This is a genomic window from Shimia sp. R11_0 (genome assembly GCF_017744035.1).
Classification (GTDB): Bacteria; Pseudomonadota; Alphaproteobacteria; order Rhodobacterales; family Rhodobacteraceae; genus Shimia; species Shimia marina.
In genome coordinates this window covers 284,407-341,901 of the sequence record NZ_JAGHQY010000004.1, presented here as the reverse complement: position 1 = coordinate 341,901, position 57,495 = coordinate 284,407, and the positions used below count along the sequence as shown (strand labels likewise).

The 57,495-nt window shown below is 59.4% G+C and carries 55 protein-coding genes (2 of these 55 cut by a window edge); 36 read left to right on the top strand and 19 right to left on the bottom strand.

The window, feature by feature from the left end:
- Together J7382_RS10940 and J7382_RS10935 are read left to right on the top strand one after the other, a co-directional pair.
- Positions 1-293: the final stretch of a globin-coupled sensor protein gene (locus J7382_RS10940; RefSeq protein WP_209069061.1), read on the top strand. It extends 1,162 nt beyond the left edge of the window; only the last 293 of its 1,455 coding nucleotides appear in the window; its start codon lies off the left edge, out of view; it ends in the stop codon at positions 291-293.
- Positions 294-416: 123 nt separating this feature from the next.
- Entirely contained in the window at positions 417-1,595 is a 1,179-nt protein-coding gene (locus J7382_RS10935) for an NnrS family protein (RefSeq protein WP_209069060.1), read from the top strand.
- A 25-nt stretch (positions 1,596-1,620) separates the two neighbouring features.
- Here the strand turns inward: J7382_RS10935 and J7382_RS10930 are convergent, their stop codons facing one another.
- The 6 genes from J7382_RS10930 to J7382_RS10905 form a co-directional block, all read right to left on the bottom strand.
- Positions 1,621-2,457: an NAD(P)-dependent oxidoreductase gene (locus J7382_RS10930; RefSeq protein ID WP_209069159.1), complete on the bottom strand. Its 837-nt coding sequence runs from the start codon at positions 2,455-2,457 to the stop codon at positions 1,621-1,623.
- Positions 2,457-3,221, bottom strand: coding sequence for an aldolase/citrate lyase family protein (locus tag J7382_RS10925; protein ID WP_209069059.1), 765 nt, complete (start codon positions 3,219-3,221; stop codon positions 2,457-2,459). Before J7382_RS10925 ends, J7382_RS10930 begins: the two co-directional genes overlap by 1 nt.
- Positions 3,221-4,438: an FAD-binding oxidoreductase gene (locus J7382_RS10920; RefSeq protein ID WP_247744952.1), complete on the bottom strand. Its 1,218-nt coding sequence runs from the start codon at positions 4,436-4,438 to the stop codon at positions 3,221-3,223. Before J7382_RS10920 ends, J7382_RS10925 begins: the two co-directional genes overlap by 1 nt.
- Entirely contained in the window at positions 4,438-6,144 is a 1,707-nt protein-coding gene (locus J7382_RS10915) for a hydantoinase B/oxoprolinase family protein (protein WP_209069058.1), read from the bottom strand. Before J7382_RS10915 ends, J7382_RS10920 begins: the two co-directional genes overlap by 1 nt.
- Complete coding sequence (locus tag J7382_RS10910; RefSeq protein WP_209069057.1) at positions 6,141-8,228, bottom strand: hydantoinase/oxoprolinase family protein; 2,088 nt, start codon at positions 8,226-8,228, stop codon at positions 6,141-6,143. Before J7382_RS10910 ends, J7382_RS10915 begins: the two co-directional genes overlap by 4 nt.
- Positions 8,229-8,352: 124 nt before the next feature.
- On the bottom strand, positions 8,353-9,285 hold the full coding sequence (locus J7382_RS10905; protein ID WP_209069056.1) for a LysR family transcriptional regulator: 933 nt from the start codon (positions 9,283-9,285) through the stop codon (positions 8,353-8,355).
- Positions 9,286-9,513: 228 nt separating this feature from the next.
- On the opposite strand from J7382_RS10905, the gene J7382_RS10900 reads away from it, so the two are divergent.
- The 33 genes from J7382_RS10900 to folD all read left to right on the top strand — a co-directional run bounded on the left by J7382_RS10900 (position 9,514) and on the right by folD (position 43,367).
- The gene (locus J7382_RS10900) at positions 9,514-10,515 is read left to right on the top strand and encodes a Gfo/Idh/MocA family oxidoreductase (protein WP_209069055.1); all 1,002 of its coding nucleotides are present in this window, start codon (positions 9,514-9,516) and stop codon (positions 10,513-10,515) included.
- Complete coding sequence (locus J7382_RS10895) at positions 10,512-12,083, top strand: CoA-transferase (RefSeq protein ID WP_209069054.1); 1,572 nt, start codon at positions 10,512-10,514, stop codon at positions 12,081-12,083. The genes J7382_RS10900 and J7382_RS10895 overlap by 4 nt, the downstream gene beginning before the upstream one ends.
- Positions 12,080-12,847, top strand: a complete 768-nt coding sequence (locus J7382_RS10890) for an enoyl-CoA hydratase/isomerase family protein (RefSeq protein ID WP_209069053.1) — start codon at positions 12,080-12,082, stop codon at positions 12,845-12,847. The genes J7382_RS10895 and J7382_RS10890 overlap by 4 nt, the downstream gene beginning before the upstream one ends.
- 3 nt (positions 12,848-12,850) lie before the next feature.
- Positions 12,851-14,383 carry an aldehyde dehydrogenase family protein gene (locus tag J7382_RS10885; protein WP_209069052.1) on the top strand — a complete coding sequence of 511 codons (1,533 nt, stop codon included), beginning with the start codon at positions 12,851-12,853 and terminating at the stop codon, positions 14,381-14,383.
- A 35-nt stretch (positions 14,384-14,418) separates the two neighbouring features.
- A complete protein-coding gene (locus J7382_RS10880) occupies positions 14,419-15,669 on the top strand; it encodes an ABC transporter substrate-binding protein (RefSeq protein ID WP_209069051.1) in 1,251 nt (416 codons plus the stop codon).
- A 112-nt stretch (positions 15,670-15,781) separates the two neighbouring features.
- Positions 15,782-16,675 carry a sugar ABC transporter permease gene (locus J7382_RS10875; protein ID WP_209069050.1) on the top strand — a complete coding sequence of 298 codons (894 nt, stop codon included), beginning with the start codon at positions 15,782-15,784 and terminating at the stop codon, positions 16,673-16,675.
- Positions 16,675-17,556, top strand: coding sequence for a carbohydrate ABC transporter permease (locus J7382_RS10870; protein WP_209069049.1), 882 nt, complete (start codon positions 16,675-16,677; stop codon positions 17,554-17,556). The genes J7382_RS10875 and J7382_RS10870 overlap by 1 nt, the downstream gene beginning before the upstream one ends.
- Positions 17,557-17,562: 6 nt before the next feature.
- Positions 17,563-18,675: a sn-glycerol-3-phosphate ABC transporter ATP-binding protein UgpC gene (gene ugpC, locus J7382_RS10865; RefSeq protein ID WP_209069048.1), complete on the top strand. Its 1,113-nt coding sequence runs from the start codon at positions 17,563-17,565 to the stop codon at positions 18,673-18,675.
- Entirely contained in the window at positions 18,675-20,168 is a 1,494-nt protein-coding gene (locus J7382_RS10860; protein WP_209069047.1) for a GMC family oxidoreductase, read from the top strand. Before ugpC ends, J7382_RS10860 begins: the two co-directional genes overlap by 1 nt.
- Positions 20,165-20,923: a 3-ketoacyl-ACP reductase gene (locus tag J7382_RS10855; RefSeq protein WP_209069046.1), complete on the top strand. Its 759-nt coding sequence runs from the start codon at positions 20,165-20,167 to the stop codon at positions 20,921-20,923. The genes J7382_RS10860 and J7382_RS10855 overlap by 4 nt, the downstream gene beginning before the upstream one ends.
- Positions 20,924-20,932: 9 nt before the next feature.
- The gene (locus J7382_RS10850) at positions 20,933-22,525 is read left to right on the top strand and encodes a GMC family oxidoreductase N-terminal domain-containing protein (RefSeq protein WP_209069045.1); all 1,593 of its coding nucleotides are present in this window, start codon (positions 20,933-20,935) and stop codon (positions 22,523-22,525) included.
- The gene (locus J7382_RS10845; protein ID WP_209069044.1) at positions 22,522-22,830 is read left to right on the top strand and encodes a Dabb family protein; all 309 of its coding nucleotides are present in this window, start codon (positions 22,522-22,524) and stop codon (positions 22,828-22,830) included. The genes J7382_RS10850 and J7382_RS10845 overlap by 4 nt, the downstream gene beginning before the upstream one ends.
- Positions 22,831-22,856: 26 nt before the next feature.
- On the top strand, positions 22,857-24,017 hold the full coding sequence (locus J7382_RS10840; RefSeq protein ID WP_209069043.1) for a dihydrodipicolinate synthase family protein: 1,161 nt from the start codon (positions 22,857-22,859) through the stop codon (positions 24,015-24,017).
- Positions 24,018-24,029: 12 nt separating this feature from the next.
- Positions 24,030-25,037: a LacI family DNA-binding transcriptional regulator gene (locus tag J7382_RS10835; protein WP_209069042.1), complete on the top strand. Its 1,008-nt coding sequence runs from the start codon at positions 24,030-24,032 to the stop codon at positions 25,035-25,037.
- 14 nt (positions 25,038-25,051) lie between these two features.
- A complete protein-coding gene (locus tag J7382_RS10830; RefSeq protein ID WP_247744968.1) occupies positions 25,052-26,293 on the top strand; it encodes a glycerate kinase in 1,242 nt (413 codons plus the stop codon).
- An 81-nt stretch (positions 26,294-26,374) separates the two neighbouring features.
- Positions 26,375-27,094, top strand: coding sequence for an SDR family NAD(P)-dependent oxidoreductase (locus J7382_RS10825; protein WP_209069040.1), 720 nt, complete (start codon positions 26,375-26,377; stop codon positions 27,092-27,094).
- A gap of 148 nt (positions 27,095-27,242) precedes the next feature.
- Positions 27,243-27,929, top strand: a complete 687-nt coding sequence (locus J7382_RS10820) for a D-lyxose/D-mannose family sugar isomerase (protein WP_209069039.1) — start codon at positions 27,243-27,245, stop codon at positions 27,927-27,929.
- A gap of 6 nt (positions 27,930-27,935) precedes the next feature.
- Positions 27,936-28,865, top strand: a complete 930-nt coding sequence (locus J7382_RS10815) for a carbohydrate kinase (protein ID WP_209069038.1) — start codon at positions 27,936-27,938, stop codon at positions 28,863-28,865.
- A gap of 140 nt (positions 28,866-29,005) precedes the next feature.
- Entirely contained in the window at positions 29,006-29,674 is a 669-nt protein-coding gene (locus tag J7382_RS10810) for a hypothetical protein (protein ID WP_247744951.1), read from the top strand.
- A gap of 80 nt (positions 29,675-29,754) precedes the next feature.
- Positions 29,755-30,141: a tol-pal system-associated acyl-CoA thioesterase gene (gene ybgC, locus J7382_RS10805; protein ID WP_209069037.1), complete on the top strand. Its 387-nt coding sequence runs from the start codon at positions 29,755-29,757 to the stop codon at positions 30,139-30,141.
- A 110-nt stretch (positions 30,142-30,251) separates the two neighbouring features.
- Positions 30,252-30,929, top strand: a complete 678-nt coding sequence (tolQ, locus tag J7382_RS10800; protein WP_209069036.1) for a protein TolQ — start codon at positions 30,252-30,254, stop codon at positions 30,927-30,929.
- Between the two features lie 3 nt (positions 30,930-30,932).
- Positions 30,933-31,418 carry a protein TolR gene (gene tolR, locus J7382_RS10795; RefSeq protein WP_209069035.1) on the top strand — a complete coding sequence of 162 codons (486 nt, stop codon included), beginning with the start codon at positions 30,933-30,935 and terminating at the stop codon, positions 31,416-31,418.
- Between the two features lie 9 nt (positions 31,419-31,427).
- On the top strand, positions 31,428-32,525 hold the full coding sequence (locus J7382_RS10790) for an energy transducer TonB (RefSeq protein WP_209069034.1): 1,098 nt from the start codon (positions 31,428-31,430) through the stop codon (positions 32,523-32,525).
- Positions 32,526-32,548: 23 nt separating this feature from the next.
- Positions 32,549-33,847, top strand: coding sequence for a Tol-Pal system beta propeller repeat protein TolB (gene tolB / locus J7382_RS10785; protein WP_247744966.1), 1,299 nt, complete (start codon positions 32,549-32,551; stop codon positions 33,845-33,847).
- A gap of 118 nt (positions 33,848-33,965) precedes the next feature.
- On the top strand, positions 33,966-34,478 hold the full coding sequence (pal, locus tag J7382_RS10780) for a peptidoglycan-associated lipoprotein Pal (protein ID WP_209069032.1): 513 nt from the start codon (positions 33,966-33,968) through the stop codon (positions 34,476-34,478).
- Positions 34,479-34,484: 6 nt separating this feature from the next.
- On the top strand, positions 34,485-35,327 hold the full coding sequence (locus J7382_RS10775) for a tetratricopeptide repeat protein (RefSeq protein WP_209069031.1): 843 nt from the start codon (positions 34,485-34,487) through the stop codon (positions 35,325-35,327).
- Entirely contained in the window at positions 35,318-36,526 is a 1,209-nt protein-coding gene (gene tilS / locus J7382_RS10770) for a tRNA lysidine(34) synthetase TilS (protein ID WP_209069030.1), read from the top strand. The genes J7382_RS10775 and tilS overlap by 10 nt, the downstream gene beginning before the upstream one ends.
- Before the next feature lie 130 nt (positions 36,527-36,656).
- Complete coding sequence (gene ftsH / locus J7382_RS10765; protein WP_058239291.1) at positions 36,657-38,576, top strand: ATP-dependent zinc metalloprotease FtsH; 1,920 nt, start codon at positions 36,657-36,659, stop codon at positions 38,574-38,576.
- A gap of 158 nt (positions 38,577-38,734) precedes the next feature.
- Positions 38,735-39,334 (top strand): MOSC domain-containing protein, encoded by a 600-nt coding sequence (locus tag J7382_RS10760; RefSeq protein ID WP_209069029.1) that lies wholly within the window; start codon positions 38,735-38,737, stop codon positions 39,332-39,334.
- Between the two features lie 174 nt (positions 39,335-39,508).
- Entirely contained in the window at positions 39,509-41,185 is a 1,677-nt protein-coding gene (locus tag J7382_RS10755) for a formate--tetrahydrofolate ligase (RefSeq protein WP_209069028.1), read from the top strand.
- Positions 41,186-41,244: 59 nt separating this feature from the next.
- A complete protein-coding gene (locus J7382_RS10750) occupies positions 41,245-41,541 on the top strand; it encodes a chorismate mutase (RefSeq protein ID WP_209069027.1) in 297 nt (98 codons plus the stop codon).
- A gap of 16 nt (positions 41,542-41,557) precedes the next feature.
- Entirely contained in the window at positions 41,558-42,451 is an 894-nt protein-coding gene (locus tag J7382_RS10745) for a bifunctional 5,10-methylenetetrahydrofolate dehydrogenase/5,10-methenyltetrahydrofolate cyclohydrolase (RefSeq protein WP_209069026.1), read from the top strand.
- Positions 42,452-42,464: 13 nt separating this feature from the next.
- Positions 42,465-43,367, top strand: a complete 903-nt coding sequence (gene folD, locus J7382_RS10740; RefSeq protein ID WP_209069025.1) for a bifunctional methylenetetrahydrofolate dehydrogenase/methenyltetrahydrofolate cyclohydrolase FolD — start codon at positions 42,465-42,467, stop codon at positions 43,365-43,367.
- A 73-nt stretch (positions 43,368-43,440) separates the two neighbouring features.
- On the opposite strand, the gene pdeM is transcribed toward folD, so the two are convergent.
- The 6 genes from pdeM to J7382_RS10710 all read right to left on the bottom strand — a co-directional run bounded on the left by pdeM (position 43,441) and on the right by J7382_RS10710 (position 50,156).
- Positions 43,441-44,103, bottom strand: coding sequence for a ligase-associated DNA damage response endonuclease PdeM (gene pdeM, locus J7382_RS10735; protein WP_209069024.1), 663 nt, complete (start codon positions 44,101-44,103; stop codon positions 43,441-43,443).
- A 52-nt stretch (positions 44,104-44,155) separates the two neighbouring features.
- Entirely contained in the window at positions 44,156-46,585 is a 2,430-nt protein-coding gene (locus J7382_RS10730) for a ligase-associated DNA damage response DEXH box helicase (protein ID WP_209069023.1), read from the bottom strand.
- Positions 46,586-46,591: 6 nt separating this feature from the next.
- The gene (locus J7382_RS10725) at positions 46,592-46,882 is read right to left on the bottom strand and encodes a metalloregulator ArsR/SmtB family transcription factor (protein ID WP_058241258.1); all 291 of its coding nucleotides are present in this window, start codon (positions 46,880-46,882) and stop codon (positions 46,592-46,594) included.
- Between the two features lie 102 nt (positions 46,883-46,984).
- A complete protein-coding gene (locus J7382_RS10720; RefSeq protein ID WP_209069022.1) occupies positions 46,985-48,214 on the bottom strand; it encodes a mandelate racemase/muconate lactonizing enzyme family protein in 1,230 nt (409 codons plus the stop codon).
- A 215-nt stretch (positions 48,215-48,429) separates the two neighbouring features.
- Complete coding sequence (locus tag J7382_RS10715) at positions 48,430-49,020, bottom strand: HD domain-containing protein (RefSeq protein WP_209069021.1); 591 nt, start codon at positions 49,018-49,020, stop codon at positions 48,430-48,432.
- Positions 49,017-50,156, bottom strand: coding sequence for a TauD/TfdA family dioxygenase (locus J7382_RS10710; protein ID WP_209069020.1), 1,140 nt, complete (start codon positions 50,154-50,156; stop codon positions 49,017-49,019). The genes J7382_RS10715 and J7382_RS10710 overlap by 4 nt, the downstream gene beginning before the upstream one ends.
- Positions 50,157-50,274: 118 nt before the next feature.
- On the opposite strand from J7382_RS10710, the gene J7382_RS10705 reads away from it, so the two are divergent.
- On the top strand, positions 50,275-51,162 hold the full coding sequence (locus tag J7382_RS10705; RefSeq protein ID WP_209069019.1) for a LysR family transcriptional regulator: 888 nt from the start codon (positions 50,275-50,277) through the stop codon (positions 51,160-51,162).
- Between the two features lie 22 nt (positions 51,163-51,184).
- Here J7382_RS10705 and J7382_RS10700 read toward each other — a convergent pair whose 3' ends face one another.
- The 7 genes from J7382_RS10700 to J7382_RS10670 form a co-directional block, all read right to left on the bottom strand.
- Complete coding sequence (locus tag J7382_RS10700) at positions 51,185-51,556, bottom strand: hypothetical protein (RefSeq protein ID WP_209069018.1); 372 nt, start codon at positions 51,554-51,556, stop codon at positions 51,185-51,187.
- A gap of 23 nt (positions 51,557-51,579) precedes the next feature.
- The gene (locus tag J7382_RS10695; protein ID WP_209069017.1) at positions 51,580-52,668 is read right to left on the bottom strand and encodes a Zn-dependent alcohol dehydrogenase; all 1,089 of its coding nucleotides are present in this window, start codon (positions 52,666-52,668) and stop codon (positions 51,580-51,582) included.
- Between the two features lie 87 nt (positions 52,669-52,755).
- Positions 52,756-53,958, bottom strand: coding sequence for a TCR/Tet family MFS transporter (locus J7382_RS10690; protein WP_209069016.1), 1,203 nt, complete (start codon positions 53,956-53,958; stop codon positions 52,756-52,758).
- Positions 53,959-54,085: 127 nt separating this feature from the next.
- A complete protein-coding gene (locus J7382_RS10685) occupies positions 54,086-54,853 on the bottom strand; it encodes a hypothetical protein (protein ID WP_209069015.1) in 768 nt (255 codons plus the stop codon).
- Positions 54,853-55,590, bottom strand: coding sequence for an alpha/beta fold hydrolase (locus J7382_RS10680; RefSeq protein WP_209069014.1), 738 nt, complete (start codon positions 55,588-55,590; stop codon positions 54,853-54,855). The genes J7382_RS10685 and J7382_RS10680 overlap by 1 nt, the downstream gene beginning before the upstream one ends.
- Positions 55,583-56,371: a 3-oxoadipate enol-lactonase gene (pcaD, locus tag J7382_RS10675; protein WP_209069013.1), complete on the bottom strand. Its 789-nt coding sequence runs from the start codon at positions 56,369-56,371 to the stop codon at positions 55,583-55,585. The genes J7382_RS10680 and pcaD overlap by 8 nt, the downstream gene beginning before the upstream one ends.
- Before the next feature lie 5 nt (positions 56,372-56,376).
- Positions 56,377-57,495: the 3' portion of an endonuclease/exonuclease/phosphatase family protein gene (locus J7382_RS10670; RefSeq protein ID WP_209069012.1), read on the bottom strand. It continues 72 nt past the right edge of the window; only the last 1,119 of its 1,191 coding nucleotides appear in the window; its start codon lies beyond the right edge, outside the window — the gene reads right to left on this strand; its stop codon occupies positions 56,377-56,379.

Genomic DNA, 57,495 nt, shown 5'->3' with positions numbered 1-57,495 from the left:
GCGTTGTGCTGGAAGATATTTTGGTGGGCGTGGAAAAAGTGGCCAATCTAAGCGCGGATGTGGCTCAGTCTAGTGGCGTGCAATCAGAAGGGCTGACGGATATTGCACAGGGTATTTCGCAACTGGACGGGGTGACACAGCAGAATGCCGCGATGGTAGAACAGACAGCTGCCGCCGTGGGCAGCATGTTGCGAGACACGGCGCAGGTGTCAGAAATGGTGCGCGGATTTGCTTTGCGTTCGGCGGATGAAGATATGCCGGTAGAGATCTTTGCCAGCACCCGCGCGGCGTAGTTACCCGCTATGCCTCGCGCCAAATGCACTAGGCCCTAGTACCGCGACGATTTGCGGTGCATCAACGCCACGCTGTGTTTGGTAGTCTAGCCTGCGGATCTCTTCATCTGAAAGGGGCACGAGATGGACGATCGGTTGCGGGTTTTCTCCGAAGGTTTTCGGATTTTTTTCCTGTCTGCAGGAGTGTTTGGCTGTCTGGCGATGACGCTGTGGTGGTTGTGGCTGGCGGATGTGCATGCGTTCTGGGAGACTAGCGCGATGATGCCACAACACTGGCACGCCCATGAAATGATCTTTGGCTATGCGGCGGCGATTGGTGGGTTTTTCCTCACGGCGGTGCCCAATTGGACCAACTCCCGTGGCGCGGGCAGCGCATTCATTTTTACTGTTTTTGCGCTTTGGCTGTTGGGGCGCGGAGCGGTGTTGCTTGCCGCTGCTGTGCCGCCGATGTTGGTGATGGTGCTGGATTTGCTATTCCTGCCGGTTCTGTCTGGGCAGGTGCTGCTGCAGTTGCTCAAAAAGCCAAAGCCGCAGAACCTATTGTTTCTGATCATGCTTTCGGCGCTTTGGTGTAGTAATCTGCTTGTGCATTTGGAGTGGGTCGGGCTGACGGAAGATACGGCAGAAGTCGGGTTGCGGGGCGGTTTGATGACTTTGGCGGCGTTGATCGGCGTTCTGGGTGGGCGTGTGACGCCGACATTTACGCGCAATGCGATGAAGCGGCAGGGCATAGCCGAACAGGAGCTCCCGGCGACAGCCCCGCTGCTGGACAAAGCCTGTATTCTTTCAGCAGTGTTGTTGCCATGGGCGGTTTTGAGCGGGGTGACATGGCTGGGTGCTGGAGTGGCGTTTTTTGCCGCCTGTGTACAGGCGCTGCGGCTGGCGGGCTGGAAGGGACTTTGGACGTGCAGTCAGCCGATTTTGTGGTCGTTGCATCTGGGTATGGCATTTCTGGCGCTGGGCCTGCTGCTTTGGGGGCTGGCGGGCTTCGGGCTGGGCGATGAGCTTGCCGGGCTGCATGTGCTGGCGATTGGCAGCGTTGGCGGCATGACGCTGGCGGTGATGAGCCGGGCGGTGCTGGGCCATACGGGACGGGTTTTGCAGGTGCCTGTGGCGGTCGCCTGGGGCTTTGGCGCGATGGCGTTCTCGGCTGTTGTGCGCTGGGTTGGGCAGAGCGTCTGGCTGGATCTTTACAGCGTCACGCTGACGCTTTCGAGCCTGAGCTGGATTGTGGCAATGGGGCTGTTTCTGGCCGCGATGGGCCGCATGATGTTTGCGGCCCGTGTGGATACGGCTGGCTAGGGACCTGCCTTTGTGCGGAGGGGGATCAGGTTTTCTTGCTGTCGTCGATGATGGTGAGCTGTGCGACGCCACTTTCACCCAGATCAATAGTCGCGAAGGGGCCGCCGATGCACATCTGTGCCAGATCCGTGGGATCGGCTGGTGCCGCCTCGGCGAGGATCTTCTCGGCGAATTGCTCGGCGTTGTCCTGCGGTTTGTAGCCGATGTGGCCTGCGCCTAGGTTGTGCACCGGGGCGCGGTCGTTGTTGGAGATACCATAGACAATGGAGCACCCCACCGTCTGTGCAGAGATGGCGGCGCGGACCAGACGGATCAGATCGTCGTAGCTGAGCCATGTGGAGAGGGAGCGGGGGCTGACCACCTGTGCGCAGGAGAAGATGCGCATGTGTACGCTTTCGACCCCGCGTTTGTCCCAATACATTCGTCCCAGATCTTCGGCGAAACATTTGGAGAGACCATAGTAGCTGTCGGGGCGGTGGGGGGCATCCAGACCGATGTTGTCGGCGATGCGATGCATGCCAACAGCATGCACGGAGCTGGCATAGACCACACGGCGCACACCGTTGAGATGTGCCGCTTCCCAGACGTTATAGGCACCGATGATGTTGGATTGTAAAATATCATCAAAGGGCGCTTCATCCCCAATGGCGCCAAAATGCACAACCATATCGGCACCCTTGAGCACCTCTGTCATGGCGGCGAGATCGCTGAGATCGGCCTTTACGTAGGTTTCGCCCTCATAGAGCGTGCCGATATCATCAGTGATGTCTGTTGAGACCAGTTCCTCCGCCATCTGTGTGAGCGGCTCGCGCAGGTAGGAGCCAAGCCGACCAGCGGCGCCGGTGAGGACGAGTTTTTTTATCATTGGGGCGCTTTCATTTGTGCAAGAAGCGCGTCTGCGCCCTTGGCGAGAAGGCCTGCGTCTGAGCCGCAGGCGACAAAGGTAAAGCCAGCCTGCACCAGTTTGCGGGCGAAGGTCACATCGCCCACCATGGTGCCCGCGGGCATTTTTTTGCTCATCAACCGCATGGCGGCAGGCAGGATCTGTGCCCAGACATCATCGTGCATCGGCTGGCCGATCAGGCCCATGTCTGCGGCGATGTCATCGGGGCCAAAGAAAATGCCATCCACGCCTTCGGTGTTGGCGATGGCTTCGATGTTGTTCAGAGCCTGCAGGGATTCCACCTGCAAGAGCACGGCAGTCTGGTCTTCAACCGTGTGGGCATAGGCCGTGTTGCGTCCGAAATCAGAAGCCCGTGTGGTGCCGGCGAAGCCGCGTGTGCCCCTTGGGGCATAGCGGGTGGCGGCCACGGCGGCAGCGGCCTCTTCTGCGGTTTGCACCATCGGAAACAGGAGGCCCGGCGCGCCAAGATCCAGCAGGCGTGTCACTTTGACCGGATCTTTCCAGTCGGGCCGCACAATGGCGGTGCTGGCGTAGCCATGGCAGGCCTGCAACTGAGCGGTCACATCGGAAATTTCAGCGGCGCTGTGCTCCATATCCAGCAGCAGCCAGTCATATCCCGCCCCTGCAACCACTTCTGTGGTGAGCGCATCAGCCAAGGTGACCCAGAGGCCAATTTGGGGTTTGCCATCACGCAGGGCTTTCAGGAACGGGTTATGGGTCATCAGATCACGGCCTTCTCAACAATGGGATCATTGTTAAGTACACGCTCAAAGGTAAACGGAGACATATCCAGCGCACGATATTCGCCATATGTCAGCCATTCGGCGACGGCGCGGCCCATTGCGGGGCTTTGTTGCAGGCCGTGACCAGAGAAGCCGTTCTGAAAAATGAAGTTCTCCACATCAGGGTGGGGGCCGAGGATGGCGTTCTGATCGAGCGTGTTGAAGGCGTAGTGGCCGGTCCATTCCGTCACCACTTTGATCGCTTCAAACTGTGGGATGCGGGTGGCGATGATGGGCCAGACATGATCCTGCCAGCGGTTGTGATCCATATGGAAATCATCAAAGGCCACAGCCGGATCCGGATCCGGCGCTGCGCCTGCAAGATAGGTTGTTGGGCCATCCTGACGGAAATGTACGCCGGAGGGGTCAATTGTCAGCGGCAGGTCCATGGGCAGGGGCTCTTCGGCAGAGAAGATCCATGTGAAGCGTTTGCGTGGCTCAACGGGCATATGAATGCCGGCCATTTCAGAGGTACGCGCGGCGCGCGGGCCGGAGGCGTTCACCACCTGACCACAGGAGACCACATCCCCGGAGGCCAGTGTGACGGAGGTGATCCGTCCCCCTTCGCGTGCCATGGCGACCACTTCGCCCTGCACATATTCCACCCCGCGCTCGCGCGCGGAACGGCGGAACCAGTCAAACACCACGCCGCCATCCCAATAGCCTTCGTCCTTGGTGTTGATGGAGCCGAGCAGGATGTCGTCCAGATTGTAGAACGGATAGCGTGCGACGATCTCTTCTGCGGTCAGAAGTTCGGTTTCTGCACCGGCGGCGCGCTGGACTTTCTGGTTTTCGCGGAGTGTGTTGGCAAAGCCTTCGCTGTCGGCCAGGTAGAGGTAGCCGTAGTTCTGGATCTCAACATTTGGCACGCGCTCATCCGCGCCCATGTGCGCGCGCAGGTTTTTCACAAACTCCGCCGCAAACTGGGAAATCTGCACATTCAGCGTGTTGGAGAACTGTTGGCGGATACAGGAGTTGGTGTGGGCGGTGGAGCTGAACTCATAGGTGGGATCTTTTTCCACCACCAGCACGGAGCCTGTAAAATCTGGGTTGTCGGACAAGAACCATGCGGTGGAGGATCCCATGATCGCTCCACCGATGATGACGACATCATAGGTTGATTTGGTTGGCTTTGTGGCCATGGCGCCTGCTGCCATTAGAAGGTCTCCCCCAGTTTTGCCCGTGTGAGGACATCGGCGATCACCTCGCCGGATAGGTTGTAATGCTGTGCCGCATGTTCCGGGGTGATGTAGCCAAGGGCGAGATCGCGTTTGACCAATTCCGGGTCGCGGGCCTTTGGGTTACCGTAGCCCGCACCGCCGGGAAAGCCCATTTGCACAATTGTGCCATGTGGGATGAATTGCTTGCCCTTGCCCCGCACGGCTTCGCCATCTGAACGCGCCAAAGTGGTGGCACCGCCTGCCAGACCATTGCGGCGGCCAAGGGCCGGGTGATCCACGCGGTCGAGCATCAGGGAGATGTCAAATTCATGGCCTTCGCGGGCGCCAACATCCATGTATTGCCCCAGCCCGCCGCGATATTCCCCTGCGCCGCCACTGTCTTCGCGCAGCTCTTTGCGCCAGATCATCACCGGGCCGACCTGTTCGGTGGCTTCCACAGGCATTGTCATCACACCAGAGGGGAAAGCGGTGGCGTTCATGCCATCCAGCGTGGGGCGCGCGCCGGATCCGCCGGAGTTGAAGGTCAGCACTTCGGCGCGTGTGGCATCGGCTGGTGCCGGGCCATCGGTGCGCGGGCGCAGGGAGACCTGAAAGTTGCACAGGCAGCCGGCGCCTTCGGCAGGCACAAGGCCGGGCAGCAATTTGTCCAGTGCGTTATACACGGTATCAGGCACCATATGGCCAATCACATGGCGCAATGCCACCGGGGCCGGGAACTTGGCGTTGACGATGCTGTTGTCCGGCGCCGTGATTTCGAACGGCGCCAGCGAGGCGGCATTGTTGGGGATTTCCGGCGCGATGGCACATTTCAGCGCATAACAGGCGTAGGCCTTGGTATAGACCAGAGGCACGTTGATGCCTTTTTTATCGAGACCTGAGGTGCCGTCCCAATCGCTCAGAATGCGGTCTTTTTCGATGTGGACCGTCACGTGCAGATCAATCGGCGCATCATAGCCGTCAATGCGCAGATGGCCTGCGGCGCTGCCCGGGGTGAGCGCATTGATGCGCGCGAGCGTGGCGGCGCGGGAGTTGGTCAGGATGAAATCGGAAATGCCGGTGAGATCGGTGAGAGAGAATTCCTCCACCATATCAATCAGGCGGCGGTGGCCGATGTCGTTGCTGTTGGCCAGCGCATAGATGTCACCCACCAGCTGATCCGGTTCGCGCACATTGCCGCGGATGATGGACAGAAGGGTCTGATCCACGCGGCCACGATCGGCAAACTTCATGATCGGCAGATAGAGCCCTTCTTCGTGGACGTCATTGGCATCCGCACCAAAACCGCGCCCCCCGATGTCGGTGACATGGGCTGTGCAGGCAAAGAACCCAATCAGTTTGCCGCCATAAAAGGAGGGTGTGACCACGGTGATGTCATGTTTGTGCCCGGTGCCTTCCCAAGGGTCGTTGGTCAGGTAAACGTCGCCTTCAAACATGTTGTCTGCGCCAATGCGGCGAATGAAATGACCCACGGCATCGGCCATGGCATTGACATGGCCCGGCGTGCCGGTGACCGCCTGCGCCAGCATCTCGCCCGTGGCATTATACACCCCAGCGGACAGATCACCGGCCTCCCGCACGGAGGTAGAGAAGGCCGTGCGTACAAGGGCCTGAGCCTGTTCTTCCACAACGGAGATCAGGCGGTTCCACATGACCTGATAGGCGACTTTGCTGTGCTCGCTCATTGGGATGTCTCCTTGGTGCGCACGTCCAGCGTGCCGTCGGCATGGGTCAGAACTTCGCGGCTTGCGGGCACGACAACGGTGGTCTCATCCTCTGTGACGAGAGCTGGACCCTGAGCGATGTGACCCGGGGGGAGGGCGGTGCGCGTAAGCACGGCGGCCTCTACGGTCTGGGCGAGGGCCGGGTCAAACAGCGGCCGGGTGGCCGTGGTCGCGACTGCGGTGAGTGCGCCTGCCTCCGTGAGTGGTGTGATGGCCGCTTGATCGGTGTAGGCGTTGACGCTCCAGACGGTGATTTCCACTTCCATGCCCTCAACCGCGCGGCCAAAAAGGGCCTCGTAGTCGGCCTCAAACAGGTGCAGGAAGGTGGCTGCGTCGGGGGCTGCGGCCTGTTCAGCGGTCAGGGCAATCGGAATTTCCCAGCCCTGTCCGGCGTAGCGCATGTAGATTTTATGATCGCGCAGGATTTCAGCCTCGGCGTCACAGCTGCGCACAAAGCGGGTGGCCTCTTGTGACATATCGGCAAACAGCGCCTGCACTTTGGCTGGGTCAAAATCGCTCAGGCGCATAAAGACAGAGCGGTTGGCCTCAAAGCTGAAAGGCGCGCGCAGAAAGCCGATGGCAGAGCCCACACCCGCGCCCTGAGGCACAAGACAGCGCGACACGCCAAGTTTTTCACAGAGGCGTGCAGCATGCAGCGGCGCGGCCCCGCCAAAGGCGATCATGGTGTAGTCGCTGAGGTCTTCGCCATTTTCCACCGCATGCACGCGGGCGGCGTTGGCCATGTTTTCATCCACCACTTCGGCAAGACCAAAAGCGGCTTCGGTGGCGCCCATATCCAATGTTTGGCCGATGGTATTGTGCAGCGCTTTGGCGGCGTTGTCCGGGTGCAGCGGGATGGAACCGCCCGCGAAATTTTGCGGATCCAGCTTGCCAAGGATCAAGTCGGCATCAGTGACGGCCGGATTTTCCCCGCCGCGTCCGTAGCAGGCCGGGCCGGGTTCGGATCCTGCGCTTTCTGGGCCGACGCGGATCTGGTTCATGCCATCCACATGGGCAAGAGAGCCACCGCCTGCGCCAATTTCCACCATGTCGATCACGGGAATGGAAATTGGCATGCCGGAGCCTTTTTTGAACCGGTAAGTGCGGGCCACCTCAAACACGCGGGCGGTTTTGGGGGTCTGGTCTTTGATCAGGCAGATTTTGGCCGTGGTGCCCCCCATGTCAAAGGAAAGCACCTTGTTGAGACCGTGTTTAGCGGCCACATCGGCGGCAAAGATTGCGCCCCCTGCAGGGCCGCTTTCCACCAGGCGCACGGGGAAGTCAGCCGCGCTTTCCAGAGACATGATGCCGCCGCCGGAATGCATGAGGAACACCGGGCAGGCCGCGCCTTCATCGGCCAGACGGTCTTTCAGCCTTCCGAGGTAGGATTTGATCAGAGGCTTGATGTAGGCATTGGCAATGGTGGTGTTGAAACGTTCATATTCACGCATCTGCGGCGAGACTTCGCAGGAGAGCGAAACCATCACATCTGGCAGTTTTTCGGCCAGCACCTCGGCAATCAGGCGTTCGTGGGTGTCGTTTACATAGGAGTGCAACAAGCCGACGGCGATGCTTTCATAGTTTGCGGCGCGCAGGTCTTCGGCCAGGGCTTCAACCTCTTGCAGCGCCAGTGGCGTCAGGCGGTTGCCATTGGCATCCATACGCTCATTGACAACATAGCGGCGGTTGCGTGGCAACAGCGGTTCGGGCAGCGTGAGGTTGAGATCATATTGCTCAAAGCGGCTTTCGGTGCGCATTTCGATCACGTCGCGAAAGCCCTTGGTTGTGATCAGTGCAGTCTTGGCGCCGCGTCGCTCAATCAGCGCATTGGTGGCCAGCGTGGTGCCGTGAATGATCTGAGAAATCGCTGAAGGGGTTACACCTGCTTTGGCGCAGACCTGATGCATGCCGTCCACGATGGCGTTTTCCGGTGCGGCGTAGGTGGTCAACACTTTGGTGGAAAATCGGTTTTCACCAATTTCCAAAACCACATCGGTGAAGGTGCCGCCAATGTCGACGCCTAAACGGGCGGGGTGCGCATGCATGTGGATAGTCCTTCCAGGGATCGTTGCGATCAGGCTATCCGCAGGCGGGAGATGAAATCCAATTATTAGATTGGATAAAATGCATAAATAAAATTTATCCTATGTTGGGGGGCTTTGGCGAGCTTCACGGAGTTTGGCCGGTGGGCTTGTGTAGAATGGCGGCCTTTGCATGTGTCTGAGCTACCTCCTGTGCGATCTGCGCCGCCGCGCGCACAAAGCTGGGACAGGTCTCCGCGTCAAAGCGTGCAGCAAAGATGAGCGCGTCCGGCACCCAGAGATAGCGCAGCGGGCGCAGTGTGTCTTTTGAGAGGTCTTCGCGCAGCATCGCCTCGGGCAGGCAGGCCACACCCAGACCGTCGCGGGTCATCTGAAGGCATGCGGCCAGATTGGAGGAGGAGACATGGCGCACGGAAATTTCCGGCGCGGCAGCGAAATGCTCCTGCATCTGGTTGTAGGGAATGGTGCCTCGCGCATGGGTTAGAATGGGGTGGCGGGCCAGATCACGCAGAGAGAGGACATGTGTGCCGAGCTCCAGTCGGGGGCTGGCGACCCAGAGCATGGGCAGGGGGCCAAGGGTTTCTATGCCGGTGGTCTGGCGTTCAAAGGGGCCGTTTTGCAATGCGAGGTCGAGCCGCCGTTCGGCCAGTGCGCGGGATAGATTGGCGGAGACATCGACAGTTAGGTCAACATCGATATTCGGAAAGCGGGTTTTCAACGCCGTGAAAAACGAACCAAGCCAGGAATGCACGATCATCTCTGTCACGCCGATCCGCAGGGTGCCCTCAAACAGGCCGTCATCGTTAGCAGTGAGCAACAGCGTGTCCATTGCGCGCAGCACATTGCGTGCCTCCTTAAGGAGGGTTTCCCCCATAGGAGTTAGGCGCACAGAGCCAGCATCTCGGACCATCACCACATGACCCAACTGCGTTTCCAATGCCGCAATGCGGGTCGAGATATTGGGTTGTGTGGTGTTGAGGCGATCGGCAGCACGACGGAAGCTGCCGAGGTCTGCCACGGCTGTAAAGGCTTCGAGCTGTTTGAAGGTGATTTGTGCCAAGAGGGCCTCTTTCCGACTGCGCGCGCTGCCACATTAGGAGAGCTGCGCGATGAAGGGAAGCAGCTAGGAAAGTGTTATTTATTTTTAAATGTTTAGCTAGCCGTTCGCCGTATTTCTTAAAATATCCGTTGCAATTATTGGACCGTTCCAATTAGGGTTTGCGCAACTAAATTGGATCGTTCCAATTGTGATTCAGATAGGCCAAGAGTAAATGAGAGGAAGAAGGCAATGCGTTGGATTTTTGTGGGTGCGAGCACCATTGCCTCCCAATACATGCTTGGTGCGGTGCGTGCGCAGGGCGATGAGGTTGTCTGGGTTGTCAGCGGCTCCGCCGAGCATGGGGCAGCATGGGCAGAAGCGCATGACATTGCGCGGGCGACAACTGATCTTGCAGAGGCGCTGGCCGACGCGCGCTGTGAGACTGTATATGTCTCCTCCACTAATGAAAAACATCTGCCGCAGGCGATGGCCGCGATTGAAGCGGGCAAGCATGTGCTGTGTGAAAAGCCCCTGGCGATGACCGTGGGGGAGGCCGCAGGCATGGTGCAGGCCGCCGATGCGGCGGGTGTGACCTTTGCCACCAACCATCATTTGCGGTGTTCCGGCACCCATCAAGCCGTGCGGGATCTGATCGCGACAGGAAAAATCGGCAATGTGCTGTCTCTGAGAATTTTTCATGCGGTGCATTTGCCACCGCATTTGCAGGGCTGGCGGATCAATGATGCGGCCGCAGGAGGCGGTGTGATCCCAGACATCACTGTGCATAATGCGGATGTGACGCGGTTTCTCTTGGGGGAGGATCCCAAAACAGTTGTGGCGCAGATGGGGGCTTCGGGCATGGGCGACGGCGTTGAAGACAGCGCCATGTCTGTCTGGACCATGCCCAGTGGCGCCATGGTGATGAGCCATGAAAGTTTCACCCATCCGTTTTCCGGAAGCGGGCTTGAGGTGCATGGCACTGAAGGCTCTATTTTTGCGCGAGGTGTGATGACACAGGAGCCGGTGGGCGATGTGGAACTGGTTACGGCGGAAGGGCGTCTGGACGTCGAGGTGTCCCGTCACAATCTCTATGAGCATGGCGTTGCCGCCTTTTGTGCAGCCGTCAAAGGCGAGGGACGCCCAGCTGCGGACGGCGTGGATGGCATCAAATCGCTGGCGGTTGCCATGGCTGTGCGCGACGCGGCGGCACAGGGGGCTGCGGTTGATGTGGACTATGGAGGTGTGGCGTGAGCAAGGTTGTTTCTCCGAGCCAAGCAGTTTCACAGATCAGAGATGGCGCGGTTGTCTCGGTCTCGTCGAGTTCTTCACTTGGTTGTCCCGATCTGGTGCTCAAGGCGATTGGAGCACGATTTGAGGCAGAAGGGCATCCGCAGAACATCACGTCGCTGCATCCGATTGCGGCGGGCGACATGTATGGCGTCAAAGGCATGGATTACCTCGCGCAGGATGGCCTGTTGCGCCGCGTGATTGCGGGCTCTTATCCTTCCGGCCCCTCAAGTCTTGAGATGCCGGAAATCTGGAAGATGATCGTTGAGGATCGGGTCGCCGCCTACAATGTGCCATCGGGCATCATGTATGACATGCACCGCGAAGCGGCGGCGCGGCGTCCCGGCGTGTTGACCAAAGTGGGGTTGCAGACGTTTGTGGACCCGATCCGCGAAGGCTGTGCGATGAATGAAAAAGCCGCCGCTGCGCCGATTGTGTCGCGGACTGAATTTGGCGGCGAAACATGGCTGCATTTTCCCAATATTGCGCCGGATGTCTGCATTCTGCGGGCGACCACGGCGGATGAACATGGCAACCTGACTTATGAACATGAAGGTGCCTATCTGGGGGGGCTGGAACAGGCGATTGCCGCGCGCAACAATGGCGGGCTGGTGATTGCGCAGGTGAGCCGCGTGACCATGCGGGGCAGTTTGCGGCCGCATGACGTGCGGGTGCCGGGGCATCTGGTGGATCTGGTGGTGTTGGATCCGGATCAGAAACAGACCTGTGAGACCCCATATGATCCGGCGATTTCCGGGCAGGTGATGCGCCCTTGGGACAGTTTCACTCTGGCGGAGTATGGTGTTGAAAAGGTCATCGCGCGACGAGCCGCGATGGAGCTTTCTCAGGGGCAGACCGCCAATCTGGGCTTTGGCATCAGCGCTATGGTGCCGCGTGTCTTGCTGGAAGAAGGCCACCCGGAGGCGGTGACCTGGGCGATTGAACAAGGCGCTGTTGGGGGCGTGCCACTCACGGGATTTGCTTTCGGTTGTGCCTCCAATGCGGACGCATTTGTGCCGAGCCCCCAACAGTTTATTTATTTTCAGGGGGGCGGATTTGACATGGCTTTCCTGTCCTTCCTTGAGGTCGATGTGGAGGGCAATGTGAATGTCTCCAAACTGGGCAAGAAACCCTATCTGACGGCGGGATGCGGCGGTTTTGTCGACATCACCGCGCGCGCGAAGAAGATTGTCTTTAGCGGCTGGTTTGAAGCGGGCGCGCAGATGGATCTGAGCGAAGAGGCTCTGCGCGTAGCCAAACCGGGCAAATTCACCAAAATGGTGGATCAGGTGGAACATGTGACCTTCTCTGGCGCGCGTGCGCGGGAGACCGGGCAAGAGGTGCTCTATATCACCGAACGCTGCGTGATCCGACTGATCGATCAGGGGCTGGTGGCCACGGAAATCATGCCGGGCATTGATGCGCAGGCGGATATCGTCGGCGTGACCGAAGGCCGCGTGACGGTGGCGGAAAACGCCCAGTTGATGGACAAGCGTCTGTTGGCACAGGCGCCGATGGGGCTGGTGCTGTGAGCGGTGTGCGCCTTGACATACAGGCGGGTGTTGCGACGCTCACGCTTGAAAATGAGACAAAGTTCAACGCGCTGGACATGGCGATGCTGGCCGATCTGGAGCGTCACGTCGTGGATTTGGAGAAAGACCGTGCGGTTCGGGGGGTGGTGCTCACCGGTGCAGGGCAGAAGGCCTTTTGCAGCGGGGCGGACATTGCCGCCTGGGGCAACTTAAGTCCGGCAGAATTTGCGCGACACTGGGTGCGGGATGGGCATCGTCTGTTTGATCGCATCGCGACGCTGAGCAAACCCACCATTGCGGCGATCAATGGGCATGCATTTGGCGGCGGTCTGGAGCTCGCGGCTGCCTGCGACATCCGCCTTATGACACCCAAAGCCACTTTGGCCTTACCAGAAGCGCGGCTGGGTATTGTGCCGGGATGGTCGGGCACGCAGCGGCTTGTGACCGGGTTGAATGCGCCGCTGGTCAAGGAGATGGCGCTGTTTGGGCGACGGATTACGGCGGAACGCGCCCATCAGAGCGGGTTTGTGGCCGAGATCGCCGAGGATGTGAAGGCGCGCGCTGCGGAGATCGCGCAGGCGCAACAGGAGCTGTCGCCGCGGGCGGTGGAAATTGCCAAGACCATGATCCTTGCAGGCAGCGGTGAAGACAGCCGGGCGATGATTGAGGCGCTGGGCAGTGCAGCGGCGGCAGCGGCAGAGGATCGCAACGAAGGGGTGGCGGCGTTTTTGGAAAAGCGCAGCGCGACATTCACAGGGAACTGAATGATGAATGATTTGTCGATTAGGGCATCGGTAGGATTTGAACCAGCCAAAGAAGTGTTTGCCGGGCAGCATCTGATTGATGGCGCGTGGGCAGACAGTGCGAGCGGGGCGACGTTTGAGCGGGTGTCCCCGAGCCACGGCGTTGTGGTGAGCCGCTGTGCAGAGGGCAGTGCAGCGGAGGCCAACGCGGCCATCGCGGCGGCGCGAACAGCCTTTGACAGCGGTGTCTGGAGCCGCATTTCCGGCAAGGAGCGCGCGGCGGTCCTGCTGAAGGTGGCGGATCTGATCGAGGCCAATGTGGAGCGGATCACGCTGCAGGAGGTGCTGGAGAGCGGGAAGCCGATTGCGCAGGCGCGCGGTGAAGTCTCTGGCGCAGCAGATCATTGGCGCTATGCGGCCAGTCTGGCGCGAGGTGTGCATGGGGACAGCCATGACACGCTGGGCGCTGATATGGTGGCGATGGTGTTGAAACAGCCGATTGGCGTTGTTTCGATCATCACCCCGTGGAACTTCCCGTTCTGGATCCTGAGCCAGAAGTTGCCTTATGCGCTGGCGGCGGGCTGTACCTGTGTTGTCAAACCCTCTGAGATGACTCCGGCCAGCACGGTGATGCTGGGTGAGCTTCTGATAGAAGCGGGACTTCCGGCTGGTGTGTGCAATATCGTGCTCGGCTATGGCGATCCGGTTGGCAGCGTGATGTCCACGCATAAGGATGTGGATATGGTGAGCTTCACCGGCTCCACACGGGTGGGCAAGCTGATCAGCAAGGTGGCGGCGGAGACGCTCAAGAAGGTTGCGCTGGAACTGGGCGGCAAGAATGCGCAGGTGATTTTCCCGGATGCCGATCTGGATGAGGCCGCAGATGCGGTGGTGTTCGGGACCTATTTCAACGTTGGTCAGTGTTGCAATGGCTCCAGCCGGATCATCGTGCATAAGGACATTGCCGAGGATTTTGTGGCCCGTGTTGTCGCCCTGTCGCGCGATGTGCGCTTTGGCGACCCGATGGATGAAGCCACGCAGGTGGGCGCGATTGTGACCGCCGCGCATAACGCGCAGATCCACAAACATGTGCAGGCTGCGCAGGCCGCCGGTGCCAAGCTGGCATTGGGGGGCGGGCCATTGGTTGTGGATGGATTGAGCGATCAATTTTATCAACCAACTGTTTTAATTGATGTGAGCGCTGACATGGGGGCTGCACAAGATGAAATTTTTGGTCCAGTGTTGTCGGTGATGACATTTGACTCGCTGGAGGAGGCGGTCGCTTTGGCCAATGGAACGGATTACGGCCTGTCCGCCGGGGTGTGGAGCAGCAATATGCACATCTGTCTGGAGTTCAGCCGCCGCGCGGAGGCGGGCACGGTTTGGACCAACACCTGGATGGATGGCTATCCTGAGGTGACCTTTGGAGGTGCTAAGCAATCAGGTCAGGGGCGGGAAATTGGCCGCTATGGGTTTGAGGAATTCTTTGAGGTGAAATCTGTTGTGATGCGTGTGGGAGAGAAGAGCCGCGCACGGTGGGTGACCAAGGAGACATAAATTCAAAAGAAATTCGCAGATAGGGAGGAAACAATATGCGAGTTTTCACAAAGACTAAGGGTGCCATTGTTGGCGCATTGCTGGCCAGCACCAGCATGGCGCAGGCTGCAGATGTGGAGGTTCTGCACTGGTGGACATCTGGTGGTGAAGCGGCGGCGCTGAACGTGCTGAAGCAGGATCTGGAAGGCCAGAGCGTTGGCTGGCAGGATATGCCGGTTGCCGGTGGCGGTGGTGAGCAGGCGATGACCGTATTGCGCGCGCGTGTCACAGCCGGCAACCCACCAACTGCTGTACAGGCGCTGGGCTTTGATATTCTGGACTGGGCCGATCAGGGGGCCTTGGCCAACCTGAATGATGTCGCGGCCAAAGAAGGTTGGGACGAGGTTGTGCCGGATGCGCTCAAAGCCTTTGCCAAAGCCGATGGCAAATGGGTGTCTGCGCCGGTGAATGTGCACTCCACCAACTGGGTCTGGGCCAACAAGGCGGTTCTGGATGCCAATGGCATTGCACAGCCCACATCCTGGGATGAGTTTGTTTCCGCTGTGGAAGCTCTGAAAGCGGCGGGTGTCACCCCAATCGCGCATGGCGGACAAGCTTGGCAGGATGCCACTGTGTTTGACGCGGTTGCGATGGGGGCATTGGGCCCGGATGGCTACAAAGCGGCCTTCATTGATCTGGACAGCGCGACGCTGGGCAGCGATGCGATGAAAACCGCCTTTGATCGCATGGCCTTTATCCGTGAAAATGTGGATGACAACTTCTCTGGCCGTGACTGGAACCTCGCAACCGCGATGGTGATCAACGGTGAAGCCGGTTTCCAGATGATGGGCGACTGGGCCAAGGGCGAGTTCCTGAACGCGGGCAAAGTGCCGGGTGAGGACTTCCTGTGCTTCCGCTTCCCGGGGACCGCAGAGCAGGTGACCTTCAACGCGGACCAGTTCATGATGTTTGATCAGGGCGGTGAAGTGTCTTCCGAGCAGGCGGCGCTTGCCAGCGCGATCCTGTCGCCAAGCTTCCAGTCTGCGTTCAACGTGGTGAAAGGCTCTGTGCCTGCGCGTACCGATGTGTCGGATGCAGATTTTGACGCCTGCGGCAAGCAGGGCATGAAAGATCTCGCGGCGGCGGCTTCCAGCGGCAACCTGTTTGGTTCCATGGCACATGGCCACGCAGCGCCAGCGTCGGTGAAAAATGCGGTGTACGATGTGGTGACTGCGCATTTCAACGGCGAGTATGACAGCGAGACTGCTGTGCAGGAGCTCGTGGATGCGGTTGAAATCGCTCAGTAAACCCTAGGTTTCCTTAGAGTTACCTCCCCGGGCGGGGTCGCCACTTTAGACCCCGCCTTTGAATTTGGCCTTTGGCCCTCTCTCTCGTTCCTGCCATCAAGGAGGACGCGTAATGGCGCAGTCTGCCAACGCGGATCTTAAAACCCGTCTACAGAACTGGATTCCGAAGCTGGTGTTGTCACCATCGCTGGCGGTGATCCTGGTGTTCGTCTACGGCTTCATCCTGTTTTCCGTCTATCTGAGCTTCACCGACAGTCGTATTCTGCCGTCTTATGGCTGGGTCGGCTGGGAGAACTATTCCAAGCTGTGGCGCCTGAGCCATTGGGAAATCTCGCTCACCAATATGGGGATCTTTGCCCTGCTGTATATCACGCTCTGTACAGCGATTGGCTTGGGGCTGGCGATCTTCCTTGATCAGAAAATTCGCGGCGAGGGCATGTTGCGCCCGCTCTATCTCTATCCGATGGCGCTGTCGTTTATTGTGACTGGTACGGCATGGAAGTGGTTTCTGGATCCGGGCATCGGCCTTGAAAACGTGATGCACACCTGGGGCTGGGAGAGCTTCCAGTTCGACTGGATCAAAAACCGCGACTACGCGATTTACACTGTGGTGCTGGCGGCGGTCTGGCAAACCTCGGGCTTTGTCATGGCGATGTTTCTCGCCGGGCTGCGCGGCATCGACAATGAAATTCTGAAAGCCGCACAGATGGATGGGGCCAGCAACTGGAATCTCTATCGTCGGATCATCATTCCGCAGCTGCGCCCGGCGTTTCTGTCGGCTTTTGTGATCCTAAGCCACCTGGCGATCAAGACCTTTGATCTGGTGATCGCTCTGACAGGTGGGGGGCCGGGGCGGGCCACGGAGCTGCCTGCGACCTTCATGTATTCCTATACGTTCACGCGCAACCAGATGGGGATCGGATCGGCCTCGGCCACGATCATGCTGATGGCGATTGCCGCAATTATGGTGCCTTACCTCTACTCCGAACTGCGGGAGAAACGCTGATGTCTGTGGCCACACAAGATACCGCCATTCGCACCGGACGCGTGACCCGCACGCTGATCTATGTGGTGCTTATCCTCTTTGCCCTTTTCTATCTTCTGCCGCTGTATGTGATGCTGGTGAATTCAGTGAAGCCGCTGGAGGAAATCACCGGTGGGGGCATGATGAGCCTGCCCGATGCCTTTACGATTGAACCCTGGAAACAAGCCTGGGCCAGCGCGCAGATCGGGGTCGAGCCAACCGGGCTGAAACCCTATTTCTGGAACTCCATCAAAATGGTGGTGCCAGCGGTGGCCATTTCCACGGTGCTGGGCGCGCTGAATGGCTATGTGCTGACGAAGTGGCGTTTCAAAGGGGATACGATCCTCTTTGGCCTGATGCTGTTTGCCTGCTTTATCCCGTTTCAGATCGTTCTGATCCCGATGGCACGGATGCTGGGGCTGATGGGTCTCGCCGGGTCTACCTATGGGTTGTCCTTTGTGCATATCGTCTTTGGGATCGGTTTCACCACGCTGTATTTCCGCAACTACTACGCGGTGTTCCCAACCGAACTGATCCGGGCGGCGCAGATTGATGGGGCGGGGTTCTTCCAGATCTTCTGGCGTATCCTGTTGCCAAGCTCTGGCCCGATCGCGGTGGTCAGCGTGATCTGGCAGTTCACCAACATCTGGAATGACTTCTTGTTTGGGGCCTCTTTTGCCGATGCGAGCAGCCAGCCGATGACGGTGGCGCTCAACAATCTGGTGCAGTCCTCAACGGGCGTCAAAGAATACAACGTGCATTTCGCAGGGGCGATCCTCGCGGCAATGCCCACTCTCTTCGTCTACATCGTGGCCGGTCGGTACTTCGTGCGCGGTCTGATGGCGGGCTCTGTAAAAGGATAAGACTTCATGGGCTTTCTCGACATTGACAACGCAACCAAATCTTATGGTGCTGTCGAAGTGCTGCACAATGTGGACATCTCCGTGGAGGAGGGGGAGTTCCTTGTGCTGGTGGGGCCATCCGGCTGTGGTAAATCCACCCTTCTGAACATGATCGCCGGGCTGGAGGACATCACCAGCGGTGAGATCCGCATCAAGGATCGGGCGATGAATGGGGTGCACCCGTCCAACCGCAATATCGCAATGGTGTTTCAGTCATACGCGCTCTACCCCAATATGACCGTTGGCCAGAACATCACCTTTGGGCTTGAAATGCATGGCGTGCCAAAGCCTGAGCGGCAAAAAGCCATGCAGGAGGTGGCCAAGCTTTTGCAGATTGAGCAGTTGCTGGACCGCAAGCCCGGCGCGCTGTCTGGGGGGCAGCGGCAGCGGGTTGCCATGGGGCGCGCATTGGTCCGGGATCCGGATGTGTTCCTGTTTGATGAGCCGCTCTCAAACCTTGATGCGAAACTGCGTGTGGATATGCGCACGGAGATCAAGAAACTGCATCAGAAACTGGGCACCACCATTGTCTATGTGACCCATGACCAGATCGAGGCGCTGACGCTGTCGACGCGGATTGCGGTGATGAATGGTGGCTATGTGCAGCAATTGGGCACCCCGCAGGAGATCTATGATCAACCGGCCAATATCTTTGTTGCCACCTTCATGGGATCGCCGGCCATGAATGTGCTGCCCGCGAAGGTGGTGATGCAGGAAGGGCGTCCGGCGGCGCAGATTGAACTGTCAGATGGCAGTGCCGCGGTATTGCCCTTCAGTCAGGACAATCTGGCGAGCTATGAAGGGCAGGAGATCCTGCTGGGCATTCGACCAGAGACCATCACCGACCCTGACAGTGCGGATCGCAAATCCAGCAATATTGCCGAGATCAGCAATAAGATCGAGGTGACCGAGCCTGCGGGTTCAGACACTTTTGTGTCGATGCAACTGGGTGGGCGCGATGTGATTTCGCGGATGCGGTCGGATGTGCCGGTGCAACCCGGTGAGATGTTCACCTTTGCCGTAAATATGGAAAAGGCCGTGGCCTTTGATCCTCAGACGGAAGCACGGATTGCCCCCTGATGCAGGCCGATGTTGTGATCATTGGCTCCGGCATTGGCGGGGCCACCATGGCGGCTGCGCTGGCGCCAAGCGGCAAGCGGGTTGTCGTGCTGGAACGCGGCGAGGCGCTGCGTCCCAGCGCGGCAGACCGCGATGCGCAGGCGATCTTTGCGCGGGGGCATTATCGGCCGGATGAGACCTGGCTGGACGGGCAGGGCAAGGCCTTCTCTCCCGGCAATTATTACAACATTGGTGGCAACTCGAAATTCTATGGCGCGGTGATGCTGCGCTATCGGGAAGCGGATTTCGCGCCAGTGGTGCATCAGGGCGGGACAACCCCCGGCTGGCCCATCGGGTATCAGGATCTTGCATCCTATTACGACACGGCGGAGCAGCTTTTTAAGGTGCGCGGTGCGGCGCAGGAAGATCCGACGGATCCGCCACGGGCGCAGGCGCTCCCCTTTGAGGCTGTGCCAGATGAACCCGACATTGCCACCCTGCGGCAGCGTTTGACGGAGGCTGGGCTGCGGCCTGCGTCATTGCCGCTGGCGGTGGATATTGAGCAATGGCTGTCAGGCGGGGCCACCACATGGGATGCTTTCCCCAATACGCGCGGTGGCAAACAGGATGGCGAAACCGTGTTGCGCGCGGCACAGGCGCGCGGAGCTGTTGACGTTCTGACTGGCTGTGAGGCGGAATATCTTGAGCTGGACACGGTCGGACGTGTGGCCGCAGTGGCCTACCGTCAGGAGGGCAGTCGCAAGCGGATTGCTGCGCCGGTTGTGGTGCTGGCGGCGGGCGCGGTGCAATCCGCCGCGTTGCTGCTGAGATCTGCACAAGCCGGGGCAGAGACAGGCGTCGCCAATCGGTCTGATCAGGTGGGGCGCAACTTCATGAACCACAATTGCTCGGCGGTTTTGGCGTTGCATCCGCTGCGCCGCAATCGCGCGGTCTATCAAAAAACGCTGATGCTCAATGATTACTACCACGGAGACGGTCAGGGGGGCGCGCCACTTGGTAACGTGCAGATGCTTGGCAAGATCACCGGGGACATTCTCGCGGCAAGCTCTGGCATGCCGAAGGGCATTGCACGCTGGATCGCGGCGCGCAGTTTTGATTTCTATGCAATGAGTGAAGATCTGCCGCATCAGGACAGCCGGGTGACTGTTTCAGGTGGGCAGATCACGCTGGCCTGGCAACGGACCAATTGGGCGGCGCATCAGGCGCTGGTTGCGCAGCTTAAGCGTAAGCTCAAACAGGCCGGGTTTCCGGTGGTGCTGTCCAAGCCTTTTGATAAATCCACACCGTCCCATCAATGTGGCACCGCGCGGATGGGAAGTGACCCCGTCACCAGCGTGGTGGATGGATATTGTCGCAGCCACGATCACCCCAATCTTTTTATTGCCGACGCCTCTGTTCTGCCGACGTCCGCTGCGGTGAACCCGGCGCTGACCATTGCGGCGCTGGCCTTGCGGTCTGGGCAGCACATTCTTGAAACGGAGCTTGCGACATGAGTGGAGTGGCACTGATCACTGGCGGGCAGCAGGGCATTGGGCTTGGCGTCGCCAAAGCGCTGAAAGAGGCGGGGTTTTCCATCGCGATCGCGTCTCTGCCAGAGCGGGATGCACCGGCGGTGCAGCAGGCGATCAAAGCGCTCGGCGGTGATGCGGCCTATTTTTGTCATGACGTGCGCGACGTGGCGGCGGCCCCTGCGCTGTTGGAGCAGGTGGAGGCGGCGCTTGGGCCGGTGACCACCTTGGTCAATAACGCAGGGGTTGGCGCACCCGTGCGGGGTGATCTGCTCGATCTGAAGCCGGAGAACTGGGATTTTGTGCAGAACGTCAATCTGCGTGGCGCGTTTTTTCTGACGCAGGAGGTGGCGCGCCGGATGTTGGCGCAGGAGGGCGCGGCCTACCGTTCCATCAGCTTTGTCACCTCTGTCAGCGCCACAATGGCGAGCCCGGAGCGGGGAGAATACTGCGTTTCAAAAGCAGGCGCGGCGATGATGACACAGCTGTTCGCGCTGCGGTTGGCGGCGGATAATATCGGAGTGTTTGAGCTGCGCCCCGGTGTGATCGCCACGGAGATGACGGCGGGTGTGAAAGACAAATACGACGCAAGAATCGCGGATGGATTGGTCCCAGCGGGGCGCTGGGGACAGCCTGAAGATATCGGAAAAATGGTGGTGCCACTGGCGCAGGGTCAGATGGCCTATTGCAGCGGGTCGGTGATCCGGGCGGACGGTGGTCTGTCGATTGCGCGGCTGTGAGGAACGGATATGCAGACGGAATTTGATTTTATCGTAGTGGGCGGCGGATCGGCCGGATCGGTCATTGCGTCGCGCCTGAGCGAAGTGGCGGATGTGTCGGTGCTGTTGCTGGAAGCGGGCGGCAGCGATCGCCATCCGTTTTTCCACCTGCCTGCGGGCTTTGCCAAGATGACCAAGGGCATCGGCAGTTGGGGCTGGACAACAGTGCCGCAGAAACACATGCAAAATAAGGTGTTTCCCTACACACAGGCCAAGGTGATTGGCGGTGGCTCAGCGATCAATGCGCAGATTTACACCCGGGGTGCGGCACAGGATTATGATGACTGGCGGCAGATGGGCTGTGAGGGCTGGAGCTATGAGGATGTGCTGCCGTATTTCCGCAAGTCTGAGGACAATGACACCTATGAGGGCCGCTATCACGGCAAAGGCGGCCCGCTGGGGGTGAGCCAGCCAAGTGCGCCTTTGCCGATTTGTGATGCTTTCATTGCCGCCGGTGGCCAATTGGGCATTCCGGCCACCAAGGATGTGAATGGCGAAAAACAGGATGGTGTTGGCTATTACCAGCTCACTCAACGCAATGCGCGGCGGTCTTCGGCAGCGATGGCCTTTCTGGCACCAAATCGCGATCGCAAGAACCTGACGGTGCGTATGGGCGCGCAGGTGCGACGTCTGGCGGTGGAAAAAGGGCGCGTGATTGGTGTGGATCTGATGGATGGCACAGAGCTGCGCGCGGCGCGGGAGGTGGTTTTGTCCTCCGGCGCAATTGGATCGCCGCGCCTGTTGCAGCTGTCGGGCATTGGGCCTGCGGATCAGCTTGCCGCGCTGGGCATCGAGGTACAGCTGGATCAGCCCAATGTCGGGGCGAACCTGCAAGATCACCTTGATCTATATGCCATATGTGAGGTGAGCGGCCCGCATACCTATGATCGTTTTGCCAAGTTGCATATGAGCGCTCTTGCCGGGCTGCAATATCTTTTGGCGCGCAAGGGGCCGGTCGCCAGCAGCCTGTTTGAAACCGGCGGCTTTTGGTATGCTGATGAAACCGCGCGTTCCCCCGATATTCAGATGCATTTGGGGCTGGGTACAGGCATTGAGGCGGGTGTTGCGGCCATGCCCAATGGAGGCGTGACGTTGAACGCCTGCTTCCTGCGACCCCGCTCGCGCGGCACTGTGCGGCTGCAATCGGCGGACCCAAACAAAGCCCCGCTGATCGACCCGAATTATCTGGCAGATCCTTATGACCGGGAGATGTCCCTGCGTGGTTTGCAGCTTGTGCGTGACATTCTCGCTCAGGACGCGCTCAAGCCTTATATTCTGGCAGAACGTCTGCCGGGGCCGACGGTTCAGACCGAGCAGGAGGCTTTCGCGTTCATCTGTCAGCACTCCAAAACCAGCCATCATTGTGCAGGCACCTGTCGCATGGGGGTAGATGCGGGGGCGGTCGTGGACATCCGGCTGCGGTTCAACGGGCTTGAGGGGCTGCGGGTTGCGGATGCCTCGATCATGCCGACGGTGAACTCTTCCAACACAAATGCACCATCGATCATGATCGGCGAGAAAGCCGCCGATATGATCAAAGAAGATCAGGGACTTACAGCATGATCAAACATATTGTTCTCACACGGTTTCGGGCGGATGTCTCTGAAGCGACGATCACGGAAATCTACGCCGGTCTGGCGCGGGTGACAGAGCGTCTTGAGGGCGCAACAGGGTTTCATGGCGGGCGATCGACCAGCCCGGAGAAGATCGAACGCGGCTATATGCACGGCTTTTCGATTGATTTTGACAGCTTTGACGATCTGGCGACCTATTCCGCCGATGCCGAACACAAACGCTGGGGAGCGGAGATCGTCGCCCATGCGGAGGGCGGCATTGACGGTGTGCTGGTGTTGGACATTGAGGCGTAACGGGTGTTGCAGAGAGGATTGACGACATGCTGACTTTGCCAACTGCAGACGGGCGTTTGGAACCCTATACGTTAAGCGGCACCCCACTGGTGCCGCGTGCGCCCAAGGTGGCGCTGACGCGCACGGCTTTTGCCGCAGCCCATGTGGTGTCTGATCCGATGGCTGAACGGGATCCCTGGACTGGGCGTCCGGCGGTGGATTGGGAGGCCACTCTGGCCTTCCGTCACGGGCTTTGGGATCAGGGGCTGGGACTGGCAGAGGCCATGGATACAGCACAGCGTGGCATGGGCGTGGATTGGGACACGGCGCGCGAACTGATCGAGCGGACCATGCTGGCCGCCAAAGCACATCCGCTGGCGCCACGTGTGGCCTGTGGCGCTGGCACGGATCATGTTGATCCCTCAGAGCTGACCTCAGCAGAGGCCATTATTGCCGCTTATGAACATCAGGCCGAAGTGATTGAGGCCGCCGGGGGGCAGTTGATCCTGATGGCCACGCGGGCCTTGCCGGCGATTGGCGCGGATAAGGCGGTCTATCGTCAGGTCTACCGCCGCTTGATTGATGGCGCTGCGGAGCCTGTTGTGTTGCATTGGCTGGGGGACATGTTTGATCCGGCTCTGACCGGATATTGGGGATGTGCAAATGTGGCCGAGGCCAGTGATTTTGTGCTGGAGCTGATTGCCGAGAACCCGGCGCAGGTGGATGGCATCAAGATTTCTCTGTTGGATCAGTCCCACGAAGAAGCTTTCCGGGCCCGCCTGCCTGAAGGCGTGAGGCTCTATACCGGGGATGACTTCAACTATGCGGCGCTGATTGAGGGCAATGGCGCGCAGTATTCCCATGCCCTATTGGGGATTTTTGCCGCCATTGCCCCTGCCGCGAGCCAAGCGCTTGAGGCGCTCGCACTTGGGGAAACGGATCGCTATCATGCGCTGCTGTCGCCGACCGTGCCGCTTTCACGGGAGATTTTTCGGGCACCGACGCGGTTTTACAAGGCAGGGATTGCCTTTTTGTCCTGGCTGAACGGATCACAGAGCCACTTCATCATGCCCGGAGGATTTCAAGCCAGCCGCGATATCACCCATTATGCAGAAGTCTTTAGGCTGGCAGATACGGCCGGGTTGCTGGCAGCGCCAGAACTGGCCGAAAACCGCATGAAGGCCTTGCTTTCATTGCATGGTATCTGACACCTAGGCGTTATGGAACGCAGACCGACAATCAAAGATGTGGCACGTGAGGCCGGGGTGTCAAAATCCACCGTGAGCCTCGTGTTGCAGGGCAGTGCCCTTGTGAAGGCGCAGACCCGCGAGCACGTGCAAAATGTAATGGGGCGGATCGGGTATGTTTATAATCGGTCTGCCGCCAAATTGCGCTCTGGCTCTACTGGCCTGATAGGGCTGGTGATCAACGATCTGCGCAATCCGTTTTTCTCGGAACTGGCGGCGTGTTTGCAGGAAAGCCTGTCGCAACAGGATTATGTTGCGGTTCTCGCTAACACCAATGAAGATCCGGCTCTGCAACATAAGATGATCAAGGCGCTGATCGAACATGGGGTATCTGGCTTTGTCATCAGCCCGACCTATGATGACAGCGGTGCGGCCTTTGAAGAGATTGCGCGCGCGGGTTTGCCTGCGATGCAGGTGTTTCGACAGGGCGATATGCGCGGTGACAAATTTCCCTTTGCGGCACCGGATTACAAAGAGGGGGGGCGACTGGCGGTGGCGCATCTGCGCGCGCGCGGAGCGCGGCGCATTGCCTTTGTCGGAGGGCTGGAGGGACGCCCGGTCACGCAGGAGCGGGCCTCTGGCTATCTCTCCGTGATGGAGGAGCAGGGACAGGAGCCCATCATGCTGACGGGCGCGGCGACGCGCCAGTTTGGATTGGAGCAGGCGGCGGTTCTGGCGTCGCAGTATCCCGATGTGGATGGTGTTGTGTGTTTCAATGACCTTGTCGCGCTGGGGCTCTTGGGAGCCAGTGTGGCCATGGGGCGTGATGTGGGGCACAGGCTGCGCATTGTGGGGGTCGATGACATCGCCGAATGCCAACACAGTGCGCCATCGCTGAGCTCTGTGTGTTGCCGAATTCCAGAGTTCGCCAATACCATCAGCGGGCAGTTGCTGGAGTGGCTGCAAAATGGTCCGGCACCGGCCCGCGAGCTGCGAACCCCAGTAGAGTTGATGGTGCGCGCCTCAAGCGGGACCCTCTGAGGAGAGAGACGATGATGCAAGACCCTGAGCGTTTTCTGCGAAATCTTTTTGATCAGGCCGTTGCTGTGGCGGATCCTATGGCGGCACTTCCGGGGGTTTTGGGCGAGAAACCCAAAGGCCGTGTGTTGGTTGTTGGCGCTGGAAAGGCCAGTGCCCGCATGGCCGAAGCGCTTGAAAGTGCATGGGGGCCTTGTGAGGGGCTGGTGATCACGCGTTATGGTTACGAGCGGCCCTGTGATGGGATCCGCATTGCCTCTGCGGCGCACCCGGTGCCGGATGCGGCAGGCGCGGCGGCGACGCTTGAGATGCTTGCACTGGTGCAGGGGCTGAGTGCTGAGGATACGGTGATCTGTCTGATTTCCGGGGGCGCCTCTTCTCTGCTGACCGTGCCTGTGCCCGGGGTCACGCTCGAAGAATTGCAGAAGGTGAATGCCGACCTGCTCGCGTCGGGTGCGCCGATCTCGCTTATGAACGCGCTGCGCAAACATCTGTGTCAGGCCAAGGGCGGGCAATTGGCGGCGGCGGCTTACCCGGCCAAAGTGGTTTCTTATCTAATCTCTGATGTCCCGGGGGATGAACCGGGCATGATCGGGTCTGGCCCCACGGTGGGCGAGCCGCGCGATCTGCAGAGTGCTCTGGCTGCGCTGGCGGAGTATGGCGTGCAGCTGCCGGAGCATATCGTCGCCGCTGCTCAAGCCCACGGCGGGGTTTTGGCCCCGGGGGATGCCCGCCTGTCTACAACGGAGAATATCCTTTTTGCCTCTCCACGCCAGTCGCTTGAGGCAGCGCGGCGTGTGGCGGAAGAGGCCGGGTGCCGGGTGGATATTCTGGATGATGCTTTGGAAGGCGAAGCGCGCGAGGTGGCCGCAGTGCAGGCCACGCTGGCGCGCAAACACAGCGCCGATGGGCCTTTGGTTTTGTTGTCAGGCGGGGAGCTCACGGTGACGCGGCGTGGTGACGGTGTGGGTGGACCCAATGCCGAGTTCGCGCTGGCGCTCGCCGTGGCGTTGAATGGCATGGTCGGGATTTACGCGATTGCCTGTGACACGGATGGTGTGGATGGGGCCGCCGAGGTGGCCGGCGCGATCATTGGCCCGGACACGCTTGCCAAGGCGGAGAAAATGGATGCAGATGCGCAGGCCGCGCTTGCGATCAACGATGCGCATGGTTTCTTTGGACGCATTGGTGCGCAGGTGGTGCCAGGGCCGACGCTGACAAATGTGAATGACTTTCGGGCCATTTTGATCACGGGATGATTGCGTCGCGCGCTGCGGCATCTGATAAAGAGCGCGAGGATACGGCGCAGGGCTGTGTTCGCTGCATGCGAGGGAATTGGCATGAAAAAGGCAATTGTAACGGGGCATTCCAAAGGGCTTGGCGCGGGGCTGGTACAGAGCCTGATCCATGCCGGGTTTGATGTGCTTGGCGTGTCGCGCAGCGCGCTTGGCGAGACCGATGATCATCTGAGCGAAGTAGCGCTTGATCTGGCAGATGAGGCGGCTGTGTCTGCGTTTGCGTCTGGGGAAGATTTCGCGCGGTTTCTGGCAGGGGCGACGGATGCTGTTCTGATCAACAATGCGGGGATTGTGGAACCGGTGGCACCGATTGGCCGACAGAACGCCAGCCTTGTGGCGCGGGCGATTGCTGTGAACGTCACAGGCCCCTTGTTGTTGACCAATGCCTTTGTGGCCGCCACGCAGGGGGCCGCAGATCGTCGGGTGGCCCATATTTCCAGTGGGGCAGGTCGCAATGCCTACACCGGTTGGAGCGTGTATTGCGCCACCAAAGCTGCGCTGGATATGCATGCGCGCGCTATGGTGGAGGACGGGGTGACGGCATTGAAGGTTGAAAGCATCGCTCCGGGGGTGATTGACACCGGCATGCAGGCCACCATCCGCGCCACGCCGGAGGAAGATTTTTCTATTTTGGACCAGTTCAAGGCCATGAAAGAAGAGGGTGCGTTGGCGCAGGCGCAAGATACAGCCGATAAGATCACGGCGCATATCCTGAGTGCTGGATTTGGATCAGAAACCATCACGGATGTACGCCAGTTCTGAGCATGTTTTGGAACGGGGCAGCGCGCTGGCGCAGACACCGGCGTGCTGGCACAGATTGGATTGCGGCACTTGCCGTGAGTTGAGGTACAACAACAGATTTGCTGGCGCCTATTCTGTGGAGGACAGGGGCGCGTGCAGGGAGGATAAGATGAAACGTTCCACCATCAATGAGATCATGCAGGCGGCGGATGACATGATCCGCTCTTACGGGTTCAAGCTGCCGCCTTTTGCCTATTGGACACCTGACATGTTTGTGGCGCAGAAAGCGCAGGCCAAAGCTCTGATTGACGCGCGCTGTGGTTGGGACATCACGGACTATGGTGATGGCCGTTTTGATGAAATGGGGCTGTTTCTGTTCACTCTGCGTAATGGACGCCTGGCGGATCTGCAACGGGGCGGGGGGATGTGCTATGCGGAAAAGCTGTTGATTTCACGTCAGGATCAGCTCTCGCCGATGCACACGCATGTGATCAAGGCCGAGGATATCATCAATCGAGGCGGTGCGACCTTGGTGGTGGAGCTTTATGGCTCCGATGATGCGGGAAATTTTGCCGAAGATCGCGGCGGTGTGGTGATGTGTGATGGCATCGCCCGCAGTTTTGCGCCCGGAGAAAAGCTAAAGTTTGCACCCGGCGAGAGCCTGACGTTGATGCCGGGGGATTGGCATGCCTTTTGGGGAGAAGGCGGGGATGTGCTGATCGGGGAAGTCTCCACCGTTAATGATGATGAGACTGACAATGTCTTCCGCGCGCCCATTGGGCGCTTTGCCGAGATTGAAGAAGATGTGGCGCCGATGCATCTCCTGGTCAGTGATTACACCAAGTGGTTGGGGTAACGCGCGATGATCCTGTGTTGTGGCGAAGCTCTGATTGATATGATCCCTGAACCGACTGTTGCAGGGGGCGAGGGCTTTGTGCCCCATGTGGGGGGCGCGGTGTTCAACACGGCGGTGGGGCTTGGGCGATTGGGCGCGCAGGTTGGTCTGCTTAGCGGTGTTTCGACGGATCAGTTTGGCGCACGGCTTGAGACACGCCTGAGGGAAAGTCATGTGGACACCAGCGCGTTGGTGCGCTCTGCGCGCCCCACAACCATGGCTTTTGTGCAGCTTCAAGATGGGCATGCCAGCTATACGTTTTATGATGAAAATACTGCCGGACGCATGATGGCATCTGCGGATGTGGCACCGATCGGCGAGGAGGTTGAGGCACTGTTTTTTGGCGGCATTAGCCTTGCGGTGGAGCCCTGTGCCAATGCCTATGCCGATGTTTTGCAGCGTGAGGGGGCGACGCGGGCGGTGATGATCGATCCAAATATTCGCCCCGGATTTATCCGTGACGTGTCGCGCTATCGTGCGCGTTTGGACCTGATGTTTGCACAGGCGGATGTGGTGAAAGTCTCTGATGAGGATCTGGGCTGGTTGATGCCGGAAGTTGAAGGCCTTGAGGCGCGTGCGCAAAAACTTCTCCAGAAAGGGCCCGCCTTTGTGATCGTTACCTGTGGTTCAAAGGGTGCGCAGGGCTTTCTGGCAAGCGGTGAACAGGTCGCGGTGCCCGCACAGCCCGCAACGGTGGTGGATACTGTGGGGGCCGGGGACACATTCAACAGCGGTGTCTTGGCGCGGTTGTCTGAGCTGGGCCTCTTGCGCAAAGACTGCATCGGCAGTCTTTCAGCAGAGGATGCCAAGGACGCGCTGTTGTTTGGGGCCAAAGTGGCGGCAGTGACCGTGGCGCGGGCGGGGGCAAATCCACCCTGGGCGCGTGAGTTGGCGTAGCTGGGAGCGGGCCCCATACGCGCGTTTAAAATGGGGGCCAGCCCCCAAACCCCTGGAGTATTTCCCGTCAGAAGAAGCGATGTCGGGATGTTGAGGTGGGCCGGGCTGTGAAAGGCTTGCCTTGGCGTCAGAAGGGCGGCATGAAGCGCGCAGTGTTTCAGGAGGCGCGTATGACACCGCAGGACGTTGAAAAGCTCTTTATTCGTGCAGATGGCAGCTATGGGTTTGCCCGGTGGGGACGGCCCATTGCGCCGGTGGTTTTTGGCGTGGAAGAGGCCACGTTGCGCACGGTGAAAGGCGCGCTGGAGGCCGTGGTTGCCCTTGTGGGACATCAGATGGCGGAGACGGATCCGGAGCTGGGCAGCAATCTGATGATGTTTTTCTTCCGTGAATGGGAGGAATTGCTGGCGGTGCCGGATCTGGAGCGTTTGATCCCGGATCTCACATCTTTGGTGACGCGTCTGAAAGCGGCGGATGCCACACAGTATCGCGCGTTTCGGTTTGACAATGCGGGGGCCATTCAGGCGGCTTTTGTGTTTTTGCGCATGAACAAGGAAATGGCACAGATCCCGGCCGAGGTCTTGGCGCTGGGTGAGGCGGTGCAGACGATAGTGACCTGGGGGCCACAGGCTTTTGCGGAGAGTTCCCCGCTTGCGGTAGTGCCGGACAATGGGGCGACCGTGTTGCGGCCTGAAATTGCGGCGGTGATCGCTGCGGCCTATGATCGGATGATGCCGCCAGCGGCGGCGGATGCGAGCCATGCGTTGCGCCTGTTTGCGCGGTTGCGGCTGGATCAGGACGGAAACTGAGCGCGGCACAGTTGCAAAAGCTCCGGTGCTTGCCTACCCATGGCCGCAGAGTCTGGACCTCATCTATAGGAGAAAGCCCAATGACCTATACCCTGCCGATCCGCGTCTATTATGAAGACACCGACATGGCAGGCATTGTCTACTATGCCAATTATCTGAAGTTCATCGAGCGCGGCCGTAGCGAATGGGTGCGTGAGATTGGCATGGATCAGCTGGAAATGAAGGCTGAGGGTATTGTCTTTGCAGTGCGACGGGTTGAGGCGGATTATCTGGGCTCCGCCGTTTTGGACGATGAGCTGATTGTGGAAACCGAAGTGGCCAATGTCACCGCCGCCCGGCTGGTGATGGAGCAGCGGGTGCTGCGCGGCGAAGAGGTCTTGTTTCACGCCATGGTCACGGTGGTCTGCATGAATGAAGCGGGCCAACCGGTGCGTTTGCCGGCAAATATCCGCCAAATGGTGCATTGAGCGGGCAAATTTCCGCGAGGCGCGGCAATTTAATGGCTTTCGCTATAGAAACCGGCTAGGTTTGCTCCCAAACAAGGCCCCTAAGAGGGCCGCAAAGCAGAGCAGGCAATATGGAACACGCAGCAGTCGATTTTTCGATGTGGGCGCTTTTTGCGCGCGCAACTCTGACCGTAAAACTGGTGATGGTGATGCTGATTGTGGCATCCTTCTGGTCTTGGTCGGTGATCGTTCAGAAGCAGATCATGTATCGCAAAGCCCGGCGCGAAGCGGCGCGGTTTGATCGCGCGTTTTGGTCGGGTGAGCCACTGGATCAGCTTTTTGAGGATCTTGGGCCTGAGCCTTCTGGGCGCTCTGCGAGGGTGTTTGCCGCTGGCATGGTGGAATGGCAGCGCAGCCATCGTCAGGATGGCGGGTTGATTGCCAATGCCACAAGTCGGATTGACCGGTCGATGGACGTGGCCATCGCCAAGGAGGCAGATGAGCTTCAAAATGGTTTGCCGATCCTTGCGACCGTTGGCTCCACAGCGCCTTTTGTTGGCTTGTTTGGCACGGTCTGGGGCATCATGAACGCCTTTATCGAGATTGCGGCACAGCAGAACACCAACCTTGCGGTTGTGGCTCCGGGGATTGCTGAGGCGCTGCTTGCCACTGGTCTGGGGCTGCTTGCCGCGATCCCGGCGGTGATTTTTTACAACAAGCTGAGTGCGGACAGTGATCGGATTGTGGCAGGCTATGAGGCTTTTGCCGATGAATTTGCCACCATTCTCAGCCGCCAGCTGGACGCCTGAGAGATGGGCGCGGGTGTGATGAAATCGGGCGGTGGAGGCGGCAAACGCCGTCGCCGCAATCGCCGCAGCAGCCCCCCAATGAGCGAGATCAACGTCACGCCGTTTGTGGATGTGATGCTGGTGCTGCTGATCATCTTTATGGTGGCGGCGCCGCTGTTGACGGTGGGTGTGCCTGTGGAATTGCCGAAGACTGCGGCCAATCCTTTGCCGGGAGAGCAAGAAGAGCCTTTGACCGTGACCATTGATGCGGAGCTGGGCATCACCATTATGACCACGCCGGTGGCCGCCGATGAACTGGTGCCCAAGCTGCGCGCGGTGGCGGCGGAGCGGGATTCTCAGCGGGTGTATTTGCGTGCGGATGGGGTCATTCCCTATGAGGCTGTGGTGCAAGTGATGGGCGCGCTGAATGCCGGTGGGTTCTCTGATGTGGGGCTTGTGACGGATGTGGGCGGGCCAACATTGGATGGCACGGCAACGGCGGACAACTAGGGCGCGCGGGTGCATATCGGCCATTATATCTCGGGCGCGGCCCACACCGGTCTGATCGGCTGGGTCCTGCTTGGCGGGGTGTTCAGCTCCGATCCGCCTCCTATGGAGGTGACGGATGTGTCGGTGATTTCGGCGGCAGACTTTGAGGCGCTGCTGCAGGCGCAAGCCGCGCCGGATGCGGCCACCGAGTTGGCTTTGCCCAACCCGCCAGAGGAGGTGCCGGTGGCCCCTGATCTGGTATCGGAGCCCGATGTGACCCCAGAACAGGTGACGCCGGCCGAAACGGAACCCGTTGTGCCTGACACGGTACCTGAAACGGTAGAGGTTGCGCCGCCCGTGCCGGTGACGCCGCAGGATGTGGCGCAGGAAACCCCGCAATTGCCAACGCCAGAGGTTGAGTCCGCGGTGGTGATCCCTGACACACCAGTGCGGCCTGTGACGCGCCCCGCAGATCGTGTGGCGCCAGAGCCTGTTGCGCCGCCGGAGCCGGATGTGGCCATTGCGGATGTGGTGCAGGAGGCAACCACACCGGATGAAGCGGGCCCCGCAACCGAAGAGGCGCAGGAAGAAACCGCGCCGGAGGCCGCCTCCGCAGAGATCGCAACTGAACCGAAGCAAGACGAGGTTGCCAGCGCGGCACCCAGCCGATCGTTGCGCCCGCGTCTGCGCCCAACACAAGTGACCCCCACGCCCAGCCCTGCGGCGACAGAAGATGCCATCGCGGCGGCTTTGGCTGAGGCCAATGCGGCTACGACGCAAACCAGTGAGACGCCGCGCGGGCCGTCAGGTCCGCCGCTCACACGGGGGGAGAAAGACGGGCTGCGCGTTGCCGTGCAGCAGTGCTGGATTGTCGATGTGGGATCGCGCGCGGCGGATGTGACCGTTGTGGTGGGTGTGTCGTTGGATCAGGACGGCAAAGTTCAGAGCGATGTGCGGCTGTTGAGCGCGCAGGGCGGTGATGACACTGCTGTGCAAACCGCCTTTCAGTCCGCCAGACGAGCAGTTTTGCGCTGTCAGAAGACAGGCTATGATCTTCCAGTGGAAAAATATGACCATTGGCGGGATGTTGAGATAACATTTAATCCAGAAAATATGAGGCGCAGATGAGCAGACTTCTTGTGACCCTGACCATGGCACTCCTAACGCTTGGCCCATGGCTTGCGCCTGCGCAGGCGCAAAATACGCCTCTGCGTATTGAGATCACGGATGGGGTGATTGAGCCCCTGCCTTATGCGGTGCCGGAATTTGTGGCCGAAACGCAGGGCTCCAACCAGGTCGCCAAGGATATCAGCCGGGTGATTGCGGAAGATTTGAACGGCACCGGGTTGTTTCGGGAGATACCCGCCAAGGCGCATATCTCTTCGATCACAAATTTTGGCAGTCCGGTACAATATGCCGACTGGAAAGCCATCAATGCGCAGGCTCTGATCACCGGTGGCGTTGCGGTGCGTGGCAATGAGCTGGAAGTGAAATTCCGTGTTTATGACGTTTTTGCAGGCACAGAGCTGGGCAATGGGCTGCGCTTCAAAGGCACAGTCGATGGCTGGCGTCGGATGGCCCATAAAGTGGCAGATGCCGTTTATTCGCGGATCACGGGCGAGGGCGGCTATTTTGACAGCCGCGTTGTCTATGTGGCGGAAACCGGCCCCAAGAATGACCGCAAAAAACGGCTGGCCGTGATCGATTATGATGGGGCGAATTTGCAGTATCTGACCGACAGTAGCGCCATTGTGCTTGCGCCGCGGTTCTCCCCAACCGGGGACCGGGTGCTTTACACGAGTTATGAAACGGGCTTTCCGCAGGTCTATGTGCTGGATGTGGGATCGGTGCGGCGCAAGGTGCTGTCCAATGAAAGCGGCACCATGAGTTTTGCGCCACGGTTCTCGCCGGATGGTAAAAGTGTTGTGATGTCGGTGACAGAGGCAGGCAATACGGATCTTTATAAAATGGATATTGGCAGTGGGCGACGGCAGCGTCTGACTTCGACACCGTCGATTGAAACCGCGCCAAGCTACAGCCCGGATGGCAGCAAGATTGTGTTTGAAAGCGATCGCTCCGGCACGCAGCAGCTCTATATCATGAACGCTGCGGGCGGAGAGGCGACGCGGATCAGCTTTGGCAAAGGGCGCTATGGCACTCCGGTCTGGAGCCCGCGGGGGGATCTGATTGCCTTTACAAAACAACATAATGGGCGGTTCCACATTGGCGTGATGCGCACCGATGGCAGCGAAGAGCGGCTGTTGACGGCCTCCTTCCTTGATGAAGGGCCAACATGGTCGCCCAATGGGCGGGTGATCATGTTCACGCGAGAAACGCGCGGCGCGGGCGGGGCGGCCACGCTCTATTCCGTGGATGTATCCGGGCGCAATCTTAAGCCTGTGAAAATCTCTGGTGGTGGCTCAGACCCGAGCTGGTCTCCGCTTCAGTGATGCTGATCTGCAGGTCAGGGAAGGCAACGTTTTCTTGTTGGGGCTCCTGTGATAAAAGGAGCCCCAACAGGCACAAGGACGTCAAAAAGACAGTCGGTTTGAGAGGCGAGGCAATTTCATGAAGACATGGACAACAGCGGCAGTTCTGAGCTGTGCGGTGGCGCTTGGCGCCTGTACGGATGCAGATCGTTTTGGCACAGATAGCAGCTATGGCTCTGGCACCAATAGTGGCAGCGAAGGGCTGGGCAGCAGTGCGGATCCGAGTTCCATTGCGTATTTTCAGGAAGCGGTTGGTGATCGGGTGCTCTTTGCCGTGGATCAATCCACGTTGAGTGAAGAGGGCCGTCTGGTGGTTTTGGCGCAGGCCAATTGGTTGCTCGCCAATACGGATTACATCGCTGTGATCGAAGGCCATGCCGATGAACAGGGCACGCGCGAATACAACCTTGCGCTTGGTGCGCGCCGTGCCAGCGCGGTGCAGGAGCTGTTGATTGCGCAGGGGGTTGCGGGAAATCGCATTCGCACGGTGAGCTTTGGCAAAGAGCGGCCACTTGAGGTGTGCTCTGAGGAAAGCTGTTATGCCAAGAACCGCCGGGCGGTGACGGTGTTGACAGCCAATGTGACGGGATAAGAGAAAATGCGGGCGCAGGTTTTTGCAGGTCTGAGCGCTTTGGCGCTGGTGATGGCTCCGATCATGGGGCAGGCGCAGACGCGCGAGGAAACACTGGCAGATGTGCGCCAGCAGCTTTCTGTTCTCTATGTGGAAATTCAAAAGCTGAAGCGTGAGTTGTCCACGACAGGGGCGCCGGGCACAGCGGTGGCCGGGGCCACGACGCTGGAACGAGTCGATGTGATCGAAAAGCAGCTTCAGGTGCTCACCGGGAAAACCGAACAGCTTCAGTATCGTGTGGAGCGCATTGTCGAGGATGGCACCAATCGCATCGGCGATCTTGAGTTCCGTCTTGTTGAATTGGAGGGGGGCGACCTGAGCCAGCTTGGGGAAACTACCACGCTTGGCGGGGATGTGGCCGAAGTGCCCTCTCTGGCGGATGGGGTAACGGATGACGGCTCCGGTGATGGCGCGCCTGCAGAGCTTGCTGTGGGCGAGGAGACCGATTTTGGCCGTGCCATGACCGCGCTGGATGAAGGCGAATTTGGCGCAGCGGCAGATCAATTTGCCACATTTGTGCAAACCTATCCCGGTAGCCCGCTTGAGGCGGAGGCGCATCTGCGGCGTGGTCAGGCCCTTGAGGGGCAGGCGGATATGACCGGTGCCGCTCGCGCGTTTCTGGAGGCTTACTCAGGGGCTCCGCTAGCAGGCACAGCGCCTGAATCGCTGTACCGTCTTGGCAAGTCGCTTGGCGTTCTGGGACAGGTCAATGAAGCCTGCGTGACACTCAACGAAGTTGGTGTGCGCTTTCCAGGTGGGGCATTTGTGACGGAAGCACAGACGGAAATGGCCAGTCTGCAGTGTTCCTAAGTCCGCCTGAAGAGGCGTTACAGCATGCGCTAGACCACATTTTTGGCGCGAATCCTCCCGATGTGCTGGGCGTGGCCGTGAGCGGCGGAGGCGATTCTCTGGCATTGCTTGATATGTTGCGACGCTGGGGCGGCGCGCATCTGAAGGTGGTGAGCGTCAACCATGGCCTGCGGGCGGAGGCGGTCGAAGAGCTGGCCCTTGTGGCGGCCTACGCGGCGGATCACGGTCTATCACATGACAGTCTGACATGGGCCTGGGATGGTGCCGGCAATCTCCAGCAAGCGGCGCGCGAGGGGCGGCGTGCGGCTATTGCTCATTGGGCCAAAGCGCAGGGCATTCGCTGCGTCGCTTTGGGGCATACAAAAGACGATCAGGCGGAAACTTTCTTAATGCGTCTGGCGCGCGGGTCGGGTGTTGATGGTCTGGCGGCAATGGCTCCGCGCTATGAGCAGGCGGGGATCACATGGGTGCGTCCTCTGCTGGAGGTCGGGCGGGAGAGCCTGCGTGCATATCTTCGCGAGCAGCACATCACATGGGCCGATGATCCCAGTAATGAAGACCCTCGCTTTGATCGTGTGAAGGCGCGGCAGATGTTAAGCACGCTTGGACCGCTCGGGCTGACAGTGGAGCGATTGGTGCAGACCGCAGACCATATGGCGCGTGAAAAAGAGGTTGCGGGTTGGGCGTTGACAATAGCGCGAGACACCTGTGTGACCCACGATGCGGGGGATGTGATTTTGCAGCGCGCCATCGCAGATGCTCTGCCAGCAGCGCTTTTGACCCGATTGTTGGCAGAGAGCCTTTCAAAGGTGTCCGGCGCGGCATACCGGCCCCGGTTTCGGGCGGTGCAAGCCGCGATGCAGGGGGAGCGGCCCATGTCGTTGCATGGCTGTTTGATCCTACCCACATCAACAGAGTTGCGCATTACGCGGGAGTGGGCGGCCATCCAAAACCTGCGCTGCCGCGTAACCGAGATATGGGATGGCAGATGGCAGATGGAGCCACCTGAGGGTGCGGATGTGGAAGGCCTGCATATTGGCGCGCTGTCCGCGCAAGGGATGCGCCAAATGGAAGCGCCGCCAAGTCCTGACCTGCCGCGTCAAAGCTTGCTGTCCTCGCCTGCGGTCTGGCGCGGAGAAACTTTGATTGCGGCCCCTCTGGCTGGGCTTAAAAATGGGTGGAAAGTGAGCTTGGTCTGAAAATCCGTGGTATTTGACGGGGCTTGAGGGGGAGAATGCCAAATACCGCATTGATTACGCGTCAGCGATCTCTATTTAACTGTTTGCGCCTACGTGATAGGTCACAGGCGTTCTGAGAGGGAGACTTGCCTTGGGCAATGCAAGAAATGTAGCTTTTTGGGTCGTGCTGTTTTTGCTGATCCTGGCTCTGTTCAATCTGTTCAGCGGGGATGGATCGTCTCTGCAAAGCCGTGACGCCAGCTATTCCGACTTTGTTGCGTCGGTGGAAGCTGGCCAAGTTCAGAATGTGGTCATTGACGGTGAGAAACTGCGTTATGAAACGCAGGATGGCACGGCCAATACAACCATTCTGCCAGCGGATGCTGAAGTGACGAAACTGCTGACGGATCGCGGTATCAATGTGCGGGCGGAGAGCCAAGAGACCAACGGTTTTCAAGCCTTCCTGATCAGCCTGTTGCCTTTCCTGCTTTTGATTGGCGTCTGGGTCTATTTCATGAATCGCATGCAGGGCGGTGGCAAGGGCGGCGCAATGGGCTTTGGCAAATCCAAGGCCAAGATGTTGACCGAAAAGCATGGCCGCGTGACCTTCGACGACGTTGCAGGCATTGATGAGGCCAAGGAAGAACTCGAAGAGATCGTGGAATTCCTGCGCAACCCTCAGAAGTTTTCCCGCCTCGGCGGCAAAATCCCGAAAGGCGCGCTGCTTGTCGGCCCTCCCGGCACGGGTAAAACCCTTCTGGCGCGGGCGATTGCCGGTGAGGCTGGCGTGCCGTTCTTCACCATCTCCGGGTCTGACTTCGTTGAGATGTTTGTTGGTGTGGGTGCAAGCCGCGTGCGTGACATGTTTGAGCAGGCGAAGAAAAACGCGCCTTGTATTGTGTTTATCGACGAGATTGATGCGGTCGGTCGTCACCGGGGTGCCGGTTATGGCGGTGGCAACGACGAACGTGAGCAGACCCTCAACCAGTTGCTGGTGGAGATGGACGGTTTTGAGGCCAATGAAGGTGTGATCATCCTCGCGGCTACCAACCGTCGCGACGTGCTTGATCCTGCGCTGCTGCGTCCGGGCCGGTTTGACCGCAACGTGACCGTGGGCAACCCGGACATCAAAGGTCGTGAGAAGATCTTGGGCGTGCATGCGCGCAAGACCCCGCTGGGCCCTGACGTAGACCTGCGCATTATTGCGCGTGGGACACCGGGCTTCTCTGGTGCGGATCTGGCCAACCTCGTGAACGAAGCCGCGCTGATGGCGGCGCGTGTGGGCCGTCGTTTTGTCACCATGGAGGATTTTGAATCCGCCAAAGATAAGGTGATGATGGGCGCGGAGCGCCGCTCGATGGTGCTGACGCAGGATCAGAAAGAGAAAACCGCCTATCACGAAGCGGGCCACGCTTTGGTTGGCTTGAAGCTTCCTGAATGTGACCCGGTCTATAAGGCAACCATCATTCCGCGCGGCGGCGCATTGGGGATGGTCGTTTCTCTGCCAGAGATGGACCGTCTGAACTGGCACAAGTCAGAATGTGAGCAGAAGCTCGCGATGACGATGGCAGGTAAGGCCGCGGAGATCATCAAATACGGTGATGACCACGTGTCCAACGGCCCGGCCGGCGACATTCAGCAGGCCAGCCAACTGGCGCGTGCGATGGTGATGCGCTGGGGCATGTCAGACAAAGTTGGCAATATCGACTATGCGGAAGCCCATGAAGGTTATCAGGGCAACACCGGTGGTTTCTCTGTATCGGCCCATACCAAAGAGCTGATTGAAGAAGAGGTGAAACGCCTCATTCAGGACGGCTATGATCAGGCGCACAAACTTCTGACTGACTATAATGAAGAATGGGAGCGTTTGGCGCAGGGGCTGCTTGAGTATGAGACTCTGACCGGTGATGAAATCAAACGCGTGATGGACGGAGATCCACCACACGCAGGCGATGACAGCGATGGTGGTGCGGATGAGGGCAATGCCCCAAGTGTAACGGCCATCCCAAAAACCAAGCCGCGCAGCAAACCCAGCGGCGACGGTGGTATGGAGCCAGAGCCGACAGCCTGACGCTAAATGAGATGTATAAAAGCCCCGGAGCGTGTGAGCGCTTCGGGGCTTTTCTTTTTGGGTTGTTCTGAAATTACGCCGCTATGGGACTCAAATTTATTGCCTGAGTTGTTTTGAGCTTTTAGAGTTTTAGAGAATTTAATTAAGGATCTTAAAAAATGCCCGCGTTAAAACCCACATCCTACGCCGCCGAGGTGGTCTGGCTTGGACGGGTGGCAAACTCTGATCACAACTTGAGTGCGGATGCAGTCGAGGGACTGGATCTGACATTTGGCGGTGATGTGCTGGAGTTTCATTCTGGTGTGACCCGTCAATCCTGTGTCCGGGTGAAGGCGCTGTATGAAAGAGGCACGGAAATCATGAACGTGCGGCAGCTTTCAGTCGTGTCTCAAGAGGAACTTGATCAGATCGCGGAAATCATGGGCGTTGATCAAGTTGATCCCGCAATGCTCGGCGCCTCTATTGTGGTGAAGGGGCTTCCGGATCTGACACATGTGCCGCCGAGCTCCAGGCTGCAGGGACCGAGTGGTGCGACGATAACGATAGATATGGAAAATCGGCCCTGTGAATTCCCCGGGCGCGTGATTGAAGAGACCTATCCGGGGCTTGGGCACAGGTTCAAATCCGCAGCCAAGGGGCGGCGTGGTGTGACGGCTTGGGTGGAATGTGCGGGGCGTTTGTCGGTAGGCGACTGCATGCGCCTGTTCATTCCAGATCAGCCGCGTTGGGCCCATATGGAATCGGTGCGCTCGCAGTAGAAGCACTGTCAGTGGTTTTGACGCGGATTGTGACGTTGCGTTTCCAAAACGAAACTACGGTCGCATATGCCGACGCAAGAAGCGTCGGAAATGTCGGAAATGCATCTCGCCGGTTCTTCTGTCAGCGCTACAACAGGATGACAGAGCGTCAACTATTACCTGACAGGGACCGCCATGACCTTCAAAACCGACATCGAAATCGCCCGTGAGGCCAACAAAAAACCGATTCAGGAAATTGGTGCAAAGTTGGGTATCAGCACGGATGACCTGCTGCCTTATGGCCACGACAAAGCCAAAGTGAGCCAGGAGTTCATCAACTCCGTTCAAGACAAAGAAGACGGCAAACTGATTCTTGTGACTGCCATCAACCCAACCCCTGCGGGTGAGGGGAAGACCACGACCACTGTTGGTCTGGGTGACGGCCTGAACAAGATCGGCAAAAACGCCATGATCTGTATCCGCGAAGCATCGCTGGGTCCAAACTTCGGCATGAAGGGCGGCGCAGCGGGCGGCGGCATGGCACAGGTTGTGCCTATGGAAGAAATGAACCTGCATTTCACAGGTGACTTCCACGCGATCACCTCGGCACACTCCCTGCTGTCGGCGATGATCGACAACCACATCTACTGGGGCAATGAGTGCGAAATCGACATCCGCCGCGTCGCATGGCGTCGTGTGGTCGACATGAACGACCGCGCCCTGCGTCAGATCACGGCTTCTCTGGGCGGCGTGTCCAACGGCTTCCCACGTGAAACCGGCTTTGACATCACCGTGGCCTCCGAAGTGATGGCGATCCTGTGTCTGGCCAACGATCTGGAAGATCTGGAAAAGCGTTTGGGTGACATCATTGTGGCTTACCGCCGCGACAAGACCCCGGTTTACTGCCGCGACATCAAAGCAGAGGGCGCAATGACCGTTCTGCTGAAAGACGCGATGCAGCCGAACCTCGTGCAGACTCTGGAAAACAACCCGGCTTTCGTGCACGGCGGCCCATTTGCCAACATCGCGCACGGCTGTAACTCCGTAATCGCAACCAAAACCGCGCTGAAAGTGGCGGATTACGTTGTGACCGAAGCAGGCTTTGGTGCGGACCTTGGCGCCGAAAAGTTCATGAACATCAAATGCCGCAAAGCTGGCATCGCACCCTCCGCAGTGGTGCTGGTGGCAACTGTGCGTGCCATGAAGATGAACGGTGGCGTTGCGAAAGCGGATCTGGGCGCAGAAAACGTGGATGCAGTGGTAAACGGCTGTGCAAACCTTGGCCGTCACATTGAAAACGTGAAGTCCTTCGGTGTGCCGGTTGTTGTGGGCATCAACCACTTCGTGACTGACACCGACGCAGAAGTTCAGGCTGTGAAAGACTACTGTGCAGAGCACGGTGTTGAAGCGGTTCTGTCCCGCCACTGGGAGCTGGGCTCTGAAGGTTCCGCGCCTCTGGCAGAGAAAGTTGTGGAAATCGTTGAAGGTGGCTCCGCCAACTTTGCACCGATCTATCCAGACGATATGCCTCTGTTTGAGAAGATCGAAACCGTTGCCAAGCGCATCTATCGTGCTGACGAGGTTCTGGCAGACAACAAGATCCGCAATCAGCTGAAAGAATGGGAAGCTGCGGGCTATGGCAACCTGCCGGTCTGCATGGCGAAGACACAGTATTCTTTCTCCACCGACCCATCGCTGCGCGGCGCGCCAACCGGCCACTCCGTGCCTGTGCGTGAGGTGCGCCTGTCCGCCGGTGCTGGCTTTATCGTGGTTGTCTGCGGTGAAATCATGACCATGCCAGGTCTGCCACGCACCCCTGCGGCAGAGAGCATTCGCCTGAATGACGAAGGTCTGATCGAAGGTTTGTTCTGACGCATTGCGATCCGGGCTTTGGCGGGGTAGGGCATGTTCATAACTTGCGAGAGGATGACATGCTGAGCCCCGCTGATTGCCCTGATATGCAGACCCTGAGAGATCAAATTGATTTGCTGGACCGCGAGTTGGTCCAGCTGCTTGCCAAGCGGGCGACCTACATCGACCGGGCAATAGACATCAAACAAGAGGTTGGACTTCCTGCCTCTATCCCGGAGCGGGTTGAGGATGTGGTGACCAAGGTCCGAAAAAATGCGGACGAGGTGGCGCTCGATGCAGATTTGATCGAGACACTGTGGCGTCAGCTCATCGATTGGTCCATTGCCCGGGAAGCACAAACAATCGACTTTGAATAGTGTAGTGGACACAAATATGCGGGCAGCCCTAATTGATGGCAAAGCAATTGCTGCGGAGATGCGAGCGGAGGTTCGTGCCGAAGCGGAGCTTCTGACCAAAGAAGGATGGGCGCCCAAGCTGGTGTCTATTTCTGTTGGCGACACAGCCGCCGCAGAGCTCTATGTGCGCAACCAGCAAAAACAGGCTGAAAACGCCGGTGTGGAGTTTGAGGCGCGCAGCTATCCCAATGAAACCTCGCTGGAACAGTTGATCGGCATCCTGCAGGGGTTGAACGGCGATCCGCGTGTGAACGGGATCATCATTCAGCGGCCTCTGCCGGATCATATTCCGGTGAAAGTGCTGCAAAAGGCCGTACATCCTCTCAAGGATGTGGAAGGCATGCACCCGGCCACCATCGGCAATATTGTCTATAACGATTTGGCGCTTGGCCCCTGTACGGCCGTGGCCGCGGTGGAGATCCTCAAGACCCTGCCTTTGCAGATGGAAGGTTTGAACGTCACCGTGATTGGTCACAGCGAAATCGTGGGCAAGCCGATTGCCTTCTTGATGATGGGGCTGGGCGCGACGGTGACCGTTTGTCACCACATGACCCGCTCGGTCGCCATGCACAGCCGGGCCGCAGATGCGGTTTTTGTCGCGGTGGGCAAACCGGGGCTGGTGACTGGTGACATGATCAAGCCGGGGGCTGCTGTGATCGACATTGGGATCAACCGTGTGGAGACGCCAGAGGGTGCGCGTACGGTTGGGGATGCGGATTTTGACAGCTGTGCCGAGGTGGCGGGGTGGATCACCCCTGTGCCGGGCGGTGTGGGCCCTGTGACGGTGGCCACATTGATGAAGAATGCCGTGATGGCAACACGGATGCAGATGGAACACTACCGGGATGCCTATGCCCGGACCGAGGTTTGAGGGAGACAATCGGATGACAGCGCAAATTATCGACGGGAAAGCCTTTGCTGCAACCGTGCGTGAAAAAGTGGCGGGCCATGTGGCGCGTCTGAAAGAAGATCATGGCATCACCCCCGGTTTGGCGGTGGTGCTGGTTGGGGAAGACCCCGCCTCTCAGGTCTATGTGCGTTCCAAAGGTAAGCAGACCGTCGAAGCGGGCATGAATTCCTTTGAACACAAGCTGGATGCAGAGACCTCTGAGGCGGATCTTCTGGCGGTTGTGGATCAGTTGAACAATGATCCCTCCGTGCATGGCATTCTTGTACAGCTGCCGCTGCCCGGCCATCTGAACGAAGATCTGATCATCAACTCCATCGCGCCAGAAAAGGATGTGGATGGGTTCCACATTTCCAACGTGGGTCTGCTGGGCACTGGCCAGAAGAGCATGGTGCCCTGCACGCCGCTTGGCTGCCTTATGATGCTGCGTGATCACCACGGTTCGATCTCTGGCATGAATGCGGTTGTGATTGGCCGGTCCAATATTGTGGGCAAGCCGATGGCGCAGTTGCTGCTGAACGATAGCGCCACTGTCACCATTGCCCATTCCCGCACCAAGGATCTGCCCGGTGTGGTGAAGCAGGCAGATATCGTTGTGGCGGCTGTTGGACGCCCTGAGATGGTGCCCGGCGACTGGATCAAAGAAGGCGCAACCGTGATTGATGTGGGCATCAACCGCATTGATGCGCCTGAAAAAGGCGAAGGTAAAACCCGCCTTGTGGGGGATGTGCATTTTGAAAGCGCCGCGAAAGTGGCGGGTGCGATCACGCCGGTGCCGGGCGGTGTGGGCCCAATGACCATTGCCTGTCTGTTGGCCAACACTGTGACGGCGTGCTGCCGTGCAAACGGTCTGGAAGAGCCAGAGGGCCTGACTGCGTAACTGCTGGTGAATAGACTATAAAAGGCGGCCCATGTGGCCGCCTTTTTTGTGGCGCTGATGTCAGCTGTTCGTGTCAGCGCGGCATTGGCACCACACGGGGGATCTGTCCGGTGACAATGGCCATGGCTTCTGGCCGCATAAGATCTCGCAGGACGCTGTGATCGCTGCGCAGTCCGCCGGTGTAGGTCCCAAAAGCGGGCAGAATGATGCGGTCACCGTCAAACAGGAACGCGGGGCGGGAAATTTTGCGCAGACGCGTCTGAACACGTACTTTGGGGTGATAGTGCCCAGAAACCTCGCCGCTTGCGCCAGCCTGTGCGATATGGCGGAATGTCAGCGGTGGCAGCGGCAATTCTGCAAGATGTGCGCCCCCCATGTCGATGGGGCCGGGATCGTGGTTGCCCTCAATCCAGACCCACCGTCGTCCGGCCTGCAGGCGGGCAATCCAAAGGCGGTCCGTCTCTGACAGTGTGCGTGCGGCTTCGACGTCGTCAAAACTGTCGCCAAGACAAAGCACCGTGCCCGCGCCCGTTGCAGTGAGGTCATTTTCCAGCCGGATCAGCGTGTCGCGTGTTTCATAGGGGGGCATCGCCGGGCCGCCCCGCCGGAGCACACGTTCGGTCTTGCCAAGATGTAGATCTGAGACGACAATCAGGCTTTGATCCCGCCACCAAAGTGCGCCGGATCCCAAGGCCGTAAGCGTGCAGCCTGCCAGTGTAATGTCAACGCCGTTCATGATACGTTCCTAAGACAACGATACGGTCCCGATCAAGAAAAGTTTTCTGAGCCTAAACGTTTACGCGGGCCAGACCACTGTCTTGCATCAGCGCGGCTTCCTCTTCGGCCAATAGCCGTTCTTCAGCGCTGCCACTCTGCACAGGCACTTTGCCAACCTCCAATAGCAGGGGGGCTGCCAGCGGGGTCACATGTGGGGCGCGAACGTGGTCGATGCGATCCCCAACCGCCAGCATCATGGCTTCAATACGTGCAAAATCGACGAGGCCGCGCAACGCTTCGGTGCGGGTGATTTTAAGCAGCAGATGCTCGGGATCGTATTTGAGCAAAGTGTCGTAGAGAATATCTGAACTGAACGTGGCCTGCCGCCCGGATTTTCTGGCACCGGGGGTGTTGCGCTCGATCAGCCCGGCAATGGTGGCCGAAGCGCGAAATGTACGTTTCATCAGAGCGTTGCCTGCAAGCCAGCCTTCAAGCCCGTCCCGCAGCATTGTGAGATCGAAGAGGTCTTTGGGGGCAACAACTTCGTCTAGCCCCCAGATCAATGTGGCATAGTCGGAGGCGACAAACCCCATGGGGGCGAGGCCCAGATCTTCCATGCGCTTGGTCAGCAAAAGCCCGAGCGTTTGTTGTGCATTGCGACCTGCAAACCCGTAGACGCAGATGTTTTCCCGGCCATCGCGTGGGAAAGTTTCCACCAGCAGACGGCCGGGTTCTGGCATGCGTGAGATGTCGTGCTGCAGGCGGAGCCAGTCGGCGGTATGGCTGGGCAGCGAAGGCCATGTCCTTGCTTGAAGGAACCGCAGCGTGCGCTGAGACAATTGTGTTGAGGTGGCGAATTTTGTGCCTGAGAAAACCGCAACGCGCGGTTTGCGGGCCGCATTGCGCGACACTTGCACGGTCATGTCCCGCAGGCCCTCGTAGCGCACGATTTGGCCACCAATGAGAAAGGTATCCCCTTTGGAAAGCGTGGCGGCGAAGGCCTCCTCAACCTCACCCAGCGGTTTGCCGCTGCGATTGCGCTTGAGTTGCACTTTGAGTGTGTCGCTGTCTTGAATGGTGCCTGCGTTCATGCGGATGCGTGCGGCGGTACGGGGATCGCGCAATTGCCACAGACCATCTGTGCGTTGCTGTAATTTTTGCCAGCGATCATAGGCCTTTAGAGCATATCCTCCGGTGGCGCAGAAATCGAGGCAGGTGTCAAATTCCGCACGGCTGAGGCGCGAATAGGCGCCGACGCCTGTGACTTCGTCAAACAGCGCGGTTGCCTCAAAGGGGCCTGCGGCGGCGGTGAGCAGAATATGCTGACAGAGCACATCGAGGGGCCCTTGGGGCAACGGATCGCCATCCAGCTCTCCGGCGTGCACGGCTTCCAGCGCATTGACACATTCCACCACTTCCCAACGGTTGGCGGGTACGAGCAGGGCTTTGGAGGGCGCATTGTAGCGATGATTGGCACGGCCAATGCGCTGCACCAGCCGTTTGACATTCTTGGGTGCGCCCACCTGTATCACCAGATCGACATCGCCCCAGTCAATGCCCAGATCCAGACTGCCCGTACAGACAATGGCGCGCAGATCACCCCGTACCATGGCGGCTTCGACCTTCTCGCGTTGCGTCCGATCGAGACTGCCATGGTGGATGCCGATGGGCAGGCCCTCATCGTTTGCAAGCCACAGATTGTGAAAGAAAATTTCTGCCTGTGCGCGGGTGTTGTGGAAAATCAATGTGGTTTTATGGGCTTTCACCTGTGCAAGCACCGCAGGGATGGCATAGGCCGCCCCGCCGCCAGACCAGGGCGGCGGGGCGTCTGTAGTCAGCATGGAAATGTCGGGCGCCGGGCCGGGGTCTGCGTAGAGAATGTTGCAAGGGTCTGGATTGCGGGCGAGCAGGCGGGCGATGTCTTCGGGATGATCAACTGTTGCCGAGAGCCCGACGCGTCGCAGATCTGGGCAGAGGCTTTGCAGACGCGAGAGCGCCAGAAAGAGTTGATCGCCGCGTTTGTTCTCGGCCAGTGCGTGAATTTCATCCACCACCACACGCTTGAGCCCCTGAAAAATGCGTGGCGCGTCTTCGTAAGACGTGAGGAGGGCAAGGCTTTCTGGGGTGGTCAGCAGGATATGCGGCGGGTCCACACGCTGGCGTTTTTTGACCGTCTGAGAGGTATCTCCAGTGCGGTCTTCGATGCGGATGTTAAGGCCGATCTCCTCGATCGGAGTGCGTAAATTTCTTTTTATATCAGAGGCTAAGGCCTTGAGGGGGGACACGTAAAGTGTGTGCAGGCCTGTGTGGGGTGCTTCCGCGAGATCCACCAATGTGGGCAGAAAGCCAGCCAGTGTTTTCCCGCCGCCGGTGGGGGCGATCAAAAGCGTGCAGGGATCCTCCGCACGGTCCAGCATGTCGAGCTGGGGGGGGTGGGGGTGCCAATTGCGTTTTTTGAACCACGCGGAGATCTCTGCGGGCAAAACTGCGGGGGCACGCAACGGGGCTTACTCCGGCTGTGGTCCACAAAAGAGCGCATAGAGCAGAGAGATCACCTGAGAGGTATTGTCATCTGCCAAAGAATAATAAATCGTTTTCCCTTCGCGCCGGGTGCTGACCAGACCCTCCTCGCGCAGACGGGCCAGCATCTGACTGACAGCGGCCTGACGAAGATCCAGAATCTCTTCAAGCTCAGACACGGATTTTTCTCCAGACCCGATATGACAGAGGATCATAAGCCGCCCGGAATGCGCCAGCGTCTTAAGGTAAGCTGCGGCGTTTTCTGCGTTTTTTGCCATTTCTGAAGGCGGAGTGGGAAGGCTTTGAAGGGTCACTGTCTGGCGTCCAAGGGCTGCGGTCTCTTTCCATATAGCACCCCGTTGCCGAGGTTTTAAGTCGTGTCATGTTTTTGGGGGAGCGCCACCGGCAAAGCTGTTGCCGTTGACATAGTCGCAGGGGGCGTCCTGCATTTGCAGATGTAACCCTTTGCCATCAAAAGGATGGGCGCGGGCGAGGGCTTCGTTGACCTCAATCCCAAGACCCGCTGTCGTCGGTGGGATGACAAAGCCTTCCTCCACTTTCAGCGTGCAAGAGATCAGCGCGGCGTGGAAATCTGTTTCGATGGTCTCGATCATCAAGAGGTTGGGGATTGATGTTGCGAGATGGATATTTGCGGCCCACTCGATTGGGCCTGCATAGAGGTGGGGCGCGACCTGGGCGTTGTAACACTCTGCTATTGCAGCAATTTTTTTGGTTTCCCAAATACCGCCAGCGCGGCCGAGCGCAGGTTGCAGGATTTCCGCTGCGCCGGATTTCAACACCGTGGCGAACTCGGATTTGGTGGTCAGGCGTTCGCCGGTGGCGATGGGAATGCGGACCTGTTTTGCGACGCGGGCCATGTCTTCGGGGGCGTCTGGCGGGGTGGGTTCTTCGAACCAGAGCGGGCTATAGGGTTCCAAGGCCTGCCCCAGTCGAATGGCGCCAGCTGTGGTGAATTGACCATGGGTGCCGAAGAGCAAATCTGCTTTGTTTCCAACGGCTTCTCGAATGGTGCGGCAGAAGTCGACGGAGAGGGTAATGTCGCGCATTGCAGGCATATGGCCACCGCGCATGGTGTAGGGGCCTGCGGGGTCAAACTTCACCGCGGTATAGCCTTTCTCCACCATGGCCAACGCGCTTTCTGCGGCCATCTCCGGGGAAGTCCAGAAGGCGGAAACATCATGGTGATCAAGGGGATAGAGGTAGGTATAGGCGCGCAGCCGCTCGTTCATCATCCCGCCCAGCAGCGCATAGGTCGGGCGGTCACGGTCTTTGCCCAAAATGTCCCAGCAGGCGATTTCTAGACCGGAGAAAGCGCCCATAACCGTTAAGTCGGGGCGTTGCGTAAACCCGGAAGAGTAGGTGCGGCGGAAAAGCCGTTCGATGTTTTCGGGATTTTCGCCGCAAAAATAACGCGCAAAGACATCGTGAATGACCGCTGTCATGGCCTCTGGGCCAACGGTGGCAGCATAGCATTCGCCCCAACCCACAAGGCCTGTATCTGTTTGAAGCTTCACCAAAATCCAATAGCGGCCACCCCAACCGGGAGCCGGGGGCGCGGTGATGATCACATCCAGATCGGTCAGTTTCATGAGGGCCCCTTTGTGCGGTGCTGGCCTGAGGTATTGAGCCTCATGCAGCGGGCCCTCGTCAAACAGAGATCGCGATGCGGGGGGAGTTTTTGAGGAGAATTTCCCTTACCGGACCGTGCGCTGTGGTAAGGGGCAGAAAGGGCGAACATTTCACGTCTGTATCGCGTCGGTATCCCGTCGGTGATGCGTCGGTGCTATTTTCGCCCCTTCAAGTGTTAACTCGCTGACACGCCGAGGTGGGCATCAACGATCCGTTGCACCATGGGGGCGAAGTGGGCGTAGTCTGGCGTTTGCATGTCCGGGCGCTTGCCCGCTTCATCAAGATAGCGGACCTGAATGATCTTTTTCAGATTTGGGTTCTTCTCAAATTCGGTCACCTCTTCGGCGCTCATTGGGCCGCCCTGAAGGTTCAGGGAATGGATGGAGGCGTCAGAGAGGCGTTTGAAGTATTCCGGCTTGGTGGCGCAGAGATAGCGCTTGGCCGCCACGTGATAGCGCACGCAGTCGATCACCACGGAGGGGAAAAACGCGGCCAACACCTTGGCCCCGGCTTCTTCGTGGTAGCGGTCTTCTGTGTCTTCCATGGAGAAAGTGCCAAATTCGGAGGTGAAATGGCCAATGTCATGCAGCAGGGCGGCGACAATGATGTCTTCTGGCTGACCATTCTGTTCGGCGATGGTGGCCCCTTGCAGCATATGTTCGGCCATGGTCACCGGTTCGCCGAGATATTCCTCATCGCCGCAGCGCGCGAAGATATCGCCGATGAAATCCACAATGGTGTCGCGGGTCAGCTCTGGCGTGTTCATGCGGCGGCCTCCTGCTGGCTTTCCAATGCGGCCAAGGTGGAGAGCAGGCCGTCTTTGTCGGCATAGCAGCCCTGAAGCCAGCGGTTGCCCGCCCCGGAATAGCCTTTGCGGGCGTGCAGCACGCGGGTGTTGTCAACGATGAAGGCTTCGCCCGGCTCCAGTTTGAAGGTCACCTCCATATCTGTGTCGTCAATGATCTCGGAGAGTTGGCGATAGGCGGCGTAATAGGCCTCCATCTCGTCAAAGGGCACATCGACGAGCGGCGCGATGGAGCGGGAGTTGAAGCGCACGGCCTGTAGCGTGCCATCCGGGGCCAGTTCGATCATCGGGCGGCGCGATTGCAGCTTCACCCCGGCGCTTCCGGCATATTCGAAACGGGCGGTGTATTTGCACAGCAGGTCAAAGCCCTTTGGGTTGATCTCTTTGAGCCGCAGGGCACAGGCAAAGCCATCCACCACCATGTTTTCGCCACCCTCTGCGGAGTTTTCCAGACAGGAGAGCACCTGAAGGCTGGGCACGGGATCGCGGTAGGGATTGTCTGTATGGGCCTGAAGGCCAAGGCCGGTATAGGCGAGGTTGGTGGGGTTGACCTCTGTGCGGACCTCAAAGTGACGCCCGTAGTTGGTTTCGCGCACATAGCCAAAAAGATCGACAATTTTGAAGAGATTGCCCGATTGCACCGGCAGGTTGGTCATTTTGGCAAAGCCATAGCGGCGGATGTGTTCCAGCCATGTGGCACGGGCGCTGTCGCTCTGGGCCACTTCTGGATAGGCGCCGGTTGGGACGGTTGCATTGAGGGCGCTGGTCCAGGCGCTGGTCTGCGCGGGCAGGCGGCCAGCGTCACGCGGCTGGGGCTTGTCGTAGGCATTGGCGACGAGCCAATCCAGATCATAGCGCGCGCTATGACCATCGGGACCGAAGGTCAGCACAAGTGTGCCATCGCTGAGGCTGGCCTGTGTGAGGGTGGTTTCTGCAGGCAGGTCGGCCATGGTGATCAGGCGCTGACCGTTGCCGGGATCACGGGTGGCCCCATCAATGGCATTGTCGCGCAGCCAGAGCGCATGAAAGCGCAGGCTTGTGCTGTCTGTCTGCAAGGTGAGCTGGCGCCCGTCGGCGGAGAGGGTGACCTGTGGCATGGGGGGATCCTTTGCTGGCTCAGGGGAGTCCTGTGGCGGTCTTATCTGCATCGACAGTTCCGCGATCTGGATGCATAAATCAAATTAGCCTTTTGATAGGTGAGGGAGCGGTTTGTTAATGGATAAGTCAGGCTTTGATCAGATGCCGCTGGAATGGGTGCGTGCCTTTGAGGCGGCGGCGCGTCTTGGCAGCTTTACGGCAGCGGCGCAGGAAAGCGGTTTGACCCAATCGGCGATCAGCCAACGGATTGGCCATCTGGAGGCGCGTCTGGGCACGCAGCTCTTTATCCGGCAGGCGCGGCAGATCACGCTGACCGCCGAGGGGGAGGCCTGGCTGCCACATGTGCAGGCGGCGCTGATGGGGTTGCGCGACAGCACGGAGGCGCTGTTTGGGGTGTCGCGCAACCGGCTGACGCTTTCGGCGAGTGCGTCGGTGAATGAGCTTTGGGTGGTGCCACGGATGGCGGCGCTTGCGCAGGTGAGTGGGGCGCAGATCAGCCTCAGCACCATGGTGGTGTCCAGTGGCGAGGCGCTGGATGAGGCGGCGCTGCGGATTCGCTATGGCAGCGGGGATTGGCCGGTGCATTATGCCCGGCCGCTTTATGAGGAGCGCATGAGCCCCGTGGCGGCACCTTCGCTTGTGGGGCAGGAGCCGGTGGGCAAGGGGCTTGCGAAGCAGGTGCGCTGGCAGGATCTGCCACGGCTGTCAGTGTCCGGGCCGCGCCCGGGCTGGCGGCGCTGGTGTGAGCAAACTGGCACAGCCACAACCCCGGTGCCGCAGCTGCGGTTTGACACGTTTGCCACCGGCTTGGCGGCGGCGCGGGCCGGGCATGGGGTGCTCCTGGCGTCTTTGCCGCTGGTGGCATCAGACCTTGCAGCCGGGCGTTTGGTGCGGCTGAGCGATGAGGTGCTGCACCATCATGAGACCTATTGGCTTCTCGCGGCGCGGGAGCGGCTTTCGCGGCGGCAATGGCAAGAGGTGTCCGGCTGTCTGGCGCAGATTTGACTAGGCGGAATGCGAAGTGGGGTCAGAGGCCCTTTTCTTCGGCGAAGGTTTCGAGCTCTTGCTCAATCACCGCAATGGCCTCCTGCGTGCTGAAGAAATAGAGATCGGGCGCGTCGATATCGTCCATGAAGACTTCGATGTCCATGGAGATGTCTTCGCCGTCAAAGGCGCAGGTGAGACGCCAGCGTTTGGTATCGTCCACTGCAATTGTGGCGAGGGTGTCGCCGACTTCTGAGGCCATATTGGCGGGGAAGGTGAACTGGGGATGATTGGAGAGGCGGGTCAGAAAAGGGGCCACCTCCGCGGCGTCGAAATTCATCGAGGCTTCAGAGGTCACCGGTGGGGGCGGTGGCGCGGATTTGGGTTTGAAGAGGTCCGTAAAAAAGCGCAGCACCGGTGAGTCTCCCGTCTTGTGGGTCAGCGGTTGAATATAATCACGTTGCGCTTGGCGCTGCCAGTCTTGGTGTCGGCAATGGCCTCATTGATCTGGTCCAGTGACCAGCGCCCGGAGATCAGTTCATCGAGTTTCAAACGGCCCTGCTGATAGAGATCGACCATCCAGGGGATATCGCGCTTGATCACCACATCGCCCATTTTGGAGCCCTGCATGCCCTGACCGATGGCGGCAAGGATCACTGGCTCATAGCTGGATTTCTCGCCGGAATGGGGCATGCCCACCATGATCACCTTGCCACCCGGCGCGAGGTAGCGGGGGGCGGTGTCATAAGCGGGGATGGCTCCCACGGTGACGATGACCGCATCCGCTCCCCGGCCCATGGCACGGTGGGCCTGCACAAAAGGTTTCTTGTCGGTGGCCAGAATGCCGTCGGTTGCGCCAAACTCCTTGGCGATTTCGAGTTTCTCTTCGCTCATGTCCACGGCGACGATGCGGCGGGCGCCAGCGATGCGCGCGCCTTGGATGGCATTGAGGCCGACGCCGCCCGCGCCGATCACCACCACATCCTGACCAGCGCGGATCTGAGCGGCGTTGACCACGGCCCCAATGCCGGTGATCACGCCACAGGCGATCAGGCTTGCGGCTTCCATTGGGATGTCCTCGGAAATCTTGACCACCTGAGACTGATCCACCACCACTTTTTCGGCAAAGGCCCCACAGGCCATGGCCTGATCCAGGGGGCCGCCGTCCAAGGTGCTCAGCGGACCTTTGGTGCCATCATAGGGCGTGCCGCAGATGGTGGGTTTGCCCTCAGAGCAGCTTGGGCAGGTGCCGCAGGCGCGGATCAGGGTCACAACCACGGGATCCCCTTTCACCAGACCGGTGACGCCCGCACCCACGGCGGTGATATGTCCGGCGGCCTCATGGCCGTAGACAGCGGGCAGGCTGCCACCCCATGCGCCTTCGGCAAAGGAGATATCGGAGTGACAGACCGCTACGGCGGAGAGGCAGACCTCAATTTCTCCCATCTGCGGGGCACGCAATTGGACCTCTTCTACGGTGAGCGGCTGGCCAAATTCGTGGCATACGGCGGCTTTGATGGTGGTCATGGGATCCCTCCTCCTCAGGGTCTTCTGTCTGACCCAGAGTAAAGGGGAGTCGGCGCGCTGTGCCAGACAAAGCGGTGGAAATGCAAATTATGTGCCGCGACGTGATTTCAGGAACACCAAGAGGGACAGCACCATCAGAACTGCCGCCAGCAGGAAGGGCGCGCCGGGCAGATAGAAGATGGCATGATCGGCGGAAAAATAGGCAAAGCACTGTGTCATGACCAAGGGCGAGAGAATATGCGCCAGAGAGGTCAGAGAGGATGACAGGCCCTGAAGCTCGCCCTGTGCGTCATCGGCGACGCGGCGGCTCATGATGGCTTTGAGCGCAGGCATCCCCACGGAGGCCAGCGCGGCGACCGGAATGCCAATGAACAGCAGCAGGCTTGAGGAAATCACACCCAGATAGATCAGCGCGACCACCTCCAGTGTGAGCCCTAAAATCACCGTATAGCGGTTGCCCAGCCATGTGACGGTTGGGGCAATCAGAGCCGCCTGCACAATGGCGTAGCTGAGACCATAGGCGGAGAGGGATAGGCCAATCATACTTTCGTCAAAGGCAAAGCGCTCGGTGACAAAATAGGCCCAGATGGCGGGGTAAACGGCGCTGGCGACCTGATAGAGAAAGAACACCACCAGAAGTTTGGTCATGGCGGGCAGATGGTTGACGGCGGCCAAGGCACCAAGCGGGTTGGCGCGCCGCCATTGAAACAGGCGGCGGTTGGTTGCGGTCACGGTTTCCTTCAGCACAAACCAGCCCAGCAGAGCATTGCCCCCCGCCAGCGCCGCCGCCGCCCAGAAAGGAGCGCGGGTGCCAAATTGCGCGAGTATCCCGCCCATGGCAGGGCCGAGCACAAAGCCGATGCCGATGCCTGCGCCCACAAGGCCAAAGGCGCGGGCTTTTTCCTCAGGTTTGGAGATATCTGCCATATAGGCCATGGCGGTGGCATAGGTGGCAGCGGTGATACCCGCAACGATCCGACCAAAGACCAGAATCCAGATGTTTTGTGCCAAAGCGAGCAGCACGTAGTCGGCGGACATGACCACAAGCGACACAAGCAAAACGGGGCGTCGGCCAAACCGGTCAGAGAGGTTGCCCAGAAGCGGGCCGCAGAGAAACTGCATGAAGGCAAAGACCGTGGACAGAATGCCGCCCCAGATCGCCGCTGCGCCGAGATCGCCGCCGGTGACTTCCTGAATGAGATCGGGCATCACGGGCAAAATCAGGCCGATGCCCATGGCATCCAATACGACCGTGGCCATGATCACAAGGACCGGCAAGCGGTGTGTCATGATGATGCCCCTCCCTCTTGGAGGGGCATGTGGTCAGGAAACCCTCATGGGGTCAAGGGCTTACCGATGTTGCCACCCTCAGGTTGCGGGAATTCATGACCTTCTGCTTCGGGCTTCTTGGTCGAAACTATGCGTTTGAAGCGGCTTGATGCAGCAGGGACAGGGTGCCAAGGGCGATATGGGGCAGGCACAGAAGCCGCGCCGCACCGGGGTCTTCCGCTTGTGTGAGCAGAGTGTGATGCGCGGTGACCGTGGCGCAGAGCATCGCGGCTTGGGGTGTTTTTGCAGCGGGGCACAGGGCTTCTGCGGTCTGCGCCAGCCAGGCGGATATGGCGTGAACGGAGGCAGTGATCGCCTGTGGCGCACCCAGTTTCAGCGTCTCGGCCAAGGCGGTGCCGATCTCTGGCGTGTCGTCAAAGGCCACGTGGATCGCGGTGCGGCGCAGGGCGGGCAAGGCGGCAAGGGCAACGCGGGTGGCCTCATTTTGTGGCAGGGCAGACAGGGCTGTTTCTGCCTGTGTCAGCAACTGGCGCAGGCGCAGCATCAGCGCGGTATCGGCGATGTCTTGTGGGCGCGTGTGATGCAGGATGTAGCCGCTGTGTTCGGGGGCTTCCATGGCTTTGGCAAAAGCGGTGACCAAAGCGGGCACATAGCTGTTGTCCTGTGCCACGCCTGTGGCCAGCCCTGCGGGGTCGATCTGCACCTCCATGGCGCTGCGATGGATGAAAAAGGCGCTGTCTTCGGGGATCACGCCGGTTTCCCCCTGAATTTTGGCAACCGTGCCCAAGACCAGAAGGGCCGCGCGGATTTCGGCGCTGTGGGTGAACAGGCGACCTGCCTCCCCCACGGGGAAGGCTTTGGCGTACATTGGGCTGTCAAATACGGAGGCGGTCATCAGGAGGCTTTCACAATACGGTCAATCAGGGCGGCGAGCCCCTTGGGATCAGCAAAGAAGGGGGAGTGGCTTGTGGGCATGTCATAGACATCTGACGCAGGCCAGCTCTCGGTCATGGTGACCTGAAACTCGGGGGGGATGGTTTGATCATCGGTGCAGCGGATGTAGCTTTTGGGGCAGAGGCGCTGGCCTTCACCAAGGGTGATCTTGTCGCTTTGGGCGCGGATGGACTGTGGGGAGAGATGTGCGTTGGCGAAGTCCTCGGTGCCTGTGGGGCAGTCGTGATAGAAGGCGGCACGGGTCTTGGCGGGATCCACGGTGTAGCTTAGCCCGTCGTCAGATTTCACCACCGCATGCAGCAGGGGCTGACGTGGGGCTGCACGGCGCATGTCGATCAGCGCATGGCCGTCCCACGGGGCGTAGGCGCAGAGGTAGATCAGGCGGGCGATGTGGCCCTGACCCCGCGCATGGGACAGGTCCGCGGCGCGGGTGATGGGGAAGCCGCCCCAGCTGTGCCCCAGCACCACGGTGTTCTCGCCAAGGGCATTTACGATGGCCTCTGCGCAGCTGTCGAGCGTGACCTCAGAGAGGGGGGTGGTGTCCTGCCCATGCGACGGCAGGTCAATGGCGCGGGGGCTGTGCCCAAGCGCGGTGAGCGCGGGGATCAGATCACGCCAGCACCATGCGCCGTGGCAGGAGCCGTGCACCAAGAGGATGTCAGCGCCAGTATCAGACATGGCCGGTTTCTTTCATGAAGTCGGTGAGGAGTTGGGCGTATTCGACGGGCTTTTCCACGCAGGGCAGGTGGCCAGTGCGGCGCATGAGTTCCATGCGCGCGCCAGGGATCAGATCGACGGTTTCGCGCACCAGATCGGGGGGCGTGGTTTTGTCCTCCGGTCCGGCGATGCCGAGCGTTGGCAGGCGCAGCCCGGAGGTGGGGGTGTAGAAATCCGTACCCTTTATGGCCGCACAGCAACCCAAATAGCCCTCTTCGGGGGTGGCGGCCAACATCGCTTGCCAATGGGCCATCTCGGGGCGCGCCTGAAAATCACGGCCAAACCAGCGGGTCATGACCTCTGGCGCAATTGCAGCAAGCCCACGGGTCTGAACCGCCTCGATGCGTTCATCCCACATCTTTGGTGAGCCGACTTTGGCGGCGGTGTTGGAAAGCACCATGGCGCGCACCAGATCGAGCCGTTTGACCGCCAAGCCTTGAGCAATCATGCCGCCAATAGAGAGGCCAACCACCAGCGCGTCTTTGACGTTTAGATGATCAAGCAGCGTCTCGGTGTCTTTGATCAGCTGGCCCATGGCATAGGGCGCGGGCGGGACGTCGCTTTGACCATGGCCGCGCTTGTCGGCGCGGATGATCCGCAGGCCGGACGGCAGATGCTGCAAGACCGGATCCCAGAGCCGAATGTCGGAACCAAGGGAATTCAGGAAGACAATGGGCGCTCCGGTTGGGTCACCCTCATCTTTGTAGTGGATTTGGATGCCGTTGAGTGTGGCAAAGGGCATTTGTGTCAGTCCTTCAGGCGCATATGGGCCATGATTTGTCCGTGGTCAGAGGCCAGTTTGTTATAGGGTGCCTCGGCGTGGCTGCCATCGGTGAGATGGTCGTTGAACACGCTGAAGTATTCCATCTCCCCCAGCCGGTTGGCGTTGTCGGGATGGAAGTGACGGGACAGATAGATCTGGTCGATGCTTTCGTAAACCCCACCAAAGGCGGTGGTGTAGACCATGTCGCGTAGGGATTTGCGTGTGAAGAGCGCCTCGGCAGAGGTCAGTTTGACCGCGCCAACCGCCTCTTGGATCGCCGCGTTTTCGTCGCGGTTGTAGCGGTCGTTGGCATGTTTGGCGTCATGGCGCAGCATCCAGCTGTAGTTGCGGAAGGGCACTTCGCCGGAGATGATTTCGCTGCTGACTGCATGTTCGCCGTCGTTGAAATCGCCAAGCACCATGACCGGGCGGCCTGCGTTCAGTTCTGCGACGATGGCGCGGCGCAGCACCCAGGCTTCGGCCATGCGGCGCAGAGAGGCGCGGATCGCCCCCATCGCGCGGCCCATGGGATCATAGCGCGTCAGGTCGGCCTCTGTGGCGATGCCCTCTGCGTTGCGGGGGAACTCACCGAGCTTGGATTTGAGATGGCAGTTGAAGACGGTGATGACCTGATCGCCCACGGGAATGCGGGCTTTCAGAATGGGGCGGGAGGTGCGGCGCAGCACAAAGGAACCGCTGTCATCGCCATCGAGCCCTTGAAAGGGAATTTCCACCGGTTCTGACAGCTCCTGAATGACCTCAGGCGGCTCAGCAAAGCCAAAACGTGAGAGGATGGCGACGCCGGGGCGGCGGTGGCCGGGTGTATCGGTGTCGTTGATGTTTGCGGCCACAAAGAGGCCATCCTCGCCATAAGGTGTGTAGCCCAGTTTGCGAAAAATCGCTTTGCGGTAATAGCGCTTGGTTTTGTCCGGGAGCACGGCCTCATTGGAGGCTGTGCCGATGCGATCTGCCTCTGCCACCACATCGCGCAGGGCGCTTTCCTCAAAGATTTCCTGAAAGCCCACAATGTCGGCGTCCATGGAAAACAGCTGCGCGGCGGTCCAGTCTTCTTTCCAGGCGTATTCCTCGGGCGTGTAGGATTG

Bases quoted from the DNA above. Each gene is read 5' to 3' on its own strand.
- J7382_RS10935 (WP_209069060.1), top strand. From the start codon at position 417: ATGGACGATCGGTTGCGGGTTTTCTCCGAAGGTTTTCGGATTTTTTTC.
- J7382_RS10925 (WP_209069059.1), bottom strand. From the start codon at position 3,221: ATGACCCATAACCCGTTCCTGAAAGCCCTGCGTGATGGCAAACCCCAA.
- J7382_RS10920 (WP_247744952.1), bottom strand. From the start codon at position 4,438: ATGGCAGCAGGCGCCATGGCCACAAAGCCAACCAAATCAACCTATGAT.
- J7382_RS10915 (WP_209069058.1), bottom strand. From the start codon at position 6,144: ATGAGCGAGCACAGCAAAGTCGCCTATCAGGTCATGTGGAACCGCCTG.
- J7382_RS10910 (WP_209069057.1), bottom strand. From the start codon at position 8,228: ATGCATGCGCACCCCGCCCGTTTAGGCGTCGACATTGGCGGCACCTTC.
- J7382_RS10900 (WP_209069055.1), top strand. From the start codon at position 9,514: ATGCGTTGGATTTTTGTGGGTGCGAGCACCATTGCCTCCCAATACATG.
- J7382_RS10885 (WP_209069052.1), top strand. From the start codon at position 12,851: ATGAATGATTTGTCGATTAGGGCATCGGTAGGATTTGAACCAGCCAAA.
- J7382_RS10880 (WP_209069051.1), top strand. From the start codon at position 14,419: ATGCGAGTTTTCACAAAGACTAAGGGTGCCATTGTTGGCGCATTGCTG.
- J7382_RS10875 (WP_209069050.1), top strand. From the start codon at position 15,782: ATGGCGCAGTCTGCCAACGCGGATCTTAAAACCCGTCTACAGAACTGG.
- J7382_RS10870 (WP_209069049.1), top strand. From the start codon at position 16,675: ATGTCTGTGGCCACACAAGATACCGCCATTCGCACCGGACGCGTGACC.
- ugpC (WP_209069048.1), top strand. From the start codon at position 17,563: ATGGGCTTTCTCGACATTGACAACGCAACCAAATCTTATGGTGCTGTC.
- J7382_RS10860 (WP_209069047.1), top strand. From the start codon at position 18,675: ATGCAGGCCGATGTTGTGATCATTGGCTCCGGCATTGGCGGGGCCACC.
- J7382_RS10855 (WP_209069046.1), top strand. From the start codon at position 20,165: ATGAGTGGAGTGGCACTGATCACTGGCGGGCAGCAGGGCATTGGGCTT.
- J7382_RS10850 (WP_209069045.1), top strand. From the start codon at position 20,933: ATGCAGACGGAATTTGATTTTATCGTAGTGGGCGGCGGATCGGCCGGA.
- J7382_RS10845 (WP_209069044.1), top strand. From the start codon at position 22,522: ATGATCAAACATATTGTTCTCACACGGTTTCGGGCGGATGTCTCTGAA.
- J7382_RS10840 (WP_209069043.1), top strand. From the start codon at position 22,857: ATGCTGACTTTGCCAACTGCAGACGGGCGTTTGGAACCCTATACGTTA.
- J7382_RS10835 (WP_209069042.1), top strand. From the start codon at position 24,030: ATGGAACGCAGACCGACAATCAAAGATGTGGCACGTGAGGCCGGGGTG.
- J7382_RS10830 (WP_247744968.1), top strand. From the start codon at position 25,052: ATGCAAGACCCTGAGCGTTTTCTGCGAAATCTTTTTGATCAGGCCGTT.
- J7382_RS10825 (WP_209069040.1), top strand. From the start codon at position 26,375: ATGAAAAAGGCAATTGTAACGGGGCATTCCAAAGGGCTTGGCGCGGGG.
- J7382_RS10820 (WP_209069039.1), top strand. From the start codon at position 27,243: ATGAAACGTTCCACCATCAATGAGATCATGCAGGCGGCGGATGACATG.
- J7382_RS10815 (WP_209069038.1), top strand. From the start codon at position 27,936: ATGATCCTGTGTTGTGGCGAAGCTCTGATTGATATGATCCCTGAACCG.
- J7382_RS10810 (WP_247744951.1), top strand. From the start codon at position 29,006: ATGAAGCGCGCAGTGTTTCAGGAGGCGCGTATGACACCGCAGGACGTT.
- ybgC (WP_209069037.1), top strand. From the start codon at position 29,755: ATGACCTATACCCTGCCGATCCGCGTCTATTATGAAGACACCGACATG.
- tolQ (WP_209069036.1), top strand. From the start codon at position 30,252: ATGGAACACGCAGCAGTCGATTTTTCGATGTGGGCGCTTTTTGCGCGC.
- tolR (WP_209069035.1), top strand. From the start codon at position 30,933: ATGGGCGCGGGTGTGATGAAATCGGGCGGTGGAGGCGGCAAACGCCGT.
- tolB (WP_247744966.1), top strand. From the start codon at position 32,549: ATGGCACTCCTAACGCTTGGCCCATGGCTTGCGCCTGCGCAGGCGCAA.
- pal (WP_209069032.1), top strand. From the start codon at position 33,966: ATGAAGACATGGACAACAGCGGCAGTTCTGAGCTGTGCGGTGGCGCTT.
- J7382_RS10775 (WP_209069031.1), top strand. From the start codon at position 34,485: ATGCGGGCGCAGGTTTTTGCAGGTCTGAGCGCTTTGGCGCTGGTGATG.
- J7382_RS10760 (WP_209069029.1), top strand. From the start codon at position 38,735: ATGCCCGCGTTAAAACCCACATCCTACGCCGCCGAGGTGGTCTGGCTT.
- J7382_RS10755 (WP_209069028.1), top strand. From the start codon at position 39,509: ATGACCTTCAAAACCGACATCGAAATCGCCCGTGAGGCCAACAAAAAA.
- J7382_RS10750 (WP_209069027.1), top strand. From the start codon at position 41,245: ATGCTGAGCCCCGCTGATTGCCCTGATATGCAGACCCTGAGAGATCAA.
- J7382_RS10745 (WP_209069026.1), top strand. From the start codon at position 41,558: ATGCGGGCAGCCCTAATTGATGGCAAAGCAATTGCTGCGGAGATGCGA.
- folD (WP_209069025.1), top strand. From the start codon at position 42,465: ATGACAGCGCAAATTATCGACGGGAAAGCCTTTGCTGCAACCGTGCGT.
- pdeM (WP_209069024.1), bottom strand. From the start codon at position 44,103: ATGAACGGCGTTGACATTACACTGGCAGGCTGCACGCTTACGGCCTTG.
- J7382_RS10725 (WP_058241258.1), bottom strand. From the start codon at position 46,882: ATGGCAAAAAACGCAGAAAACGCCGCAGCTTACCTTAAGACGCTGGCG.
- J7382_RS10720 (WP_209069022.1), bottom strand. From the start codon at position 48,214: ATGAAACTGACCGATCTGGATGTGATCATCACCGCGCCCCCGGCTCCC.
- J7382_RS10715 (WP_209069021.1), bottom strand. From the start codon at position 49,020: ATGAACACGCCAGAGCTGACCCGCGACACCATTGTGGATTTCATCGGC.
- J7382_RS10710 (WP_209069020.1), bottom strand. From the start codon at position 50,156: ATGCCACAGGTCACCCTCTCCGCCGACGGGCGCCAGCTCACCTTGCAG.
- J7382_RS10705 (WP_209069019.1), top strand. From the start codon at position 50,275: ATGGATAAGTCAGGCTTTGATCAGATGCCGCTGGAATGGGTGCGTGCC.
- J7382_RS10695 (WP_209069017.1), bottom strand. From the start codon at position 52,668: ATGACCACCATCAAAGCCGCCGTATGCCACGAATTTGGCCAGCCGCTC.
- J7382_RS10690 (WP_209069016.1), bottom strand. From the start codon at position 53,958: ATGACACACCGCTTGCCGGTCCTTGTGATCATGGCCACGGTCGTATTG.
- J7382_RS10685 (WP_209069015.1), bottom strand. From the start codon at position 54,853: ATGACCGCCTCCGTATTTGACAGCCCAATGTACGCCAAAGCCTTCCCC.
- J7382_RS10680 (WP_209069014.1), bottom strand. From the start codon at position 55,590: ATGTCTGATACTGGCGCTGACATCCTCTTGGTGCACGGCTCCTGCCAC.
- pcaD (WP_209069013.1), bottom strand. From the start codon at position 56,371: ATGCCCTTTGCCACACTCAACGGCATCCAAATCCACTACAAAGATGAG.